Here is a 43,203-nt window from a genome sequence, read left to right on the forward strand (position 1 = left end):
GGGTACGACGCAGGGAGTTGCCGAGGGTGTAGCCGAAGCCCGGCTCCAGCGGCTCGATCACGAACCGGGAGCGGAACTCGTCGACGACCTCTTCGGTCAGCGTCGGGCGCTGAGCGATCAGCATGAGGGGATTCCTCCAGATAGATCTTCGGCACCCACTATTTGATGCCGACGAACAAAGGATACGGCCTCCGGGCGAACCGGAGGCCGTATCGGAAGAGCTGTGCAGCTCTGAAGCGTCAGACGCGGCGACGCTTCGGCGGGCGGCAGCCGTTGTGCGGAACCGGCGTGACGTCCTGGATGGAGCCGACCTCCAGGCCGGTGGCCTGGATGGAGCGGATCGCGGTCTCACGACCGGAGCCCGGGCCCTTGACGAAGACGTCGACCTTGCGCATGCCGTGCTCCTGCGCACGACGCGCGGCGGCCTCGGCGGCCATCTGCGCGGCGAACGGGGTCGACTTGCGGGAGCCCTTGAAGCCGACGTGGCCCGAGGACGCCCAGGCGATCACGTTGCCGGACGGGTCGGTGATCGAGACGATCGTGTTGTTGAACGTGCTCTTGATGTGGGCGTGCCCGTGAGCGACGTTCTTCTTCTCCTTGCGGCGGATCTTCTTCGCGCCGGCAGCCTGACGGCCCTTGGGAGGCATGAGCTGATTTCTCCTGATGAGGTGGTCGGTCCGCTAGCCCAGCGGGCCGGATTAAGTCCGGTTGAGGGGGCGGACTACTTCTTGCCCGGCTTCTTCTTGCCGGCAATCGCGCGACGCGGGCCCTTACGGGTACGCGCGTTGGTGTGGGTGCGCTGACCGCGGACCGGCAGGCCACGGCGGTGGCGCAGGCCCTCGTAGCAGCCGATCTCGACCTTGCGGCGGATGTCGGCGGCGACGGCGCGGCGGAGGTCACCCTCGACCTCGAAGTTCGCGTCGACGAACTTCTGCAGCTTGACGAGGTCGTCCTCGGTGATGTCGCGGACGCGGATGTCCGGGTTCACACCGGTCTCGTCCAGCGCCTTCTTCGCGAGGGTGCGGCCGATGCCGTAGACGTAAGTGAGGGCGATCTCGATCCGCTTCTCGCGGGGGAGATCAACGCCACTGAGGCGTGCCATGGATCTGGCTCCTGTTGTTTCCTCGGAGGTCTGACGAAACGCCTACCCGTTCAGCTCCCGCTGATCGAGCCCCGGCCTCCGACCGAGGGTGGCAGTCCGTCCGTCGCAGTGTGCAACGAGCGGATCGGGCGTCCCGTTTCATGTTGTTTTTCGCGTCGCGCGAAGAGTTACGACCCGTACAGGGGGTGAAATCAGCCCTGGCGCTGCTTGTGGCGCAGGTTCTCGCAGATCACCATGACCCGGCCGTGACGGCGGATCACCTTGCACTTGTCGCAGATCTTCTTGACGCTCGGCTTGACCTTCATCTGACTCAGGTTCTCCGGGTCTGGATCTGCTGGTTACTTGTACCGGTAGACGATGCGACCACGGGTCAGGTCGTACGGGCTGAGCTCGACGACGACCCGGTCGTCCGGGAGGATGCGGATGTAGTGCATGCGCATCTTGCCGCTGATGTGCGCGAGAACCTTGTGACCGTTCTGCAGCTCCACCTTGAACATCGCATTCGGCAGAGACTCGATCACGGTGCCCTCGATCTCGATGGCGCCTTGCTTCTTGGCCATAATCCTGCGGAATTCGCCTTCCGGAATCGACTACCGTAGTCGGCACTCACGCAGGGATCTCAAAGATCCACCCTCTGCCTTACCGGGCGAGGACGTGCGGAAGCAAGCTACGAGTGAGCCGACACAGCAGTCTACGTCAGTAGGCAAGTGAACGCGAAATCAACGCCCGAGGCTCAACCGAGCGGGTCGGGCGCGACCGTCACGCCCAGCTCGGCGAGCTTCGCCTTGCCGCCGTCGAACGCGGTGAGCACGAACGGGCCCTCCTCCGTCAGCGCGACCGAGTGCTCCCAGTGCGAGGACCAGGTGCCGTCGTTGCTGACGACCGTCCACTCGTCCTTCAGCACGTGGGTCTTCGGGGTGCCCAGGGTGATCATCGGCTCGATGGCGATGCAGAAGCCCGGCACCAGCTTCATGCCGCGGCCGCGCCGGCGGTCGACGTAGTTCAGCAGGTGCGGGTCCATGTGCATGGCGGAGCCGATGCCGTGGCCGCCGTAGTCCTCGACGATGCCGTACTTGCCGCGCGGCGGCAGCGGCTGGCGGCGGATGAAGGTCTCGATGCCGCGGCTGATGTCGGAGAGCCGGTTGTTCTTCTTCACCTGCGCGATGCCGGCCCACATCGAACCCTCGGTGGTCGCACTCAGCGCGTGCAGCTCCGGGGCGTGACCGCCGCCGACGAAGACGGTGACGGCGGCGTCGCCGTGCCAGCCGTCGACGATCGCGCCGCAGTCGATGGAGATGATGTCGCCGTCGTTCAGCACCCGGTCGCCGGGGATGCCGTGGACGACCTCCTCGTTGACGGAGGCGCAGATCACACCGGTGAAGCCGTGGTAACCGAGGAAGTTGGACTTGGCGCCGTGACCCTCGATGACCTTCTTGGCGATGGCGTCGAGCTCACCCGTGGTGGCTCCGGGCACGGCCGCCTCGCTCGCCGCCTTCAGCGCCTCGGCCACGATCAACCCGGCCTCCCGCATCTTCGCGATCTGCTCGGGCGTCTTGATCTCAACCATGCACTCTTCCCGCTCTCCTCAACCAAGGGCCGCACAACAGAACTGCGGCCGTGACATCCCTCAAGGGTGTCACGGCCGCAGCCCAGGCATGAAACTGCTCAGAGATGAAACTCAGTCGTTCGCGTTCTCCCGCAGCGCGGCGATGGCGCGCTCGGTGACCTCGTCGACCTTGCCCAGGGCCGAGATCGTGGTGACCAGGCCCTGCTTGGCGTAGTACTCGATGATCGGCTCGGTCTCCGTGTGGTAGACCTCGAGCCGGGTGCGCACGGTCTCCTCGCTGTCGTCCGAGCGCTGGTAGAGCTCGCCGCCGCAGAGGTCGCAGACGCCCTCGGTCTTCGGCTGGTTGTAGAGCACGTGGAAGATGTGCCCGCTGTCGTTGCGGCACAGGCGGCGGCCGGCGATGCGGCGGACCACCTCGTCCTCGGGAACCTCCAGGTCCAGCACGCCGTCGAGGGCGATGCCGAACTCCTTGAGGATCTCGTCCAGCGCGACGGCCTGCGCGGTGTTGCGCGGGAAGCCGTCCAGCAGGAATCCGTTGTCGGAGTCGTCGTGCTGGAGGCGGTCCTTCACCATCGCGATGGTGACCTCGTCGGGTACCAGCTTGCCCGTGTCCATGATGCTCTTCGCCAGGCGGCCCAGCTCGGTGCCCTGCGAGATGTTGGCGCGGAACAGGTCGCCGGTGGACACGTGCGGGATGGACAGGGTCTTGGCCAGCAGCGCGGCCTGAGTACCCTTCCCGGCCCCCGGGGGTCCGACGAGGACGATACGCATCAGCGGAGGAACCCTTCGTAGTTGCGCTGCTGGAGCTGGCTCTCGATCTGCTTCACAGTTTCAAGGCCGACACCCACAACGATGAGGATGCTCGTGCCGCCGAACGGGAAGTTCGAAGACGCCGAGAACAGCCCGAGTGCGATCAGGGGCACCAGGGCGATGATGCCCAGGTAGAGCGAGCCCGGCCAGGTGATCCTGGTCAGCACATAGTTCAGGTATTCCGCCGTCGGGCGGCCGGCCCGGATGCCCGGGATGAACCCACCATACTTCTTCATGTTGTCGGCCACTTCTTCGGGGTTGAAGGAGATGGCCACGTAGAAGAACGCAAAGAAGACAATCAGGACGAAGTAAAGAAGCATGTACAGCGCGCTGTCGCTGTTCTTCGCCAGGTTCTGCTCGATCCACTGTCCCCAGCCCTTCGACGAAGAGCCGCTGAGCTGCACGACCAGCGCCGGGATGTAGAGCAGCGAGCTCGCGAAGATGACAGGGATCACACCCGCCTGGTTCACCTTGAGCGGGATGTAGGTCGACGTGCCGCCGTAGGCGCGGCGACCGATCATGCGCTTCGCGTACTGGACCGGGATCCGGCGCTGGGCCTGCTCGACGAAGACCACCAGGCCGACCATGCACAGACCCATCGCGATGACGATGAAGAAGGTCAGCCAGCCCTTGCTCGCCTTGATGCTCCACAGCTGGGAGGGGAACTGCGCCGCCACCGAGGTGAAGATGAGGATCGACATGCCGTTGCCGATGCCGCGGTCGGTGACGAGCTCACCCAGCCACATGATGACGGTGGTGCCGGCGGTCATCGTGATGACCATGGTGGCGACGGTGAAGACCGACTGGTTCGGGACGACGGTGCTGCCCGAGCAGGCGCTGCCGAAGAGCGCGCCGTTCTGGGCGGTCGCGGAGATCGCGGTCGCCTGAAGGATCGCGAGCGCGATGGTCAGGTAACGCGTGTACTGCGTGATCTTCGCCTGACCGGCCTGGCCCTCCTTCTTGAGGGCGTCCAGGCGCGGGATCACCACGGTCAGCAGCTGCAGGATGATGCTCGACGTGATGTACGGCATGATCCCGAGCGCGAAGATGGTGATCTGGAGCAGCGCGCCGCCGGAGAACAGGTTCACCAGGCCGAGCAGCTGGTTGCCGCCGCCCTTGTTCATGTTCGTCAGGCACTGCTGCACGCCCGCGTAGTTCACGCCCGGCACAGGGATGTGCGCGCCCATCCGGAACACGACCATGATGCCCAGCGTGAACAGCAGCTTCTTGCGCAGGTCGGGCGTCTTGAACGCCCGGGCGAACGCGGTGAGCACGGGGCCTCCTGCTGCTCCCGGCCGACTGCGGCGGGAGGGACGGTGGATCAGGGGGGCGCCGTCTGGGTGGCACTGCCGGGTTGCGGCTTGTACCGAGACGGGGGGCCAACCTACAAGTGGACTCCACGGACTCTAACAGCCAGTGGCCGCGTGAAAGAAGCACGGAACCCAGGCGGGGTAGGACCAGTTCCTCTGCTGACGACCTTTGACGGGCTTTGCGCAGGACCGGACGAGGCACTTGTCCGTTCTGTCCACCCGCCTGGTGCTCTTAAGGAGTAATTGACCCGTGAATTGCCCATGAACAGCGCCTCCGAGCCCACACTGGCACATCCCTGGCTGGTAGACAGGACTCCATCCGGGGGACGGCCAAACGAACGACCGAGGCTTTCTTTGCTGCTCCGCGCGCTCCGACGCACGCCTGTATGGCTTCCCCCCGCCGTATTGGCGCTGCTGCTGGGTTTCCGGCATCTGGGCCGCCCGCTGCTGTGGCGTGACGAACTCGCCACCTGGAGCGCGACCACTCGCAGCCTGGGGCACCTGTGGGGCCTGCTCGGCAACGTCGACGCCGTCTCCGGCGCCTACTACGTCTTCCTGCACGGCTGGACCGCCGTCTTCGGCGACTCCCCCGTCGCGCTGCGCACGCCCAGCGTGCTGGCCGTGGGCGTCGCCGCCGGCCTGACGGCCGCCCTCGGCAAGCGCCTCTTCGGCGCGCGCGCCGGCCTGTGGGCGGGCCTGCTCTTCGCCCTCGTCCCCGCGGTCCTGCGGTACGCACAGGAGGCGCGGTCCTACGGGATGGTCACGGCGGCGGCGGTGCTCGCCACCTGGCAGCTGGTCCGCGTCCTCGACTGCAAGCCCGAGTGGTCACCGCGCAGGATGCGCCTGGAGTGGCTCGGCTACGCCGGTGCGCTGGTCCTGACCGGCCTGCTGCACCTGGTCGCGCTGGCGGTGCTGACCTCGCACCTGTGGCTCGTCTGGACGCGCCGCCGACGGGCGTGGCGCGGCCTGCTGGCCGCCACGGTGCTCGCGCTGGCCGTGCTGTCACCCCTGCTGATCGCCGGCCGGGCGGAGTCCGGGCGGCAGATCAACTGGATCCAGCGGCCCAACCTGCTGGCCTTCCCCGGCATGATCCACGACCTCACCTTCGCCTGGCCGATCAGCATCGCACTGCTGGTGCTGGCGCTGGTCGCCTGCACGACCCGCGACGGACTGCGCTACCTGCCGGTGCCGTTCCTCCCGATCGCGGCGGTGTGGATCGCCTCCCAGGGCTCGAACTCCTACTGGGTGGAGCGCTACCTGCTCTTCACCGTCCCCCTGTGGACCGTCCTGGCGGGCGCCGGCGCCGAACGCCTGGTCCGCGCCCGCTGGACCGCACCGGTCGCGGTCGCCGCGGTGGCGGCGCTGGCCTTCACCGGCCTGAGGGCGCAGAGCAGCCCCTGGTCCCACACGGGCACGGACTGGCGCGCCGCGGCCCGGACCATCTCCGCCGGCTACCGGCCGGGCGACGCGATGGTCCCGGAACGGGGCGGCGCGTCGGTCTACATGCTCGACCTGGGCCTCGACTACTACCTCCCGACGCGGGTCCACCCGAAGGACCTCTTCCTCGCGAAGACGGCGGTCGCCCGCGACGACCTGATGCCCACCGAGTGCGCGGTGCCCACGGCCTGCCTCGACGGCGCGCCTCGGATCTGGGTCGTCACCTTCGGCCACGCCCACGATCCCCTCGCCGGTCTCCCGAAGTCCCAGCAGGCCGCGCTGGGCGCGCAGTACTCGGTCGTCAAGATCGACCATGTGAAGGGTCTGACGATCGGCCTGCTCGCGCACGTGTAGCGGTGCTCATCCGGCGGGTCCGGCGGGCGTCCGGAAACGCGCAAAGGGCCCGACCCCCAGGGGGATCGGGCCCTTCGTGTCAGCGACGAGCTCAGATGAGCTCGGTCACCGTGCCGCCGGCAGCGGTGATCTTCTCAGCGGCGGAGCCGGAGACGGCGTCGACCGCCACCTGCAGCGCCACGGAGATCTCGCCGGTGCCGAGCACCTTGACGAGCGAGTTCTTGCGAACCGCACCCTTCGCGACCAGGTCCTCGACCGTGACCTCGCCACCCTGCGGGTAGAGCGCGGCCAGCTTGTCGAGGTTGACGACCTGGAACTCGACGCGGAACGGGTTCTTGAAGCCCTTCAGCTTCGGCAGACGCATGTGGAGGGGCATCTGCCCACCCTCGAAGCGCTGCGGAACCTGGTAACGGGCCTTGGTGCCCTTGGTACCACGACCAGCGGTCTTACCCTTGGACGCCTCACCACGACCGACACGGGTCTTGGCGGTCTTGGCGCCCGGGGCGGGCCGCAGGTTGTGGATCTTCAGCGGGTTCTGCTCCGCCATCTCAGTCCACCTCCTCGACCGTGACGAGGTGGCGGACGGTCTGGGCCATCCCGCGGATCTCGGGACGGTCCTCCTTCACGACCACGTCGTGCATGCGCTTGAGACCAAGCGAACGCAGGGTGTCACGGTGGTTCTGCTTGCTACCGATGTAGGACTTGACCTGGGTGATCTTCAGGCGAGCCATTACGCAGCCCCCTGCCCAGCAGCCCGGGCGCGCAGCAGCGCGGCCGGAGCGACGTCCTCCAGCGGCAGACCACGACGGGCGGCGATCTCCTCGGGGCGCGAAAGGCCCTTCAGCGCGGCCACCGTCGCGTGGACGATGTTGATCGCGTTGTCGGAGCCCAGGGACTTCGACAGGATGTCGTGCACGCCGGCGCACTCGAGCACGGCGCGCACCGGACCACCGGCGATAACACCGGTACCCGGGGAAGCCGGCTTGAGCAGGACGACGCCCGCGGCCTTCTCGCCCTGAATGGGGTGAGGGATGGTGCCCTGGATACGGGGGACCTTGAAGAAGTGCTTCTTGGCCTCCTCCACACCCTTGGCGATGGCGGCCGGCACCTCCTTGGCCTTGCCGTAACCGACACCCACGGTGCCGTCACCGTCGCCCACCACGACCAGCGCGGTGAAGGAGAAGCGACGACCACCCTTGACAACCTTGGCGACACGGTTGATCGCTACGACGCGCTCGACGTAGGCGGTCTTCTCGACGACGGCGCCGCCGTCACGACCGTCACGCTTACGGTCACGCCGCTCGCCACCGCCGGTGCCGCCGCCGGCGCCGCTACCGCGGCGCTGGGGTCCAGCCATTGGATTACCTCTCTCGTTTACGTCCGTCAGCCTGTGGCGGGCGGGTCAGAAGTCCAGACCGGCTTCGCGGGCGGCGTCCGCGAGAGCCGCAATGCGGCCCGCGTACTGGTTGCCCGCGCGGTCGAACACGACCTGCTCGATGCCGGCAGCCTTGGCGCGCTCGGCGACCAGGGCTCCGACCTTCTTGGCCTGCTCGGTCTTGTCAGCCTCGTTGCCCTTGATGGACACGTCGAGGGTGGACGCCGAAGCCAGGGTGTGGCCCGCGAGGTCGTCGATCACCTGCGCCACGATGTGGCGGTTGGACCGGGAGACCACCAGGCGCGGACGAACCGGAGTACCGGAGACGCGCTTGCGGACGCGGATGGCGCGGCGCTTGCGGGCGGCGGCCTTGTAGCCGTTGCCCTTGCCGATCTTCACACCGACAGTCATGGGTTACTTACCACTCTTTCCGACCTTGCGGCGGATGACCTCGCCCGCGTACTTCACGCCCTTGGCCTTGTACGGGTCGGGCTTGCGCAGCTTGCGGATCTTCGCGGCGACCTCGCCGACCTTCTGCTTGTCGATGCCGTCCACGTGGAACTTGGTCGGCGTCTCGACCACGAAGGAGATGCCCTCCGGGGCCTGGACCAGGATCGGGTGGCTGTAGCCGAGGGAGAACTCCATGTCGGAGCCCTTCGCCGCGACACGGTAACCAACACCGCTGATCTCGAGCGACTTGCGGTAGCCCGCGGTCACGCCGGTGATCATGTTCGCCACCAGCGTGCGGGTCAGGCCATGAAGGGCCTTCGACATGCGCTCGTCGTTCGGGCGGGAGACGACAACGGTGCCGTCCTCAGCCTTCGCGATCTCGATCGGCGCGGCGACGGCGTGGGTGAGGGAGCCCTTGGGGCCCTTCACCGAGACCGTGCGGCCATCGATGGTGACGTCCACGCCGGCGGGAACCGGGATGGGCAGCCGTCCAATGCGAGACATTGCTGTACCTCCGTTTCCCTGAGTTACCAGACGTAGGCGAGGACTTCCCCACCCACGCCCTTCTTGGCGGCCTGCTGGCCGGTGAGCAGACCCGAGGACGTGGAGATGATCGCCACGCCCAGGCCGCCGAGCACCTTCGGCAGGTTGGTGGACTTTGCGTAGACCCGCAGACCCGGCTTGGAAATGCGCTTGATGCCCGCGATCGAGCGCTCACGGTTCGGGCCGAACTTGAGGTCGATGGTCAGCTTCTTGCCGACCTCGCCCTCGCTCGGGTCCTCGACCTTCCAGGAGGTGATGTAACCCTCCTGCTTGAGGATCTCCGCGATGTGAGTCTTGATCTTCGAGTGGGGCATCACGACGGAGTCGTGGTAGGCCGAGTTCGCGTTTCGCAGACGCGTCAGCATGTCTGCGATCGGGTCGGTCATGGTCATGATGGCCTGTGGCCTCTCTCACCGTGGTTTCCGCGCGCCTCGTTTGCAGAAGGGGCACGGGACCTGCGGTGTAGTAAGACGAATTCGGGGCAGCACGGGCCCCGACCTCCATAGGTTACAGGAGGCCGGGAACCCGTCTGTTCCGAGGTTGCTTACCTCAAAGCTTCTGGCGGATTACCAGGAGCTCTTGGTCACGCCCGGCAGCTCGCCGCGGTGCGCCATCTCACGAAGGCAGACACGGCAGAGGCCGAACTTGCGGTACACGGAGTGCGGACGGCCGCAGCGCTGGCACCGGGTGTAACCCCGGACGCCGAACTTCGGCTTGCGCTCCGCCTTGGCGATCAGCGCCTTCTTCGCCATGGGTCAGCTCTCCTTGAACGGGAAGCCGAGAGCCCGCAGCAGTGCCCGGCCCTCGTCGTCGGTCTGGGCGGTGGTCACCACGGTGATGTCCATACCACGGGTGCGGTCGACCTTGTCCGGGTCGATCTCGTGGAACATGACCTGCTCGGTCAGACCGAAGGTGTAGTTGCCCTTGCCGTCGAACTGCTTCGGCGACAGACCGCGGAAGTCGCGGATACGCGGGAGCGCCAGCGAGATCAGGCGGTCCAGGAACTCCCACATGCGGTCACCACGAAGGGTGACGTGGGCGCCGATCGGCTGACCCTCACGCAGCTTGAACTGCGCGATGCTCTTGCGAGCCTTGGTCACGGTCGGCTTCTGGCCGGTGATCGCGGTGAGGTCACGGACCGCACCGTCGATCAGCTTCGAGTCGCGGGCGGCGTCGCCCACACCCATGTTGACCACGACCTTGACCAGGCCGGGGATCAGCATGACGTTCTCGTAAGCGAACTGCTCGTTCAGCTGACCCTTGATCTCGGAGCGGTAGCGCTCCTTGAGACGGGGGCTGACCTTCTCAATCGAGGTGTCGGTCATCAGATGTCCTCACCGGTGCGCTTGGCAACGCGGATCTTGTTGCCCTGCTCGTCGAATCGGTAGCCGACGCGGGTGACGACCTTCTTGCCGTCCTTCTCCACAACGAGCTGAACGTTGCTCACGTGGATCGGGGCCTCGACGGTCACGATGCCGCCGGCCTTCGAGCCGTTCGCGGTGGGCGTGGCCTTGGTGTGCTTCTTGACCCGGTTGACACCCTCGACCAGGACCTTGGACTCCGTCGGGAAGGCCTGAATGACCTTGCCCTGCTTGCCCTTGTCCTTGCCGGTGATGACCTGGACCAGGTCACCCTTCTTGATCTTCATGCCTGCCATCGGTTACAGCACCTCCGGCGCAAGCGAGATGATCTTCATGAACTTCTTCTCGCGCAGCTCACGGCCGACGGGGCCGAAGATGCGGGTGCCACGGGGGTCACCCTCGGTGTTCTTGAGGATGACGGCGGCGTTCTCGTCGAACCGGATGTAGGAACCGTCGGGACGACGGCGCTCCTTCACGGTCCGGACGATGACGGCCTTGACCACGTCACCCTTCTTCACGTTGCCACCGGGGATCGCGTCCTTGACGGTCGCCACGATGACGTCGCCGATACCCGCGTAGCGCCGGCCGGAGCCACCGAGAACGCGGATGCAAAGGATCTCCTTCGCGCCCGTGTTGTCGGCGACACGCAGTCGCGACTCCTGCTGGATCACGTCTTTCTCCTGATCGTCAACGATCGGGACCGGGCCCGCCGCTGCTCACCCGGGCATCCACATCCACATGTGAACGTGGACCCCGGGCACATACGACGGCACCCAATCGCGTTCGTTACTTGGCCTTCTCGAGGATCTCGACGACGCGCCAGCGCTTCGTCGCGGACAGCGGACGGGTCTCCATGAGGAGAACGCGGTCGCCGACACCGCAGGCGTTGGCCTCGTCGTGCGCCTTCAGCTTGTTGGTACGGCGGATGACCTTGCCGTACAGCGCGTGCTTGACGCGGTCCTCGACGGCGACGACGACGGTCTTGTCCATCTTGTCGCTGACGACGAGACCCTCACGGGTCTTGCGGAAACCGCGCGTCTCGTTGGTGTTCTCAGTCATCAGGCGTCCTTCACCGTGTCGATGCCCAGCTCGCGCTCGCGCATCAGGGTGTAGATCCGCGCGATGTCCTTCTTGACGAGCTTGAGCCGCCCGTGGTTGTCGAGCTGCCCGGTCGCCGCCTGGAAGCGGAGGTTGAACAGCTCCTCCTTGCGCTCACGCAGCTGCGCAACGAGACCCTCGTTGTCCAGCTCACGGAGCTCAGCAGCCTTGGTGCCGGCCATCAGCTCTCACCTGCCTCGCGCCGGACGATCCGGCACTTCATCGGGAGCTTGTGAGCAGCGCGGGTGAGCGCCTCACGAGCCATCTTCTCGTTCGGGTAGGACAGCTCGAACATGACCCGACCCGGGTGCACGTTGGCGATCCACCACTCCGGCGAACCCTTACCGGAACCCATGCGGGTCTCGGCAGGCTTCTTCGTCAGCGGACGGTCCGGGTAGATGTTGATCCAGACCTTGCCGCCACGCTTGATGTGACGAGTGATGGAGATACGAGCGGACTCGATCTGCCGGTTCGTCACATACGCCGGGGTGACGGCCTGCAGGCCCCACTCGCCGAACGTGACTTCGGTACCGCCCTTGGCCGCACCACGACGCTTGGGGTGGTGCTGCTTGCGGTGCTTGACCCTGCGAGGGATCAGCATGGTCAGGCCTCCGTAGTGGTCTCAGCCGCAGCGGGAGCCTCGGTCACCGCAGGAGCGGCGGCCTCGGTGTTCTGCTGCTGCGGACGGCGGCCACGGCCGCCGGCGGGACGGTCGCCGCCCCGACGGGGGCGCTCACCCGGGCCACCCGCACGCGGCGGACGGTTCCCGGCCTTGGCAGCGGCGTTGTCGGCGCGGACCTCGGCGATGTTCTTGACGTCGCCCTTGTAGATCCACACCTTCACGCCGATGCGACCGAAGGTGGTCTTGGCCTCGAAGAAGCCGTAGTCCACGTTCGCGCGGAGCGTGTGCAGCGGCACACGACCCTCGCGGTAGAACTCGCTGCGGGACATCTCAGCGCCGCCCAGACGGCCGGAGCACTGGATCTTGATGCCCTTGGCGCCGGACTTCATCGTGCCCTGCATGCTCTTACGCATGGCGCGACGGAAGGAGACGCGGGAGGACAGCTGCTCCGCGACGCCCTGAGCCACGAGCTGGGCGTCCAGCTCGGGGTTCTTGACCTCGAGGATGTTCAGCTGGACCTGCTTGCCGGTCAGCTTCTCGAGGTCGCCGCGGATGCGGTCGGCCTCGGTGCCACGGCGGCCGATGACGATGCCCGGGCGGGCGGTGTGGATGTCCACCCGCACGCGGTCACGGGTGCGCTCGATCTCAACCTTCGAGATACCGGCGCGCTCCATGCCGGACGTCATCATGCGACGGATCGCGACGTCTTCCTTGACGTAGTCCTTGTACAGCTTGTCGGCGTACCAGCGGGACTTGAAGTCCGTGGTGATGCCGAGGCGGAACCCGTGCGGGTTAACCTTCTGGCCCATTACCGGGTCCCTTCCTTCGACGCGACGACCACGGTGATGTGGCTCGTCCGCTTGCGGATCCGGTACGCGCGGCCCTGGGCCCGCGGACGGAAACGCTTCAGGGTCGGGCCCTCGTCGACGTAGGCCTCAGCGATGTAGAGGCTGTCGACGTCGTTGTGGTTGTAGTTGTGCGCGGCGTTCGCAACGGCGCTGTTGAGCACCTTGAGAACGGGCACCGAAGCAGCCTGCGGAGCGAATCGCAGGACCGCCTGGGCCTCCGTGGCATTCATGCCACGGACAAGGTCCACCACGCGGCGGGCCTTCATGGGCGTCACGCGGATGTACCGCGCCTGTGCCCTGGCTTCCATGGTTGTCCCCTTGATGGTGATTGTCATCGTGTCTTCGCTTCGCAGGTCAGCGACGCTTGGACTTGCGGTCGTCCTTGACGTGACCCTTGAACGTGCGGGTCGGCGCGAACTCGCCGAGCTTGTGGCCGACCATCGACTCGGTGACGAACACCGGGATGTGCTTGCGGCCGTCGTGCACCGCGAGGGTGTGCCCCAGCATCGCCGGAACGATCATGGAGCGACGGGACCAGGTCTTGATGACGTTCTGGGTACCGGCCTCGTTCTGACTGTCCACCTTCTTCATCAGGTGGTCGTCGACGAAGGGACCCTTCTTGAGACTGCGCGGCATCGAGACTGCTCCTAGCGCTTCTTGTTCGTCTTGCGGCGGCGGACGATCAGCTTGTCGCTCGCCTTCTTCGGCTTGCGAGTGCGACCCTCCTTCTGGCCCCACGGCGAAACCGGGTGGCGACCACCGGAGGTCTTACCCTCACCACCACCGTGCGGGTGGTCGATCGGGTTCATGGCGACACCACGCACGGTCGGGCGGACGCCCTTCCAGCGCATACGGCCGGCCTTACCCCAGTTGATGTTGGACTGCTCGGCGTTGCCGACCTCGCCAACGGTCGCCCGGCAGCGCGCGTCGACGAGGCGGACCTCGCCCGACGGCATGCGCAGGTGGGCGTAGACGCCCTCACGCGCGAGCAGCTGGATGCTGGAACCGGCGGAGCGGGCCAGCTTGGCGCCGCCGCCCGGACGCAGCTCCACCGCGTGGATGACGGTACCCACGGGGATGTTGCGCAGCGGGAGGTTGTTGCCCGGCTTGATGTCGGCGTTGGGGCCGGCCTCAACCCGGTCGCCCTGGCCGAGCTTGGCCGGAGCGATGATGTAGCGCTTCTCGCCGTCTGCGTAGTGCAGCAGCGCGATGCGCGCGGTGCGGTTCGGGTCGTACTCGATGTGCGCGACCTTGGCCGGGACGCCGTCCTTGTCGTGACGACGGAAGTCGATCACACGGTACGCGCGCTTGTGGCCGCCACCCTGGTGGCGAACGGTCACGCGACCGGTGTTGTTGCGACCGCCCTTGCTGTGCAGCGGGCGGACCAGCGACTTCTCCGGCTCGGACCGCGTGATCTCGACAAAGTCGGCAACGCTGGAGCCGCGACGGCCCGGCGTTGTCGGCTTGTACTTGCGGATGCCCATGGCTTCTTCTGTCCTTAACCGTTACGGGATTCCCTGGCGCCTCAGGCGGCCGGGGCGTTCCCGAAGATGTCGATGCTGCCCTCTGCCAGCGTCACGATGGCGCGCTTGGTGTCCTTGCGCTTGCCGAAACCGGTGCGGGAGCGCTTGCGCTTGCCCTTGCGGTTGATCGTGTTCACGTTGGCGACCTTGACCGAGAAGACCGCCTCGACGGCCTGCTTGATCTGCGTCTTGTTGGCGTCCGGCGACACGATGAACGTGTACTTCGACTCGTCGAGGAGCGCGTAGCTCTTCTCCGAGATGACCGGCTTGATCAGGACGTCACGGGGGTCCGTGTACGTCTTGCTCGTGATCTCGCTCATCAGGCGGCGCTCCCATCGAGCTCGCCCTCAGCGGCGACAGCCTTGGCGGACGCGACCGGACCGGCCACGAAACGCTCGAAGGCGGCCTGGGTGAAGACCACGTCGTCGGAGACGAGCACGTCGTAGGTGTTCAGCTGACCGGCGTCCAGGATGTGCACGGTCGGCAGGTTGCGGGCGCTGAGGAGCGACAGCTCGTCGTCACGCTCGACGACCAGCAGGACGTTCTTGCGCTCGCTGATCTTGCCGAGCAGCGTGCGGGCAGCCTTGGTGGACGGCGCCTCGGTCGCGGTCACGCCGGTGACGACGTGGATGCGAGCGTTGCGGGCCCGGTCGGTCAGGGCGCCACGCAGAGCGGCGGCCTTCATCTTCTTCGGGGTCCGCTGCGAGTAGTCACGCGGCACGGGACCGTGCACGACGCCACCACCGGCGAACTGCGGCGCACGGGTCGAACCCTGACGGGCGCGGCCGGTGCCCTTCTGGCGGTACGGCTTCTTGCCGCCACCACGGACCTCGCCGCGGCTCTTCGCCTTGTGCGTGCCCTGACGAGCGGCGGCGAGCTGAGCGACGACGACCTGGTGCATCAGCGGAACGCTGACACGCGCGTCGAAAATCTCAGCCGGCAGCTCGACGGTGCCGACGGTCTCACCCGCGGGGGAGAGAACGTTGATGGAGCTCATTGCTTCAGGCCCCCTTCGCCGCAGTGCGGACCAGGATGAGGCCGCCGTTCGGACCGGGGACGGCGCCCTTGATGAGCAGCAGACCCTTCTCCGCGTCAACGGCGTGGACGGTCAGGTTCTGCGTGGTGACACGCTCGTGGCCCATGCGGCCGGCCATCTTCAGACCCTTGAAGACACGACCGGGGGTGGCGCAGCCACCGATGGAACCGGGCGAGCGGTGCTTGCGCTGGACGCCGTGGCCGGCGCCGAGGCCCTTGAAGTTGTGACGCTTCATGACACCGGCGAAGCCCTTGCCCTTGCTGGTGCCGGTCACGTCGACCTTGACACCGGCCTCGAACACCTCAGCGGTGATCTCCTGGCCGAGGGTGTACTCCGAGGCGTCGGACGTGCGCAGCTCGACCAGGTGGCGGCGCGGGGTCACGCCGGCCTTGGCGAAGTGACCCGCGAGGGGCTTGTTCACCTTGCGCGGGTCGATGTCGCCGAAACCGATCTGCACGGCGTCGTAGCCGGTGCCGTCGGCGGTGTGGACCTGGGTCACAACGTTCGGGCCGGCCTTGACGACGGTCACCGGGACGATGCGGTTGTTCTCGTCCCAGACCTGCGTCATGCCGAGCTTCTCGCCCAGGATGCCCTTGATCTTAGCCATTCTCAGCTCACGCCCCTCAGAGCTTGATCTCGATGTCGACACCGGCCGGCAGGTCGAGTCGCATCAGAGAGTCAACGGTCTTGGGCGTCGGGTCGAGGATGTCGATCAGGCGCTTGTGCGTGCGCATCTCGAAGTGCTCGCGCGAGTCCTTGTACTTGTGCGGCGAGCGGATGACGCAGTACACGTTCTTCTCAGTGGGCAGCGGCACCGGGCCCGCGACCTGCGCACCAGTACGCGTCACCGTCTCGACGATCTTCTTCGCCGAGGAGTCGATGACCTCGTGGTCGTAGGCCTTGAGCCGGATGCGGATCTTCTGTCCCGCCATGGCTACTTCGTAGTCCTTCTGTCTCTGCTGCCTCTACGCCTGCGGGCTCCGGGTGGAACCCTCAGGGGCGTTTCGCCGACCCACGCGGTCGGGCGTGTCGTACTCGCCTTCGCAATGAAGCCTTGGCGGAAACACCGGATCGACGCCTTTGCCTGCGCTTCCCGAAAGATTCCCGTACTTTCGCGCCGCAGCTGCCGCGCCTCGTCCAGACATGCTGGATCACAGGCAAACGGCCATCACGGGCACGACGAGTACTGTGGGACTCGCTTTCGGTCCTCCTAGCAACCACCGACCCCTAGGGGCCGGAGCGCAGCGGAGGCGCGCAACATCGGCGCTCAACCGAGCAACTTGACTAGTGTGCCATACCGGACAGGGTGGACGCCAATCAAGCCCGACGCGGGCAAACAGAAACCCCCTGCCAGCAAGCTGGCAGGGGGTTCTGACGCTGGATCAGCGAGATGTCAATTACTTGACGATCTTGGTGACCTGGCCGGCGCCGACGGTGCGACCACCCTCACGGATGGCGAACTTCAGGCCCTCCTCCATGGCGACCGGCTGGATCAGCGCGACCGTCATGGCGGTGTTGTCGCCCGGCATGACCATCTCGGTGCCCTCGGGGAGGGTCACGACGCCGGTCACGTCCGTGGTACGGAAGTAGAACTGCGGGCGGTAGTTGTTGAAGAACGGGGTGTGGCGGCCACCCTCGTCCTTCGACAGGATGTAGGCCTGGGCCTCGAAGTCGGTGTGCGGCGTGACCGAACCCGGCTTGATGATGACCTGGCCGCGCTCGACGTCCTCGCGCTTGATGCCACGGAGCAGCAGACCGACGTTCTCACCGGCCTGGCCCTCGTCGAGCAGCTTGCGGAACATCTCGATGCCCGTGACCGTGGTGGTGGTCTTGGTGGTCTTGATGCCGATGATGTCGACGGTCTCGTTGACCTTCAGGACACCACGCTCGATACGACCGGTGACGACGGTGCCACGACCGGTGATCGTGAAGACGTCCTCGATCGGCATCAGGAACGGCTTGTCGACGTCACGCTCGGGGGTCGGGATGGCCTCGTCGACCGCGTGCATCAGGCCGAGGAGCTTCTCGCCCCACTCCTTGTCGCCCTCCAGCGCCTTCAGCGCGGAGACGCGGACGACCGGGAGGTCGTCGCCCGGGAACTCGTACTCGGAGAGCAGCTCGCGGACCTCGAGCTCGACGAGCTCCAGGATCTCCTCGTCGTCCACCATGTCGGCCTTGTTCAGGGCGACGACGATGTAGGGGACGCCGACCTGGCGGGCCAGGAGGACGTGCTCCTTGGTCTGCGGCATCGGGCCGTCGGTGGCGGCCACGACCAGGATCGCGCCGTCCATCTGGGCGGCACCGGTGATCATGTTCTTGATGTAGTCCGCGTGACCCGGGCAGTCGACGTGGGCGTAGTGACGCGCCTCGGTCTGGTACTCGACGTGCGCGATGGAGATGGTGATACCGCGCTGACGCTCCTCCGGCGCCTTGTCGATCTGGTCGAACGGCGTGAAGGGGTTGATGTCCGGGTACGCGTCGTGCAGCACCTTGGTGATCGCGGCAGTCAGGGTCGTCTTGCCGTGGTCGATGTGACCGATGGTGCCGATGTTGACGTGCGGCTTGACTCGCTCGAACTTGGCCTTAGCCACTTTGGGGTCCTCCTGGGGACAGTTTCTGTACGCCGTTCGACGTCAGGTGGTCTGTGGGGTGTGGGGCCGGAGGAGCCCGGGGGCCACGTGTGCCACGTGGACCCCAGGACCACCTCCGTACAGCCTATGCGAGGTTTCGCACCGGGTTGCCCCGGGATGCGAGGTACTTACTCGCCCTTGGCCTTTGCCACGATCTCTTCCGCCACGTTCTTGGGAACCTCGGCGTACGAGTCGAACTGCATGGAGTAGCTGGCGCGACCCGAGGTCTTGCTGCGCAGGTCACCGACGTAGCCGAACATCTCGGACAGCGGGACGAGCGCCTTGACGACGCGGGCGCCGGAACGCTCGTCCATGGCCTGGATCTGGCCACGGCGCGAGTTGATGTCGCCGATGACGTCGCCCATGTAGTCCTCGGGCGTGGTGACCTCGACGGCCATCATCGGCTCGAGCAGCACGGGGGACGCCTTGCGAGCACCCTCCTTGAACGCCATCGAACCGGCAATCTTGAACGCGAGCTCGGAGGAGTCGACGTCGTGCGAGGCACCGTCGAGCAGCGTCACGCGGACACCCTGGAGCGGGTAGCCGGCGAGGATGCCGAACTCCATGGCCTCCTGCGCACCGGCGTCGACCGAGGGGATGTACTCACGAGGCACGCGACCACCGGTGACGGCGTTCACGAACTCGTAGCCCTCGCCGGACTCCAGCGGCTCGATCGCGATCTGGACCTTGGCGAACTGACCGGAGCCACCCGTCTGCTTCTTGTGGGTGTAGTCGATGCGCTCGACGGCCTTGCGGATCGTCTCGCGGTACGCGACCTGCGGCTTGCCGACGTTGGCCTCGACCTTGAACTCACGCTTCATACGGTCGACCAGCACCTCGAGGTGCAGCTCGCCCATACCCGCGATGATGGTCTGGCCGGTCTCCTCGTCCGTGTTGACCTGGAAGGAGGGGTCCTCCTCCGCGAGACGCTGGATGGCGACACCCAGCTTCTCCTGGTCACCCTTGGACTTGGGCTCGATCGCGACGCGGATGACCGGGGCCGGGAAGTCCATGGACTCCAGGATCACCTGGTTCTTGTCGTCGCTCAGCGTCTCACCGGTGGTGGTCTGCTTCAGGCCCATGACGGCGACGATGTCGCCGGCGCCCACCGAGTCGATCTCCTCACGCTTGTTCGCGTGCATGCGGTAGATCTTGCCGATGCGCTCCTTCTTGCCCTTCACCGAGTTGAGGACGGCGGTGCCGGCCTCGAGACGCCCGGAGTAGATGCGAACGAAGGTGAGCTTGCCCAGGTGCGGGTCAGACATGATCTTGAACGCCAGAGCCGACAGCGGCTCGTCGTCCGACGCGTGGCGGATGATCTCGACCGACTCGTCGCCCGGCTTGTGGCCGACGATGGACTCGATGTCCAGCGGCGACGGCAGGTACTTCACGACCGCGTCGAGCAGGGGCTGGACGCCCTTGTTCTTGAACGCGGTGCCGCAGAAGACCGGGGTGAAGTTCGAGGCCAGGGTGCCACGACGGATACCGGCGATGAGCTCCTCCTCGGTGGGCTCCTGGCCCTCGAGGAACATCTCCATCAGCTGGTCGTCGCCCTCCGCGGAGGTCTCGAGCAGCTTGGCCCGGTACTCCTCGGCGAGCTCGGTGTGCGTGGCCGGGATGTCGACGACGTCGTACATCTCGCCCTTGGTGGCCTCGGCGGACCAGACCAGAGCCTTCATCTTCACCAGGTCGACGACACCGGTGAAGTCGGACTCGGCACCGATCGGCAGCTGCATGACCAGCGGGGTCGCGCTCAGGCGGTCGACGATGGAGTCGACACAGCGGAAGAACTCCGCGCCGGTGCGGTCCAGCTTGTTCACGAAGCAGATGCGCGGGACGCCGTAACGGTCGGCCTGACGCCACACCGTCTCGGACTGCGGCTCGACACCGGCCACACCGTCGAACACCGTCACGGCGCCGTCGAGGACGCGGAGCGAGCGCTCCACCTCGACGGTGAAGTCGACGTGACCCGGGGTGTCGATGATGTTGATGGTGTTGTCGACGCCGTCGACCGTCCAGTGGCAGGTCGTCGCGGCCGACGTGATCGTGATGCCGCGCTCCTGCTCCTGCTCCATCCAGTCCATCGTGGCAGCGCCGTCGTGGACCTCACCGATCTTGTAAGACACACCGGTGTAGAACAGGATGCGCTCGGTGGTGGTGGTCTTGCCCGCGTCGATGTGCGCCATGATCCCGATGTTGCGGACCCTGGCGAGGTCAAGGGAGGTTGCAGCCATGGTGGCTCGTTCTCTCTCTGTCTTTGAGTGACGGGGTACGGACTACCAGCGGTAGTGCGCGAAGGCCTTGTTGGACTCGGCCATCTTGTGGGTGTCCTCGCGACGCTTGACGGAGGCGCCCAGACCGTTGCTGGCGTCCAGGATCTCGTTGAGCAGACGCTCGGTCATGGTCTTCTCACGGCGAGCGCGGGAGTAGCCGACCAGCCAGCGCAGGGCCAGCGTGTTGGCGCGGCCCGGCTTGACCTCGACCGGCACCTGGTAGGTGGCGCCACCGACGCGGCGGGACTTGACCTCGAGGGTCGGCTTGACGTTCTCCAGGGCGCGCTTGAGCGCGACCACCGGGTCGTTGCCGGTCTTCTCACGGACGCCCTCGAGGGCGCCGTACACGATGCGCTCAGCCGTGGAGCGCTTGCCGTGCAGGAGGATCTTGTTGACGAGCTGGGTCACCACAGGGGAGCCGTAAACCGGGTCGATGATGACCGGGCGCTTCGGGGCAGGGCCCTTACGAGGCATTCTTACTTCTCCTTCTTGGCGCCGTAGCGGCTGCGGGCCTGCTTGCGGTTCTTGACACCCTGGGTGTCCAGCGAGCCGCGGATGATCTTGTAACGCACACCCGGCAGGTCCTTCACACGACCGCCACGCACGAGCACGATGGAGTGCTCCTGCAGGTTGTGACCCTCACCCGGAATGTAAGCGGTGACCTCGATCCCGCTGGTGAGGCGCACACGCGCGACCTTACGGAGAGCCGAGTTCGGCTTCTTCGGGGTGGTCGTGTACACACGCGTGCAGACGCCGCGGCGCTGGGGCGAACCCTTCAGTGCGGGCGTCTTGTTCTTCTCGACCTTGTCCTGCCGGCCCTTTCGGACCAGCTGCTGGATCGTAGGCACCGTATCTCCGATTCTCTGTGCCAAGGCTGGTGAAACTAACCTGGTGCGTCTCACCGACTCCCGACCCACGCGGTCGGGTGTGTCGGACGCCCTGCACAGTCCCGGGCTGGCGAAGCTCGGATGTGTGGAAGCGCGGTATCCCATGGCGCGGCGGCCGATATGCACGCACGCGCGAGAGACCCGGGGACACCCCAGGCACAAGGTCAGAGCGTACCTAGCGCAAGGGCCCCGGTCAAAACAAATGGATGTGGGCGCAATGTACGGCTGTCAAGTCGACAGCCGGTGGACAGGCAGCCTAGCCGTGCCGGATCGCGAGAAGGAAGAAGAACATCCACAGGACCGTGCCCAGGCTACCGAGGATGATGCCGGCCGTGGCCATCCCGTCGCCCTCCTCGTCCCGGGTGCGCAGCTGGTTCTTGGCGATGATGCCGCAGATCAGCGCGGGTAGGCCGGTCGCCCCGACGCTGACCAGCTGGGCCAGGCCGAGCAGCAGCGACGCCGTGGCGGCGCCGTTGGTACGCCGGCGGACGGGGGGCCAGTTCGGCGGGAGGTAGCCGTACGGCGGCACCGGCTGCGGCGGCATCGCCGCGAAGGCCGGCGGGGGCGACATCATCGGCGTGGGCATCGGCCCGACCGGCAGGTCCTGCACCAGCAGGCCCAGCTGCCCGTATGTCTGCGCGTACTGCGCGCGCTCGGTGCGGTCGTGGTACTCGTCGGTGCTGAGACGGCCCTCCGCGAAGGCCGCCTTCAGCACGTCCACGGTCCGCTCGCGGTCCGCCTGGGACGCGCGCATCGCGGACTGCGGGACGACAGGGCGCTGCCACGGATTCCCCGGTGGCATCGGCTGCATCATCGACACTGCGACCTCCCCGCTCGCCTGCTCTCCCCATATTGCAAGACGAGCGGGGATCCCGCATGGTGCCGCGCATCTCCGACCTGTGCTGTCACGAGCTTGTGACAGAAGCTCAGGAGCTTGTCTCGACCCTCTCCGCGTACCGCTTGCCGAGCTCCGCCCAGTGACGGTCCAGCAGGGCGGGCGACACCTGGGTCCCGTACTCGGCGGCCAGGTACTCGCTCAGCTGCCGGGGGTCCGGCTCCTGGTTGTAGGTCTCCATGAACGAGGTGAGCGCCTCGAAGTAGAGGTCGAGAGGCTCCTCCCCCTCGCGCTGCGGCGCGAACCACGCCTCCGGTCCCGGCGGCGGGTAGGGCGGCTGCTGGTTGGGCAGCCAGCCGATGCCGCGGGTCGAAGGGTCGGCCGCGGCGGCCTCCTGGTCCTCCCCGACGGCCTGCGCCGCCTGGTCGGGGACGTTCAGCAGGCGGCGGTGGCGGTTGCGCACCACGGTCTGGAGCGTGTTGACCACCAGCGGATCCACGGCAGGCTGCGGCTGCGCCTCAGGTTGGGGCTGGGGCTGCACCGACGACTGGGGCTGCTGGGACTGCATCGACTGCTGGGGCTGCTGGGGCTGGGGTTGCTGAGACTGCGGCTGCGCGTACGGCCGAACGGGTGAGCCGAACGCCTCCGACTGTTCCCCCGGCTGGGACTGCGGCTGGGACTGCGACTGCGACACAGGATGCGGCACGGGCTGGTCCTGCGGCTGCGGATGGGGCGCGGTGTGGGGCACCGGGGCCTCCAGCGCGGGGGCCACGATCGGGTCGACCTCCCGGAAGTCCTGGTGACCACGGACCACCTCGAGGTCGAGCGGGACGCCGTAACGGGCCAGCTTGAGCGGCAGCAGCAGCTCCAGCGGAGCCCGGTAGCGCCAGCCGCGGCCGTACTGGGCGCGCAGGTGCGTGCGGTAGACGAGCCGGTTCTGCTCCAGGCGGATGACCTCGTCGTACGAGCGCAGCTCCCACAGCTTCATCCGCCGCCACAGGACGAAGGTCGGCAGCGGGGCGAGGATCCAGCGGAACAGCCGGACCGACTCCATGTAGCGGTCGGCGGTGATGTCGGCGATCCGCCCGACGGCGTGCCGCGCCGCCTCGACGACGACGATGAAGAGCAACGGGATGATCGCGTGCATCCCCATCGCGAGCGGGTCGCCGACAGAGGAGGCCGCGTTGAAGACGATGGTGCCGACGGTCAGTGTCCAGGCCGCCTGGCGCAGCAGCGGGAACGGGATGCGCAGCCAGGTGAGCACCAGGTCGAGCGCCAGCAGTACGGCGATGCCGACGTCGACGCCGATCGGGAACACATAGGCGAAGAGTCCGAAGCCCTTCCGCGTGGCGAGCACGCGGACGGCGGAGTAGGAGCCTGCGAAACCGATGCCGGCGATGATGAACGCGCCGGCGGCCACCACACCGATGAGGGTGCGGTGGGTCTTGGTTATCACGGGGCGGTCGGCCATGGGGCGTGCTCGCTTCGTGGGGGTCGCTGGGGGCCTTTGAGGGGAGACAGCTTGCCATACCGGTGTGCCGGGCTGGTGATCGCCCGGGGTCCGATCTTCGAGCAGCGCCTTCCGACTTGAGACACTGGGTCCATGAGCAGGAATTCAGGGACGCGCGGGCTGGTCGCGCAGGCGCTGCAGGACACCCGGTACGCGCCGCCGCGGCAGGCCGAGCGCACGGTCGAGGACTGGGCCTCGCGGCTGTCCGCGCAAGGACGGGAGCGGGCTGAGGTCGACCGTGAACTCCTGTGCCAGGCCGAGGAGTTGCTCGGCGCACTGTGGTCGCGCGGCTTCTGGCGTCCGGCTGACGTGGTGCGGCTCACCCGCCGGCAGCTGAAGCCGGCCCATGTCTCGCTGGCCGTCGGTCTGATCGCGGCCGAGGCCCGCCGCTACTCCCCCGCGGCCTTCGACCGCCGATGGACGGAGCAGTTGCGCGAGCTCGACGCGGAGCGACCGAGCTGGGCGGAGGACTCCGACTGGCTCGGCGAGACGTCCGTGCGGCTGCGGCTGGACCGCTTCTCCGCGCTGATCCACCTGCTGGAGCTGCTGCGGCTGTGGGGCACCGCCCCCGCGCTCACCCAGGTCGGCCCGGTCCCCGGCTCCGGAGCCGTGCTCACCGCCCCGGTGCCCGGCGAGCCGAAGCAGCTCGCCCGCATCCGCGCGTTGCTGGCCAAGGCCGAGGCCACGACCTACGCCGAGGAGGCGGAGGCGTTCACCGCCAAGGCGCAGGAGCTCATGGCCCGCCACAGCATCGACGAGGCGCTGCTCGCGGCTCGCGGCGGGGACCGCACCCTGCCGGGGGCCGTGCGCGTGGGCATCGACAACCCCTACGAGTCGGCGAAGGCACTGCTGCTGGACGCGGTCGCCTCGGCGAACCGGGCCCAGTCGGTCTGGGACAAGCAGAACGGCTTCTGCACCGTCGTCGGCTTCGAGGGGGACCTGGACGCGGTGGAGCTGCTGTTCACCTCGCTCCTGCTGCAGGGCGTCACCGCGATGAACAGCGGCAGGGTCCAGCAGGGCGGACGTAGCAAGGCCTTCCGGCAGTCCTTCCTGGTCGCCTACGCCAGCCGGATCCGCGAGCGGCTCACCGCGGCCACGGCCCAGGCCGAGGCGGAGACCACGGCCGGAGACCTGCTGCCGGTCCTGGCGGCCCGTCAGGAGGCGGTGGCGGAACGCACCACGACGCTCTTTCCCAGCCTCAAGAAGGGCCGGGCCATCCGCGTCTCGGACCTCGACGGCTGGACGCAGGGACGCGAGGCTGCCGACAAGGCTCAGTTGCACTCTGCTCAGGGGCGCGACAAGCCACTGACGAGGTGAGTCCCGAAACGCGCAGTGCAGCGAACGACGAAGGCCCGGCCCCCCGCAAGGGGGGCCGGGCCTTCGTCACTGGCTATCAGCCCGTGTACGGGCCGTAGTCGTAGTCGTCCAGCGGGACGGCCTGGCCGGAGCCGGCGCCGAAGGGCGAGTAGTCCATGTCGTCGTAGCCGACGGCGGAGTACATCGCGGCCTTCGCCTCCTCGGTGGGCTCGACCCGGATGTTGCGGTAGCGGGGCAGACCCGTACCGGCCGGGATGAGCTTACCCAGGATGACGTTCTCCTTGAGGCCCAGCAGCGGGTCGGACTTGGCGTGGATCGCCGCGTCCGTCAGGACCCTGGTCGTCTCCTGGAAGGAGGCGGCCGACAGCCAGGACTCGGTGGCCAGCGAGGCCTTGGTGATACCCATCAGCTGCGGACGGCCGGAGGCGGGGTGACCGCCCTCGGAGACCACACGACGGTTCTCGACCTCGAAGCGGCCGCGCTCGACGAGCTCGCCCGGGAGCAGCTCGGCGTCGCCCGACTCGATGATCGTCACGCGGCGGAGCATCTGCCGGATGATGATCTCGATGTGCTTGTCGTGGATCGACACGCCCTGGGAGTTGTAGACCTTCTGGACTTCCTCCACCAGGTGCACCTGCACCGCGCGCTGGCCCATGATGCGCAGCACGTCGTGCGGGTTCACGGTACCGGCGGTCAGCTTCTCGCCGACGCCGACCCAGGAGCCCTCCTCGACCAGCAGCTTGACGCGCTTGGAGATCGGGTAGGCGATCTCGTCGCTGCCGTCGTCCGGCGTGATGACCAGCTTGCGGGTCTTCTCGGTGTCCTCGATGCGGACGCGGCCGGCCGCCTCCGCGATCGGGGCCACACCACGCGGGTTACGGGCCTCGAAGAGCTCGACGACACGCGGCAGACCCTGGGTGATGTCGTCACCGGCCACACCACCGGTGTGGAAGGTACGCATCGTCAGCTGGGTGCCGGGCTCACCGATGGACTGGGCGGCGATGATGCCGACCGCCTCACCGATGTCGACCAGCTTGCCGGTGGCCAGCGAGCGGCCGTAGCACATGGCGCAGGTGCCGACGGCGGACTCACAGGTCAGGATCGAGCGGATCTTGACCTCGGAGATGCCGTGGCGGACCAGCTCGTCGATCATGACGTCGCCCAGGTCCACGCCCGCGGGGGCGATGACCTGGCCGTCGACCACGACGTCCTCGGAGAGCGTGCGGGCGTAGACCGAGGTCTCGACGTTGTCGACCTTGCGCAGGGAGCCGTCGGCGCCCACGGTGGCGATCGGCAGCTTGAGACCGCGCTCCGTCTGGCAGTCCTCCTCGCGGATGATGACGTCCTGGGAGACGTCGACCAGACGACGAGTCAGGTAGCCGGAGTCGGCGGTACGCAGGGCGGTGTCGGCGAGACCCTTACGGGCGCCGTGGGTGGAGATGAAGTACTCCAGCACGGACAGACCCTCACGGAACGACGCCTTGATGGGGCGGGCGATCGTCTCGTTCTTGGCGTTCGACACCAGACCACGCATACCGGCGATCTGACGCATCTGCATCATGTTTCCACGAGCACCCGAGTCGACCATCATGAAGATGGGGTTCGTCTTCGGGAAGTTCGCGTTCATCGCCTCGGCGACCTCGTTGGTCGCCTTGGTCCAGATCGCGACGAGCTCCTGCTGGCGCTCGTCACGGGTGATCAGACCGCGCTCGTACTGCTTCTGGACCTTCTCCGCCTGGGCCTCGTAGCCCTCGAGGATCTGCGGCTTGCTCGGCGGCACGACGACGTCCGAGATGGACACCGTGACGCCGGAGCGGGTGGCCCAGTGGAAACCGGCGGACTTGAGGTTGTCCAGGGTCGCCGCGACGGTGACCTTGGGGTAGCGCTCGGCCAGGTCGTTGACGATCGTCGAGAGCTGCTTCTTGCCGACCTCGTAGTCCACGAACGGGTAGTCCTCGGGCAGCAGCTCGTTGAAGAGCGCGCGGCCCAGGGTCGTCCGCAGACGCAGCGGCTCACCCTCCGACCAGGTGGGCTTGCCGTCCTCGTCGACCGGAGCCGTCCAGCCGCGCGGCGGAACCGTGCCGGCCGGCAGACGCAGGTCGATCGGGGCCTGGAGGTCCAGCTCCTTGGCGTCGAAGGCCATGACGGCCTCCGAGGTCGCGCCGAAGGCGCGGCCCACGCCGCGGAGCGTGTCCAGCTCGCGCTCGGAGGTCAGGAAGAACAGACCGAGCACCATGTCCTGGGTCGGCATGGTCACCGGACGACCGTCGGCGGGCTTGAGGATGTTGTTCGAGGACAGCATCAGGATGCGGGCCTCGGCCTGCGCCTCCGCGGAGAGCGGCAGGTGGACGGCCATCTGGTCACCGTCGAAGTCCGCGTTGAACGCGGTGCAGACGAGCGGGTGGATCTGGATGGCCTTGCCCTCGACCAGCTGCGGCTCGAAGGCCTGGATGCCGAGGCGGTGCAGCGTGGGCGCACGGTTCAGCAGAACCGGGTGCTCCGCGATGACCTCTTCCAGGACGTCCCACACGACCGGGCGGGCACGCTCGACCATGCGCTTGGCCGACTTGATGTTCTGCGCGTGGTTCAGGTCGACCAGGCGCTTCATCACGAACGGCTTGAAGAGCTCCAGCGCCATGGCCTTCGGCAGACCGCACTGGTGCAGCTTGAGCTGCGGGCCGACGACGATGACCGAACGGGCCGAGTAGTCGACGCGCTTACCGAGCAGGTTCTGACGGAAACGACCCTGCTTGCCCTTCAGCATGTCGCTGAGGGACTTCAGCGGGCGGTTGCCCGGACCGGTGACCGGACGGCCGCGGCGGCCGTTGTCGAACAGCGAGTCCACGGCCTCCTGGAGCATGCGCTTCTCGTTGTTCACGATGATCTCGGGCGCGCCGAGGTCGAGAAGCCGCTTCAGGCGGTTGTTGCGGTTGATGACGCGGCGGTACAGGTCGTTCAGGTCGGAGGTCGCGAAGCGGCCACCGTCCAGCTGCACCATCGGACGCAGGTCCGGCGGGATGACCGGGACGCAGTCCAGCACCATGCCGGCCGGCTTGTTGTTGGTCTGCAGGAAGGCGGAGACGACCTTGAGACGCTTCAGGGCGCGGGTCTTCTTCTGACCCTTGCCCGTCTTGATGATCTCGCGGAGCTTCTCGGCCTCCTCCTCCAGGTCGAAGGACTCCAGGCGCTTCTGCAGCGCGGCGGCGCCCATGGAACCCATGAAGTAGGTGCCGAAGCGGTCGCGCAGCTCGCGGTAGAGCAGCTCGTCGCCCTCGAGGTCCTGGACCTTGAGGGACTTGAAGCGGGCCCACACCTCGTCGAGGCGGTCCAGCTCACGCTGGGCGCGGTCGCGCAGCTGCTTCATCTCGCGCTCGGCGCCCTCGCGCACCTTGCGGCGAACGTCGGCCTTGGCGCCCTCGTTCTCCAGCTCGGCGAGGTCGGCCTCGAGCTTCTTGGCGCGGTTCTCCAGGTCGGAGTCGCGGCGCTGCTCGACCTGCTGGCGCTCCACGGAGACCTGGGCCTCCAGGGAGGGCAGGTCACGGGTGCGGCGCTCCTCGTCCACCCACGTGATCATGTAGGCGGCGAAGTAGATGACCTTCTCCAGGTCCTTGGGGGCAAGGTCCAGGAGGTAGCCGAGGCGCGACGGAACGCCCTTGAAGTACCAGATGTGCGTGACGGGCGCGGCGAGCTCGATGTGGCCCATCCGCTCACGGCGCACCTTGGCGCGGGTCACCTCGACGCCGCAGCGCTCGCAGATGATGCCCTTGAAGCGGACGCGCTTGTACTTACCGCAGTAGCACTCCCAGTCCCGGGTGGGGCCGAAGATCTTCTCGCAGAAGAGCCCGTCCTTTTCCGGCTTCAGGGTGCGGTAGTTGATGGTCTCCGGCTTCTTGACCTCGCCGTGCGACCACTGACGGATGTCGTCAGCGGTGGCCAGGCCGATTCGCAGCTCATCGAAGAAGTTGACGTCGAGCACTCTCGTCAATCCCTTTCGTCACCCCAGAAACGCGGGGTGGGGGTCGAAATTACGTCTGGTCTGAAAGGGGGCCTGGGGGTCGAAGGGCCGGCCTTGCTTGGAATGGAGGCCGGCCCTACCCCTGTCAGACCTCTTCGACGCTGCTCGGCTCGCGCCGGGACAGGTCGATACCGAGCTCCTCCGCGGCGCGGAACACGTCCTCGTCGGAGTCACGCATCTCGATGGACATACCGTCGGACGACAGCACCTCCACGTTCAGGCAGAGCGACTGCATCTCCTTGATGAGGACCTTGAAGGACTCGGGGATGCCGGGCTCGGGGATGTTCTCGCCCTTGACGATGGCCTCGTAGACCTTCACGCGGCCGAGGACGTCGTCGGACTTGATGGTGAGGAGCTCCTGCAGGGCGTAGGCGGCGCCGTACGCCTCCAGGGCCCACACCTCCATCTCACCGAAGCGCTGACCACCGAACTGCGCCTTACCACCCAGCGGCTGCTGGGTGATCATGGAGTACGGACCGGTCGAACGGGCGTGCAGCTTGTCGTCGACCAGGTGGTGCAGCTTGAGGATGTACATGTAGCCGACCGAGATCGGCATCGGGAACGGCTCGCCGGAGCGGCCGTCGAACAGCTGGGCCTTGCCGGACTGGCCGACCAGGCGGTCGCCGTCACGGGTCGGGATGGTGTTCTCCAGCAGACCGGTGATCTCGTCCTCGCGGGCGCCGTCGAAGACCGGGGTGGCCAGGTTGGTGCCCGGCTCCGCCTTGTCGGCGCCGATCTTCTGCAGGCGGCGGGCCCACTCGTCGGCGATGCCGGAGACGTCCCAGCCCTGCTTGGCGAGCCAGCCGAGGTGGGTCTCCAGGACCTGTCCCGGGTTCATTCGGGACGGGACACCGAGCGGGTTGAGGACGATGTCGACCGGGGTGCCGTCGGCGAGGAACGGCATGTCCTCGACCGGCAGGATCTTGGAGATGACACCCTTGTTGCCGTGACGGCCGGCGAGCTTGTCACCGTTGGTGATCTTGCGCTTCTGCGCGACGTAGACGCGGACCAGCTGGTTCACGCCCGGGGGCAGCTCGTCGCCCTCCTCGCGGTCGAAGACGCGCACGCCGATGACCTTGCCGGACTCACCGTGCGGGACCTTCAGCGAGGTGTCACGGACCTCACGGGCCTTCTCACCGAAGATCGCGCGCAGCAGGCGCTCCTCCGGGGTCAGCTCGGTCTCACCCTTCGGGGTGACCTTGCCGACCAGGATGTCACCGGTGGTGACATCGGCGCCGATGCGGATGATGCCGCGCTCGTCCAGGTCCGCGAGGACCTCCTCGGAGACGTTCGGGATGTCCCGGGTGATCTCCTCGGGGCCGAGCTTGGTGTCACGGGCGTCGACCTCGTGCTCCTCGATGTGGATCGAGGAGAGGACGTCGTCCTGCACGAGGCGCTGCGACAGGATGATCGCGTCCTCGTAGTTGTGACCCTCCCACGGCATGAACGCCACGAGCAGGTTCTTGCCGAGGGCCATCTCGCCCTCGTCGGTGCACGGGCCGTCGGCCAGGACCTGGCCGGCGATCACGCGGGCGCCCTCGTCCACGATGACCTTCTGGTTGAAGGCCGTGCCCTGGTTGGAGCGCGTGAACTTGGCCACCCGGTAGGTGGTGTAGGTGCCGTCGTCGTTGGCGACGGTGACGTAGTCCGCGGAGACCTCCTGGACCACACCGTCCTTCTCGGCGGTGATGACGTCCGCGGCGTCGACGGCGGCGCGGTACTCCATGCCGGTGCCGACGAGCGGGGACTCGCTCTTCAGCAGCGGGACGGCCTGGCGCATCATGTTCGAGCCCATGAGCGCGCGGTTGGCGTCGTCGTGCTCGAGGAACGGGATCATGGCGGTCGCGACCGACACCATCTGGCGCGGCGAGACGTCCATGTAGTCGATCTCGACACCGGGGATGTAGTCGATCTCGCCGCCACGGCGGCGGACCAGGACACGGGCCTCGGCGAAGGTGTTCTCGTCCGTCAGCGGCGCGTTGGCCTGCGCGATGACGAAGCGGTCCTCCTCGTCGGCGGTCAGGTAGTCGAGGTCGTCGGTGACGACACCCTCGACGACCTTGCGGTACGGCGTCTCCACGAAGCCGAAGGCGTTGACCCGGCCGTAGGAGGCGAGCGAACCGATCAGACCGATGTTCGGGCCTTCCGGGGTCTCGATCGGGCACATGCGTCCGTAGTGGGACGGGTGCACGTCACGGACCTCGAAGCCGGCGCGCTCACGGGAGAGACCACCGGGGCCCAGCGCGGACAGACGACGCTTGTGGGTCAGGCCCGACAGCGGGTTCGTCTGGTCCATGAACTGGGACAGCTGGCTGGTGCCGAAGAACTCCTTGATGGAGGCGACGACCGGCCGGATGTTGATCAGGGTCTGCGGCGTGATCGCCTCGACGTCCTGGGTGGTCATGCGCTCGCGCACGACGCGCTCCATACGGGCGAGACCCGTACGGACCTGGTTCTGGATCAGCTCGCCGACGTTGCGCAGACGACGGTTGCCGAAGTGGTCGATGTCGTCGTCCTCGATGACGATCGTCGACCCGTTGGGCGCGACCGTCTCGGTCTCGCCCGCGTGCAGCTGCACCAGGTACTTGATCGTCGCGATGATGTCGTCGACGGTGAGCACGCCCGAGTCGAGACCCTGGCCGACGCCCAGCTTCTTGTTGATCTTGTACCGGCCGACCTTGGCAAGGTCGTAACGCTTCGGGTTGAAGTAGAGGTTCTCCAGAAGCGTCTGCGCGGCCTCGCGGGTCGGCGGCTCGCCCGGGCGCAGCTTGCGGTAGATGTCGAGCAGCGCGTCGTCCTGGCCCTGGGTGTGGTCCTTCTCCAGGGTGGCGCGCATCGACTCGTACTGGCCGAACTCCTCCAGGATCTGCTCGGAGGTCCAGCCGAGGGCCTTGAGCAGCACCGTGACCGACTGCTTGCGCTTGCGGTCGATGCGGACACCGACCATGTCGCGCTTGTCGATCTCCAGCTCCAGCCAGGCACCGCGGGAGGGGATGACCTTGGCGGAGTAGATGTCCTTGTCAGAGGTCTTGTCCAGGGTGGTGTCGAAGTAGACACCCGGGGAGCGGACCAGCTGGGACACGACGACACGCTCGGTGCCGTTGATGACGAAGGTGCCCTTGTTGGTCATCAGGGGGAAGTCGCCCATGAAGACCGTCTGGGACTTGATCTCACCAGTCTCGTTGTTGGTGAACTCGGCCGTGACGAAGAGCGGGGCCGCGTACGTGAAGTCGCGGTCCTTGCACTCGTCGATCGAGTTCTTCGGAGGCTCGAAACGGTGGTCGCGGAACGTCAGCGACATGGACCCGGAGAAGTCCTCGATCGGGGAGATCTCCTCGAAGATCTCCTCCAGACCGGACTTGGTGGGGACGTCGAAGCCCTCATCGAGGGCGGCGTCGACCCGCGCCTTCCATGCGGCGTTGCCGAGGAGCCAGTCAAAGCTCTCGGTCTGGAGCGCCAAGAGGTTCGGAACCTCAAGAGGCTCCTTGATCTTCGCGAAGGAAATGCGGAGCGGGGCGGTGGATGCGGAGGTGTTCGAGGCGTTGCGCGAGGCGGCCAAGAGGGGGTCCTTCCGAGGGCTCGGACTCACTACGCGCGTACCGGGCCCGCCCGTCTCACGGGTAGCATCCGCGCTCCCGCACCGGACCCTCAGACAGGGGATCTTCCCTGGTCAGAGGCGGTGCGCGGGCGGGGTGCCACCCCTGGTCGGGGCAGCGCAGACTCCGGGCGACGAGTCACGGAGCAGCTAAAAGGCAGCGCAAAGGGACAGTGTAGCCATAGGCTGCACTGCTGTCCAGTCCGGATTCGGAGACCGAATCTCAGAACTCCCTACCTCGCGGGACGCCCCCTCCCGGGGACGCCCTCAGGCGGTCACTTCGTCGCCGGGGGAATGCTTCCCACCGGGCGACGATTCCATGCCTTCGCTCGTGCCTCAGCTCAAGACCTCGCGTCCTGAGAATTGCGCGCTGCTGGCCGTTCGTCAAGGGCACCGGGGCTCTCACCTCGGTTACGGACCGACATCACCCCTGCTGAGCGACGACGACGATCACCATACTCCCGCCCACTGACAGCGGAGCACCCACGCTAGACCAGATGGCCTGAAACGAACCGTTCCGGACATAAACAAACCGGGGCGATCACTCCAAAGAGTGATCGCCCCGGCTAGGAGAGCGCTCGGGCTACGGTCGTGAGACCAAATGCCCGAAAGGTCTTACTTGACCTCGACCGACGCGCCGGCGGCCTTGAGGGCCTCGGCAGCCTTGTCAGCGGCCTCCTTGTTGACCTTCTCGAGCAGCGGCTTCGGCGCACCGTCGACCAGGTCCTTGGCCTCCTTGAGGCCCAGGGAGGTGAGCTCGCGCACGACCTTGATGACCTGGATCTTCTTGTCGCCGGCACCCGTGAGGATGACGTCGAACTCGTCCTTCTCCTCAACGGCCTCAACGGCGGCGGCAGCGCCACCGGCGGCGGCAACCGCGACCGGGGCGGCGGCGGTGACGTCGAACTTGTCCTCGAACGCCTTCACGAACTCGGAGAGCTCGATGAGGGTCATCTCCTCGAACTGCGCGAGCAGCTCGTCCTGGGTCAGCTTCGCCATGATTGGCGTCCTTCCACTAAGTCGGCAGGTGCCGGATGTACATAACGGCGGGCGTACACGGCCCGCTGCGAGGACGGATTACTCCGCGGCGGGAGCCTCGTCCTCGACGGCGGGAGCCGGCGTACCGGCACCGCCCTGCTCCTCGACCTTGGCGCGCAGCGCCTCGACCGTGCGAACAAGCTTCGACGGCAGAGCCTGGAAGAGCGCGGCAGCCTGGGACTGCTTGGCCTTCATGGCACCGGCGAGCTTGGAGAGCAGCACCTCGCGGGACTCGAGGTCCGCGAGCTTCTTGATGTCGTCACCGGTCAGCGGCTTGCCGTCAAGCACACCGCCCTTGATGACGAGCGCCGGGTTCTCCTTGGCGAAGTCACGCAGAGCCTTGGCCGACTCCACCGGGTCACCGGTGACGAAGGCGACAGCCGTCGGACCAGTGAACAGGTCGTCGAGCTGGGTGATCCCGACCTCGTTGGCCGCGATCTTGGTCAGCGTGTTCTTCACCACGGCGTACTGGGCGTTGTCGCCGAGCGAGCGGCGCAGCGTCTTCAGCTGCGCCACGGTCAGACCGCGGTACTCGGTCAGCACGGCCGCGTTCGAGCCGCGGAACTTGTCCGTGATCTCGGCGACGGCGGCAGCCTTGTCGGGCCTTGCCATAGGCTTACGCCTCCTTCCGTGATGTCGATGCGGGGCCGACCAATGAGTCGACCTGCTGGGCCTGACTGCCGGAAGGAAAGCTTCGGTAGAACTACGAAGAGCCCCGGCGCAGGCGCACGGGGCTCTCAACCTCCGCTCGACGCGGTGCGCGGACGCACAGCGGAGCGGTGGGACAGAAGTCCTCGAATCAACCTGCGCGGGTCGCCCGCAGCTTTCGCTGTGCGGATCCTTCGGCTCTCGCCTGCCCCTAGGGGCACGCGGGAACAACCAGCGGTCAGTGGCTTGATGTCGAGAGTACGTGACCGGCCGCCTCGGGGGCAAATCGCCCCCGAGGCGGCCCGGCCGTCAGCTCGACGGGACCAGCGAGGACATGTCCAGGGTGTCGCCCGCCGGCGGCGGGGTGACCGTGACCGGCGTGGTGCCGTAGTCCGTGTAGTCGATCGTCGCGTTCAGCGACATGGTCGAGGACGCCGGGGTGGCCTCCACCATGCGGACCGGGAGGTTCTGGCCGTTGACCCACAGGTCCACCTTCATGCTGCTGACGCCCAGCTTGCTGTCCTGCTGGACCAGCGACTTGAGCGACGGGTCCTGCTCGGTCGCGAGCTTGGCGAAGTCCACCGTGCCCGAGTAGTGGGTGGTGGAGACGCCGTCGACGGTCTCGGTGCCGACGCGCTTGATGTCGCCGGACGAGGTGAACAGCTTGAGCTGGGTCGCCGGGTCCTGGCCGCTGCTCTTGTTCAGCGAGTCGGCGATGGCCGCGTCCTTGGACAGGTCCATCTTCATCCAGTGCTTGCCCTGGAAGGCCGCCTTGCCGCTCATGCCCATGTACATGGTGGTGCCGGACATCATCATGTGCATCGTGCCGCCGGCCACGCCGCCGGTGGCGGGCATGGTCATCGTCATGTCCAGGCCCACGGGCTTCCAGGAGATGTGGCCGTTGCCCGTGACGTCGGCCGTCTTGCCGTCCGCGGTGATGTGCTCGTCCATCTTCATGGAGACCGACGTGTACTTCTGCGTGGCCTGGTTCGTGGCGGACATCGCGTCGGCCACGCTCACCATCGGCACGGAGGCTGCCTGGCCGGACGCGGAGGCCGTCTTGCCGCCGCCGCAGGCGGCCAGACCGGTGACGGCGAGGGCCGCGGTGGCGGCGACGACGAGAGCGCGGGTGTAGCGCATGGGAACCCCCCTGTTAGCGAGCTGTGCGACAACTGACGCTACACCTGTCGTACGACAGCGAACGGGCCGGTACCCAGCCCTTGGGAGGCTTGGTACCGGCCCGTTACAGACCTACGGTCCTACGGCGATCCGGGGGGATCAGACCGCCGCGGGGTCCTCCTCGACGAGGAGGTTGCGGGTGCGGTTCGGGTCCACCTGGATGCCCGGGCCCATCGTGGTGCTGACAGCGACCTTCTTGATGTAGCGGCCCTTGGCGGCGGACGGCTTGGCCCGGAGGACCTCCTCGAGCGCCGCGGCGTAGTTCTCGACCAGCTTCTCGGTGTCGAACGAGGTCTTGCCGATGATCAGGTGCAGGTTCGAGTGCTTGTCGACGCGGAACTCGATCTTGCCGCCCTTGATCTCGGTGACGGCCTTCGCCACGTCGACGGTGACGGTGCCGGTCTTCGGGTTCGGCATCAGACCACGGGGACCGAGCACGCGGCCGAGGCGGCCGACCTTGCCCATGAGGTCCGGGGTGGCGACGACGGCGTCGAAGTCCAGGCGACCCTTGGCGACCTCGTCGATCAGCTCGTCGGCGCCGACGATGTCGGCGCCCGCAGCCTCCGCGGCCGCGGCACGGTCACCGGTCGCGAAGACCAGGACCCGGGCGGTCTTGCCGGTGCCGTGCGGGAGGTTCACGGTGCTGCGGACCATCTGGTCGGCCTTGCGCGGGTCGACACCCAGGCGCATGGCGACCTCGACGGTCGAGTCGAACTTGGTGGTGGAGGTCTCCTTGGCGAGGCGGATGGCCTCGAGGGGGGCGTACAGACGCTCGCGGTCGACCTTGGCGGCCGCGGCAGTCAGAGCCTTGCTGCGCTTCACTGCTGCTCCTACTGAGTTTCTTTGGCGTGGAGTCGTGGTTGCTGCGGACCGCGCCCGGCCCTACCACGGAAAAGCTCTATCGAGCCTGAGCCGGAGCTCAGCCCTCGACGGTGATGCCCATCGAACGAGCGGTACCGGCGATGATGCGCTCGGCCATCTCGATGTCGTTCGCGTTCAGGTCGGGCATCTTGGTCGTGGCGATCTCGCGGACCTGGGCAGCCGTGATCTTGGCAACCTTGGTCTTGTGCGGCTCGCCGGAGCCCTTCTCCACGCCCGCGGCCTTCAGGATGAGGCGAGCGGCCGGCGGAGTCTTGGTGATGAAGGTGAAGGAACGGTCCTCGTAGACCGTGATCTCCACCGGCACGACCATGCCACGCTGCGACTCGGTCGCGGCGTTGTAGGCCTTGCAGAACTCCATGATGTTGACGCCGTGCTGACCCAGGGCCGGGCCGACGGGCGGCGCGGGGTTGGCCGCACCGGCGTTGATCTGGAGCTTGATAAGCCCCGTGACCTTCTTCTTCTTGGGAGGCATGCTCTCTCCGGGTCCTTACGAGAGGTGTTCCCGACCGGCACGCGACAGCGCACCGGCGGGGCCTTGGATGATCGTGCGGCGCCGGGCACACGGCCGACAGCGCACACACATCGAACCAGAATAGCCCGAGACCCCCACCGCCCCGAAATCGCTTACCGGCCCAGCAGCCGTGCCACCCCCTCGGCCAGCCCGCCGATCGCGCGCGCCGCGCCCTCCAGCCCCGCCCGCACGGGCGGCGCCAGCAGCGCGTCCCCGAGCGGGCCGCCGTCCGACTCGACCACGGGGATGCCCTCCGGCGCCTGGAGCCGGTAGTGCTCGGGCTGCTGCGGCGCGGGGCCGAGGTCGTGCAGTTCGAGGTACTCGTTCGCCAGGACCAGGCCGGTCTCGGCGTCCACCACCACCGTGGACCCGCCGATCGTGAGCCGCAGGGCCCGCCGCCCCTTCCAGTCCACCACGTCCCGGACGGCCAACGGCTCGCGCAGCACGGCGCGGGGGCGGCGCAACGGGCCGAGGAAGAAGTGGGGCGGGCCGGGGTCGACGACCAGCCGGTCCGGCATCAGCCGGTAGTGGCGCTCCCCGTCGAACGCCTCGGCGAGCGCCGCGGCGGGACCGGAGGTCCGGGTGAAGTCGAGCCGGAAGCGGCGGTCGTCCGGGAGCGCGAAGCGGCCGTCGGCGAACTGGCTGCGCCAGGCGCCGGCGAGGCCCGCAGGCCGGGCCAGGGCCAGCAGCCGGACCACCTCCTCGACCGACGGCGGGGTCTCGTCGAGCGGCACGGGCTCGCTCCGCGTGAACTCCTCCGGCGTCAGATCCGGTCCGGCGCCGCCCCGCAGGAGCCGGCGCAGGCTCGGGTCGAACGCCATCCGCGCGAGCGTGAGCACGCCGGTGCGGACCGCCGCGCCCACCTGGTCAGCCCCCATCGAGGACGGAAGGGACGCCTCCGGCCCCGCGCCCGGCGGCGGTGACGGCGGTTCCGGCCGGGCGGCCTCCGCGCCGACGGCCCGCACGGCGACGGTCCGCACCGGCCGCCCGTCGTGGATCTCGACGAGCCGGAGCAGCAGCCCTGTCCCGGCGTCCACCAGCAGCTCGATCCTGTCGAGGAAGTGCTCCCGTCCGACGGGCATCGGCGTCTCGGGAACGGCCGTGACACGCATCGCGGGGCGGCCCAGCGCCTCGGCGGGTTCGCCGATCTCCCACCGGAAGTCGCCGAAGAGCCACTGCGGGTCGCGCACCACGACGTCCGGATCGCCCGCCTCCGTCGCGAACCCGCCGACGGCGAGCCCGTGGGTCAGGCGCCGCAGCCCGTCCGCGGCGTGGGCGCGGAGCGCGGCCTCGGCGTCCCGGTCGTGCTCGATGTCCAGCTCGACCGTCGGCCGCTGCGGCGCGTGCACCGCGCGGTACAGCAGAACGGCGAGATCACCCTCGTCCATCACGACCCCCTCCGGAGACGACGAAACCCCGCGTCCATCATGGGCGCGGGGTTTCGTCGTTGTCAGGGGATCAGTCGTTCTTGGCGATCTGGTCGAAGGAGAGCTCGACCGGGGTCTCCCGACCGAAGATCTCGACGAGGCCCTTGACCTTCTTCGAGTCCGGGTTGATCTCGTTGATCGTGGCCTGGAGCGTGGCGAAGGGGCCGTCGGTGACGGTGACCGAGTCGCCGACCTCGAAGTCCAGGACCTGGACCTCGGCGGGACGGACCGGGCTCGGCTTGCCGGCCTCCTTGGCGGCGGCGCGCTCGACGTCCGGGGCCAGCATCTTGACGACCTCGTCCAGCGTCAGCGGGTACGGGTCGTAGGCGTTGCCGACGAAGCCGGTGACGCCGGGGGTGTTGCGGACGACGCCCCAGGACTCGTTGGTGAGGTCCATGCGCACCAGGACGTAGCCGGGGAGCTTGTTCTGGCGGATGGTCTTCCGGTCGCCGTTCTTGATCTGGACGACCTCTTCCTGCGGCACCTCGGCCTGGTAGATGTAGTCCTCGACGTTCAGCGAGACGGCGCGCTGCTCCAGGTTGGCCTTCACCCGGTTCTCGTAACCGGCGTAGGTGTGGATGACGTACCACTCACCCGGAGCGGTCCGCAGCTCCTCGCGGAAGGCGGCCACGGGGTCGATCTCCACGCCGTCGTCCTCGGTGACGGCGGAGTCGGACTCCTCGAAAGCCTCCGTGGCCTCGGACTCGTCGGCGCTGACCACGGTCACGGCCTCTTCCTCCGCGGAGCGGCCGGCCGTTTCCTCGGCAGCCTCGACCTCGTCGACGTCCGCGCCGCTGTCGACGATCTCCTCGAAGTGGGACTCAGACACGTTGGCTGCTTCTTCCTGCTTGTTGCGATCGGTGGATTCCACGATACCGAAGCAACCGTAGCGGAGCGCCCGGACAACGGGACGAACCGCTCCAGAGGTGGAGGATCAGCCGAAGACGATCTGCGCGAGCTTCACGAAGCCGGTGTCGAGACCGTAGACCAGAGCCATGATCACCAGCACGAAGACGATGACGACCGTCGTGTAGGAGGTCAGGTCCGAGCGCGACGGCCAGACGACCTTGCGCAGCTCGGTGATGATCTGACGGTAGAAGAGCGCGGTGCGCGCGAAGATGTTCGGGCCCTTGTCGCGCTTGCGACCGCCCTTGCCATCCGAGTCGCCGGCCTTGCGGGCACGCTTCCGGTCGCGGCGGGAGAGATCCTCACCACCGGCGGAGTTGCCGCTCTCAGGTGTGGCGGTGGAGCCTACGGTCTCCGTCACTAGTCCCTCACCTGATATCCGGGTACCTGTAGGGGCTCCCGCGTGTCACGGGGCCCCTGATTGCACTGCTGACGGTACCGCCTGTCCGAGGTTTCCGACAGAGCGGAACAGCAGGGCCAGAGGGACTTGAACCCCCAACCGCCGGTTTTGGAGACCGGTGCTCTACCAATTGAGCTATAGCCCTTTGAGCCCGTGGTGCGGACTCGCAGTCCCAACCTACAGCATCGCGACCACCGCAGAGGTCTGCGGCCTGGCGTGCCGTCGGAAGGCTTCCAACGAGGGTTGAGTGTAGGGGGTGGAGGGCCCGCACGTCGAATGGGTTCCGCCCGAGGACCGCAGCTCGGACCCGTTCGGGTCGCATTCCGGAATGCCGCGACCGGGCCATGAGGCTTCTGCGAGCATGCCGATATGAGCGCTGCCTCCCCCACCCCTGACGCATCAATCCGTCCCGCCGACCGCCGGGTCTCGGCCCGGGTCGGCGCCATCGCGGAGTCCGCGACGCTGGCCGTCGACGCCAAGGCCAAGGCCCTGAAGGCCGCCGGGCGTCCGGTGATCGGCTTCGGCGCGGGCGAGCCGGACTTCCCGACGCCGGACTACATCGTCGAGGAGGCCGTGGCCGCCTGCCGCGACCCGAAGAACCACCGCTACACCCCCGCCGGCGGCCTGCCCGAGCTCAAGGCCGCCATCGCCGCCAAGACGCTGCGCGACTCCGGCTGGGCCGTGGACGCCTCGCAGGTCCTCGTCACCAACGGCGGCAAGCAGGCCATCTACGAGGCCTTCGCCGCGATCCTGGATCCGGGCGACGAGGTGATCGTCCCGGCTCCGTACTGGACCACCTACCCCGAGTCGATCGCGCTCGCGGGCGGCGTGGCGGTCGAGGTCGTGGCCGACGAGACCACCGGCTACAAGGTCTCCGTCGAGCAGTTGGAGGCCGCGCGCACCGAGAACACCAAGGTGCTCCTCTTCGTCTCCCCCTCCAACCCGACGGGCGCGGTCTACACGCGCGCCGAGGTCGAGGCGGTCGGCCGCTGGGCGGCGGAGCACGGGCTGTGGGTGCTGACGGACGAGATCTACGAGCACCTGGTCTACGGGGACGCCGAGTTCGTCTCGCTGCCGGTCGCCGTGCCGGAGCTGGCCGACAAGTGCATCGTCGTCAACGGCGTGGCCAAGACCTACGCGATGACGGGCTGGCGCGTGGGGTGGGTCATCGGCCCGCAGGACGTCGTCAAGGCGGCGACCAACCTCCAGTCGCACGCCACCTCCAACGTCAGCAACGTCGCCCAGCGCGCGGCGCTGGCGGCCGTCGCCGGGGACCTCTCCGCGGTCGACGAGATGAAGGTCGCCTTCGACCGCCGTCGGCGCACCATCGTCTCGATGCTGAACGAGATCCCGGGCGTGCTCTGCCCCGAGCCCGAGGGCGCCTTCTACGCGTACCCGTCCGTGAAGGCGCTGCTGGGCAAGGAGATCCGGGGCAGGCGTCCGGCCACCTCGGCGGAGCTCGCGTCGCTGATCCTGGACGAGGCCGAGGTCGCGGTCGTCCCGGGTGAGGCCTTCGGCACCCCCGGCTACCTGCGGCTCAGCTACGCGCTCGGCGACGACGACCTCGTCGAGGGCGTCAGCCGGATCCAGAAGCTCTTGAGCGAGGCGCAGTAATCGCACGAGGCGCGGAAAGGGGCGCGGGACAGTCCGTCTCGCGCCCATCCGGGCCCCGCTAGGATCTGTGGATGGAACAGGTACTAGCCCCGTCCCGTCCATCGACGCTGCCTTCCGCGCCCCGTGATGTCCGGCTGCTGCCGAAGGCCCACCTGCACCTGCACTTCACCGGCTCCATGCGCCCCGCGACGCTGCTGGAGCTCGCCGACAAGCACGGCATCCGGCTGCCGGAGGCGCTCGTCAGCGCCGAGCCGCCGAAGCTCCGGGCCACCGACGAGCGCGGCTGGTTCCGCTTCCAGCGCCTGTACGACGCCGCACGGAACTGCCTGCGGGACGAGGACGACATCCGGCGGCTGGTCCTGGAGGCCGCCGAGGACGAGCGGGCCGACGGCTCCGGGTGGCTGGAGATCCAGGTCGACCCCACCTCCTACGCCCCGCGGCTCGGCGGCCTGATCCCGGCCCTGGAGCTGGTGCTGGACGCCGTGGACGACGCCTCGCGCCGGACCGGCGTGGGCATCCGGGTGCTGGTGGCCGCGAACCGCATGAAGCACCCGCTCGACGCCCGCACCCTCGCCCGCCTCGCGGTGCGTTACGCGGACCAGGGCGTCGTCGGCTTCGGGCTGTCCAACGACGAACGCCGGGGCATGGCGCGGGACTTCGACCGCGCGTTCCGGATCGCCACCGAGGCCGGGCTGCTGGCCGCGCCGCACGGAGGCGAGCTCGCGGGCCCGTCGAGCGTCCGGTCGTGCCTGGACGACCTCGGCGCGCGCCGTGTCGGACACGGCGTACGGGCCGCCGAGAGCCCGGAGTTGATGCGTCGCCTGGCGCAGGAGCAGATCACCTGCGAGGTGTGCCCGGCGTCCAACGTCGCGCTCGGCGTCTACGAGCGCCCCGAGGACGTGCCGCTGCGGAGGCTCTTCGAGGCGGGCGTGCCGCTCGCGCTGGGCGCGGACGACCCGCTGCTGTTCGGCTCGCGGCTGGCCGCGCAGTACGAGTCGGCGCGGCAGCACCACGGCTTCACGGACGAGGAGTTGGCCGAGCTGGCCCGCCAGGGCGTGCGCGGCTCGCTCGCCCCGGAGCCGGTCCGCGCCCGACTGCTGTCGGGCATCGACGCCTGGCTGGCGCAGCCCGCAGAGTAGGGCCGCGCAGCCGGGTAGGGGCGAGCTGCGCTACAGCTCGACGCCCACCATGACGGGCTCGTTCACCAGCGTCACGCCGAACGCCTCGGCGACGCCGCCCTGGACCTCGCGGGCCAGGGCCAGCAGGTCGGCGGCGGTCGCGGCGCCGCGGTTGGTGAGGGCGAGGGTGTGCTTGCCCGAGAGGCGGGCCGGGCCGGCGCCGTAGCCCTTGGTGAAACCGGCCTTGTCGATCAGCCAGGCTGCCGAGGTTTTCACCAGGCCCTCCCCGGCCGGGTAGGCGGGCGGCTGGGCGTCCGGGCCGAGCCGCTCGGTCACACGCGCCAGGAACGCGGCGTGCTCGGCCTCGGTGAGGATCGGGTTGGTGAAGAACGATCCCGCCGACCAGGTGTCGTGGTCCTCCGGGTCGAGGACCATGCCCTTGCCGGAGCGGAGCTTCAGCACCGTCTCCCGGGCCGCGCACAGGTCCGCGCGCTCCCCCGGGGCGACGCCGAGGGCGCGGGCCGCCTCGGCGTACCGGACGGGGCTGGACGCACCGTCCTCGTCGCTGAGCCGGAAGGTGACGCGCAGCACCACGTACCGGTCGGGCTCGGCCTTGAAGCGGCTGTGGCGGTAGGCGAAGCCGCAGTCCGCGGCCGGGACGGTCACCGTCTCCCCCGCGCGGCGGTCGTAGGCGACGACCTCGGTGATCGTGTCGGCGACCTCCTGGCCGTAGGCTCCGACGTTCTGCACCGGGGTGGCCCCGGCCGAGCCGGGGATGCCGGCCAGGAACTCGATGCCGGCGAGCCCGTGGTCGAGCACGGCGCGGTCGACGACCTGCGACCAGACCTCGCCGGCGGCGACGGTGAGCCGGGTGCCGTCGAGGGCGAAGCCCTCGGTGGCGACGCGCAGGACGGTGCCGGCGAAGCCGGCGTCGCCGATCACCAGGTTGCTGCCGCCGCCGAGCACCAGCAGCGGCTCGCCC

Annotated in this window: 49 protein-coding genes, 1 tRNA gene and 1 pseudogene; 4 read left to right on the forward strand and 47 right to left on the reverse strand. The window is 67.9% G+C overall.

Annotated elements, in window-relative coordinates:
* The 8 genes and pseudogenes from TR50_RS45485 to secY all read right to left on the reverse strand — a co-directional run.
* Positions 1 to 124: pseudogene (locus TR50_RS45485) on the reverse strand (DNA-directed RNA polymerase subunit alpha); the annotation flags it as partial.
* Between the two features lie 115 nt (positions 125 to 239).
* Positions 240 to 647, reverse strand: a complete 408-nt coding sequence (gene rpsK / locus TR50_RS13890; RefSeq protein WP_042367634.1) for a 30S ribosomal protein S11 — start codon at positions 645 to 647, stop codon at positions 240 to 242.
* Between the two features lie 74 nt (positions 648 to 721).
* A complete protein-coding gene (rpsM, locus tag TR50_RS13895; protein ID WP_042367636.1) occupies positions 722 to 1,102 on the reverse strand; it encodes a 30S ribosomal protein S13 in 381 nt (126 codons plus the stop codon).
* A 191-nt stretch (positions 1,103 to 1,293) separates the two neighbouring features.
* Complete coding sequence (gene rpmJ, locus TR50_RS13900; RefSeq protein WP_009740505.1) at positions 1,294 to 1,407, reverse strand: 50S ribosomal protein L36; 114 nt, start codon at positions 1,405 to 1,407, stop codon at positions 1,294 to 1,296.
* 33 nt (positions 1,408 to 1,440) lie between these two features.
* Positions 1,441 to 1,662 carry a translation initiation factor IF-1 gene (gene infA, locus TR50_RS13905; RefSeq protein WP_003956442.1) on the reverse strand — a complete coding sequence of 74 codons (222 nt, stop codon included), beginning with the start codon at positions 1,660 to 1,662 and terminating at the stop codon, positions 1,441 to 1,443.
* A 173-nt stretch (positions 1,663 to 1,835) separates the two neighbouring features.
* A complete protein-coding gene (gene map, locus TR50_RS13910; protein ID WP_042420243.1) occupies positions 1,836 to 2,669 on the reverse strand; it encodes a type I methionyl aminopeptidase in 834 nt (277 codons plus the stop codon).
* Positions 2,670 to 2,780: 111 nt separating this feature from the next.
* Entirely contained in the window at positions 2,781 to 3,440 is a 660-nt protein-coding gene (locus TR50_RS13915; protein WP_042420246.1) for an adenylate kinase, read from the reverse strand.
* Entirely contained in the window at positions 3,440 to 4,753 is a 1,314-nt protein-coding gene (gene secY / locus TR50_RS13920) for a preprotein translocase subunit SecY (RefSeq protein WP_042420249.1), read from the reverse strand. Before secY ends, TR50_RS13915 begins: the two co-directional genes overlap by 1 nt.
* Before the next feature lie 441 nt (positions 4,754 to 5,194).
* Between secY and TR50_RS13925 the strand changes: the two genes are divergently transcribed.
* Positions 5,195 to 6,580, forward strand: coding sequence for a glycosyltransferase family 39 protein (locus TR50_RS13925; protein ID WP_052440985.1), 1,386 nt, complete (start codon positions 5,195 to 5,197; stop codon positions 6,578 to 6,580).
* Between the two features lie 91 nt (positions 6,581 to 6,671).
* Here the strand turns inward: TR50_RS13925 and rplO are convergent, their stop codons facing one another.
* The 27 genes from rplO to TR50_RS44145 form a co-directional block, all read right to left on the reverse strand.
* Complete coding sequence (gene rplO, locus TR50_RS13930) at positions 6,672 to 7,127, reverse strand: 50S ribosomal protein L15 (protein WP_042420250.1); 456 nt, start codon at positions 7,125 to 7,127, stop codon at positions 6,672 to 6,674.
* Between the two features lies 1 nt (position 7,128).
* The gene (gene rpmD, locus TR50_RS13935) at positions 7,129 to 7,311 is read right to left on the reverse strand and encodes a 50S ribosomal protein L30 (RefSeq protein WP_042367653.1); all 183 of its coding nucleotides are present in this window, start codon (positions 7,309 to 7,311) and stop codon (positions 7,129 to 7,131) included.
* Positions 7,311 to 7,937, reverse strand: a complete 627-nt coding sequence (gene rpsE / locus TR50_RS13940; protein ID WP_037605698.1) for a 30S ribosomal protein S5 — start codon at positions 7,935 to 7,937, stop codon at positions 7,311 to 7,313. Before rpsE ends, rpmD begins: the two co-directional genes overlap by 1 nt.
* A 45-nt stretch (positions 7,938 to 7,982) precedes the next feature.
* Positions 7,983 to 8,366 (reverse strand): 50S ribosomal protein L18, encoded by a 384-nt coding sequence (rplR, locus tag TR50_RS13945; RefSeq protein WP_037605700.1) that lies wholly within the window; start codon positions 8,364 to 8,366, stop codon positions 7,983 to 7,985.
* A gap of 3 nt (positions 8,367 to 8,369) precedes the next feature.
* On the reverse strand, positions 8,370 to 8,909 hold the full coding sequence (gene rplF, locus TR50_RS13950; RefSeq protein ID WP_042420252.1) for a 50S ribosomal protein L6: 540 nt from the start codon (positions 8,907 to 8,909) through the stop codon (positions 8,370 to 8,372).
* Positions 8,910 to 8,932: 23 nt separating this feature from the next.
* Positions 8,933 to 9,340 carry a 30S ribosomal protein S8 gene (rpsH, locus tag TR50_RS13955; protein ID WP_042367660.1) on the reverse strand — a complete coding sequence of 136 codons (408 nt, stop codon included), beginning with the start codon at positions 9,338 to 9,340 and terminating at the stop codon, positions 8,933 to 8,935.
* A gap of 174 nt (positions 9,341 to 9,514) precedes the next feature.
* Positions 9,515 to 9,700 carry a type Z 30S ribosomal protein S14 gene (locus tag TR50_RS13960; protein ID WP_037575347.1) on the reverse strand — a complete coding sequence of 62 codons (186 nt, stop codon included), beginning with the start codon at positions 9,698 to 9,700 and terminating at the stop codon, positions 9,515 to 9,517.
* A gap of 3 nt (positions 9,701 to 9,703) precedes the next feature.
* Positions 9,704 to 10,273, reverse strand: coding sequence for a 50S ribosomal protein L5 (gene rplE, locus TR50_RS13965; protein ID WP_042420258.1), 570 nt, complete (start codon positions 10,271 to 10,273; stop codon positions 9,704 to 9,706).
* Positions 10,273 to 10,596: a 50S ribosomal protein L24 gene (rplX, locus tag TR50_RS13970; RefSeq protein ID WP_042387080.1), complete on the reverse strand. Its 324-nt coding sequence runs from the start codon at positions 10,594 to 10,596 to the stop codon at positions 10,273 to 10,275. Before rplX ends, rplE begins: the two co-directional genes overlap by 1 nt.
* Positions 10,597 to 10,608: 12 nt before the next feature.
* On the reverse strand, positions 10,609 to 10,980 hold the full coding sequence (rplN, locus tag TR50_RS13975) for a 50S ribosomal protein L14 (RefSeq protein ID WP_042367667.1): 372 nt from the start codon (positions 10,978 to 10,980) through the stop codon (positions 10,609 to 10,611).
* Positions 10,981 to 11,095: 115 nt separating this feature from the next.
* A complete protein-coding gene (gene rpsQ, locus TR50_RS13980) occupies positions 11,096 to 11,368 on the reverse strand; it encodes a 30S ribosomal protein S17 (protein WP_042367669.1) in 273 nt (90 codons plus the stop codon).
* Positions 11,368 to 11,592, reverse strand: a complete 225-nt coding sequence (gene rpmC, locus TR50_RS13985) for a 50S ribosomal protein L29 (RefSeq protein WP_042367671.1) — start codon at positions 11,590 to 11,592, stop codon at positions 11,368 to 11,370. The genes rpsQ and rpmC overlap by 1 nt, the downstream gene beginning before the upstream one ends.
* Positions 11,589 to 12,008 (reverse strand): 50S ribosomal protein L16, encoded by a 420-nt coding sequence (gene rplP / locus TR50_RS13990; protein ID WP_042367673.1) that lies wholly within the window; start codon positions 12,006 to 12,008, stop codon positions 11,589 to 11,591. The genes rpmC and rplP overlap by 4 nt, the downstream gene beginning before the upstream one ends.
* 2 nt (positions 12,009 to 12,010) lie before the next feature.
* Positions 12,011 to 12,838: a 30S ribosomal protein S3 gene (rpsC, locus tag TR50_RS13995; RefSeq protein ID WP_042420261.1), complete on the reverse strand. Its 828-nt coding sequence runs from the start codon at positions 12,836 to 12,838 to the stop codon at positions 12,011 to 12,013.
* Positions 12,838 to 13,185, reverse strand: coding sequence for a 50S ribosomal protein L22 (gene rplV, locus TR50_RS14000; RefSeq protein WP_042367809.1), 348 nt, complete (start codon positions 13,183 to 13,185; stop codon positions 12,838 to 12,840). The genes rpsC and rplV overlap by 1 nt, the downstream gene beginning before the upstream one ends.
* A 46-nt stretch (positions 13,186 to 13,231) precedes the next feature.
* Positions 13,232 to 13,513 (reverse strand): 30S ribosomal protein S19, encoded by a 282-nt coding sequence (gene rpsS, locus TR50_RS14005; protein ID WP_042367679.1) that lies wholly within the window; start codon positions 13,511 to 13,513, stop codon positions 13,232 to 13,234.
* Positions 13,514 to 13,524: 11 nt separating this feature from the next.
* Entirely contained in the window at positions 13,525 to 14,361 is an 837-nt protein-coding gene (gene rplB, locus TR50_RS14010; RefSeq protein ID WP_042367681.1) for a 50S ribosomal protein L2, read from the reverse strand.
* A gap of 41 nt (positions 14,362 to 14,402) precedes the next feature.
* Positions 14,403 to 14,720 carry a 50S ribosomal protein L23 gene (gene rplW / locus TR50_RS14015; RefSeq protein WP_042367683.1) on the reverse strand — a complete coding sequence of 106 codons (318 nt, stop codon included), beginning with the start codon at positions 14,718 to 14,720 and terminating at the stop codon, positions 14,403 to 14,405.
* Positions 14,720 to 15,397: a 50S ribosomal protein L4 gene (gene rplD, locus TR50_RS14020; RefSeq protein ID WP_042420262.1), complete on the reverse strand. Its 678-nt coding sequence runs from the start codon at positions 15,395 to 15,397 to the stop codon at positions 14,720 to 14,722. The genes rplW and rplD overlap by 1 nt, the downstream gene beginning before the upstream one ends.
* 4 nt (positions 15,398 to 15,401) lie before the next feature.
* Entirely contained in the window at positions 15,402 to 16,043 is a 642-nt protein-coding gene (rplC, locus tag TR50_RS14025) for a 50S ribosomal protein L3 (protein ID WP_042420265.1), read from the reverse strand.
* A 16-nt stretch (positions 16,044 to 16,059) separates the two neighbouring features.
* Positions 16,060 to 16,368 carry a 30S ribosomal protein S10 gene (gene rpsJ, locus TR50_RS14030; RefSeq protein WP_020549238.1) on the reverse strand — a complete coding sequence of 103 codons (309 nt, stop codon included), beginning with the start codon at positions 16,366 to 16,368 and terminating at the stop codon, positions 16,060 to 16,062.
* Positions 16,369 to 16,833: 465 nt separating this feature from the next.
* The gene (tuf, locus tag TR50_RS14035; protein ID WP_042420268.1) at positions 16,834 to 18,027 is read right to left on the reverse strand and encodes an elongation factor Tu; all 1,194 of its coding nucleotides are present in this window, start codon (positions 18,025 to 18,027) and stop codon (positions 16,834 to 16,836) included.
* Between the two features lie 167 nt (positions 18,028 to 18,194).
* On the reverse strand, positions 18,195 to 20,300 hold the full coding sequence (fusA, locus tag TR50_RS14040; protein WP_042420270.1) for an elongation factor G: 2,106 nt from the start codon (positions 20,298 to 20,300) through the stop codon (positions 18,195 to 18,197).
* A gap of 42 nt (positions 20,301 to 20,342) precedes the next feature.
* Positions 20,343 to 20,813, reverse strand: a complete 471-nt coding sequence (rpsG, locus tag TR50_RS14045) for a 30S ribosomal protein S7 (RefSeq protein ID WP_037605734.1) — start codon at positions 20,811 to 20,813, stop codon at positions 20,343 to 20,345.
* Positions 20,814 to 20,815: 2 nt separating this feature from the next.
* Positions 20,816 to 21,187 (reverse strand): 30S ribosomal protein S12, encoded by a 372-nt coding sequence (rpsL, locus tag TR50_RS14050; RefSeq protein WP_014144289.1) that lies wholly within the window; start codon positions 21,185 to 21,187, stop codon positions 20,816 to 20,818.
* A 295-nt stretch (positions 21,188 to 21,482) separates the two neighbouring features.
* On the reverse strand, positions 21,483 to 22,028 hold the full coding sequence (locus TR50_RS14055; protein WP_236654406.1) for a DUF1707 and DUF4190 domain-containing protein: 546 nt from the start codon (positions 22,026 to 22,028) through the stop codon (positions 21,483 to 21,485).
* 124 nt (positions 22,029 to 22,152) lie between these two features.
* On the reverse strand, positions 22,153 to 23,532 hold the full coding sequence (locus TR50_RS44145; protein ID WP_084700229.1) for a DUF2637 domain-containing protein: 1,380 nt from the start codon (positions 23,530 to 23,532) through the stop codon (positions 22,153 to 22,155).
* A gap of 132 nt (positions 23,533 to 23,664) precedes the next feature.
* On the opposite strand from TR50_RS44145, the gene TR50_RS14065 reads away from it, so the two are divergent.
* Positions 23,665 to 24,888, forward strand: coding sequence for a DUF2786 domain-containing protein (locus TR50_RS14065; protein WP_084700231.1), 1,224 nt, complete (start codon positions 23,665 to 23,667; stop codon positions 24,886 to 24,888).
* A 76-nt stretch (positions 24,889 to 24,964) separates the two neighbouring features.
* On the opposite strand, the gene TR50_RS14070 is transcribed toward TR50_RS14065, so the two are convergent.
* The 11 genes from TR50_RS14070 to TR50_RS14120 all read right to left on the reverse strand — a co-directional run bounded on the left by TR50_RS14070 (position 24,965) and on the right by TR50_RS14120 (position 39,634).
* Positions 24,965 to 28,864, reverse strand: a complete 3,900-nt coding sequence (locus TR50_RS14070) for a DNA-directed RNA polymerase subunit beta' (RefSeq protein ID WP_042420272.1) — start codon at positions 28,862 to 28,864, stop codon at positions 24,965 to 24,967.
* A gap of 124 nt (positions 28,865 to 28,988) precedes the next feature.
* Positions 28,989 to 32,462: a DNA-directed RNA polymerase subunit beta gene (gene rpoB / locus TR50_RS14075; RefSeq protein WP_042420276.1), complete on the reverse strand. Its 3,474-nt coding sequence runs from the start codon at positions 32,460 to 32,462 to the stop codon at positions 28,989 to 28,991.
* A gap of 651 nt (positions 32,463 to 33,113) precedes the next feature.
* On the reverse strand, positions 33,114 to 33,497 hold the full coding sequence (rplL, locus tag TR50_RS14080; protein WP_042420279.1) for a 50S ribosomal protein L7/L12: 384 nt from the start codon (positions 33,495 to 33,497) through the stop codon (positions 33,114 to 33,116).
* Positions 33,498 to 33,575: 78 nt separating this feature from the next.
* Entirely contained in the window at positions 33,576 to 34,148 is a 573-nt protein-coding gene (rplJ, locus tag TR50_RS14085; protein ID WP_042420282.1) for a 50S ribosomal protein L10, read from the reverse strand.
* A 345-nt stretch (positions 34,149 to 34,493) separates the two neighbouring features.
* On the reverse strand, positions 34,494 to 35,324 hold the full coding sequence (locus TR50_RS14090) for an SCO4651 family lipoprotein (RefSeq protein WP_042420285.1): 831 nt from the start codon (positions 35,322 to 35,324) through the stop codon (positions 34,494 to 34,496).
* Positions 35,325 to 35,462: 138 nt separating this feature from the next.
* Positions 35,463 to 36,185 carry a 50S ribosomal protein L1 gene (rplA, locus tag TR50_RS14095; protein ID WP_042420288.1) on the reverse strand — a complete coding sequence of 241 codons (723 nt, stop codon included), beginning with the start codon at positions 36,183 to 36,185 and terminating at the stop codon, positions 35,463 to 35,465.
* A 97-nt stretch (positions 36,186 to 36,282) separates the two neighbouring features.
* Complete coding sequence (rplK, locus tag TR50_RS14100; protein ID WP_042367726.1) at positions 36,283 to 36,717, reverse strand: 50S ribosomal protein L11; 435 nt, start codon at positions 36,715 to 36,717, stop codon at positions 36,283 to 36,285.
* A 152-nt stretch (positions 36,718 to 36,869) separates the two neighbouring features.
* Positions 36,870 to 38,144, reverse strand: coding sequence for a hypothetical protein (locus tag TR50_RS14105; protein ID WP_042420290.1), 1,275 nt, complete (start codon positions 38,142 to 38,144; stop codon positions 36,870 to 36,872).
* Between the two features lie 70 nt (positions 38,145 to 38,214).
* Positions 38,215 to 39,012, reverse strand: a complete 798-nt coding sequence (gene nusG / locus TR50_RS14110) for a transcription termination/antitermination protein NusG (protein ID WP_236653579.1) — start codon at positions 39,010 to 39,012, stop codon at positions 38,215 to 38,217.
* 105 nt (positions 39,013 to 39,117) lie between these two features.
* Positions 39,118 to 39,450 (reverse strand): preprotein translocase subunit SecE, encoded by a 333-nt coding sequence (gene secE / locus TR50_RS14115; protein ID WP_042420297.1) that lies wholly within the window; start codon positions 39,448 to 39,450, stop codon positions 39,118 to 39,120.
* Between the two features lie 111 nt (positions 39,451 to 39,561).
* A tRNA-Trp gene (locus tag TR50_RS14120) sits at positions 39,562 to 39,634 on the reverse strand.
* Positions 39,635 to 39,858: 224 nt separating this feature from the next.
* Between TR50_RS14120 and TR50_RS14125 the strand changes: the two genes are divergently transcribed.
* On the forward strand, positions 39,859 to 41,103 hold the full coding sequence (locus TR50_RS14125; RefSeq protein ID WP_042420300.1) for a pyridoxal phosphate-dependent aminotransferase: 1,245 nt from the start codon (positions 39,859 to 39,861) through the stop codon (positions 41,101 to 41,103).
* Positions 41,104 to 41,174: 71 nt separating this feature from the next.
* Positions 41,175 to 42,242: an adenosine deaminase gene (locus TR50_RS14130; RefSeq protein WP_084700233.1), complete on the forward strand. Its 1,068-nt coding sequence runs from the start codon at positions 41,175 to 41,177 to the stop codon at positions 42,240 to 42,242.
* 30 nt (positions 42,243 to 42,272) lie between these two features.
* Here the strand turns inward: TR50_RS14130 and TR50_RS14135 are convergent.
* Positions 42,273 to 43,203, reverse strand: a 931-nt coding sequence (locus TR50_RS14135) for a UDP-N-acetylmuramate dehydrogenase (RefSeq protein ID WP_042420304.1), incomplete at its 5' end; no start/stop codon positions are given.

The sequence above is a fragment of the Streptacidiphilus anmyonensis genome (assembly GCF_000787855.1).
GTDB lineage: Bacteria > Actinomycetota > Actinomycetes > Streptomycetales > Streptomycetaceae > Streptacidiphilus > Streptacidiphilus anmyonensis.

Excerpts from the sequence above, each read along its gene's own strand:
- rpsH (WP_042367660.1), bottom strand. The coding sequence starts at position 9,340 with ATGACCATGACCGACCCGATCGCAGACATGCTGACGCGTCTGCGAAAC.
- rplV (WP_042367809.1), bottom strand. The coding sequence starts at position 13,185 with ATGGAAGCCAGGGCACAGGCGCGGTACATCCGCGTGACGCCCATGAAG.
- rplB (WP_042367681.1), bottom strand. The coding sequence starts at position 14,361 with ATGGGCATCCGCAAGTACAAGCCGACAACGCCGGGCCGTCGCGGCTCC.
- rpsG (WP_037605734.1), bottom strand. The coding sequence starts at position 20,813 with ATGCCTCGTAAGGGCCCTGCCCCGAAGCGCCCGGTCATCATCGACCCG.
- TR50_RS14130 (WP_084700233.1), top strand. The coding sequence starts at position 41,175 with ATGGAACAGGTACTAGCCCCGTCCCGTCCATCGACGCTGCCTTCCGCG.
- rplD (WP_042420262.1), bottom strand. The coding sequence starts at position 15,397 with ATGAGCTCCATCAACGTTCTCTCCCCCGCGGGTGAGACCGTCGGCACC.
- rpsJ (WP_020549238.1), bottom strand. The coding sequence starts at position 16,368 with ATGGCGGGACAGAAGATCCGCATCCGGCTCAAGGCCTACGACCACGAG.
- rpsC (WP_042420261.1), bottom strand. The coding sequence starts at position 12,838 with ATGGGCCAGAAGGTTAACCCGCACGGGTTCCGCCTCGGCATCACCACG.
- rplK (WP_042367726.1), bottom strand. The coding sequence starts at position 36,717 with ATGCCTCCCAAGAAGAAGAAGGTCACGGGGCTTATCAAGCTCCAGATC.
- rplJ (WP_042420282.1), bottom strand. The coding sequence starts at position 34,148 with ATGGCAAGGCCCGACAAGGCTGCCGCCGTCGCCGAGATCACGGACAAG.
- TR50_RS13960 (WP_037575347.1), bottom strand. The coding sequence starts at position 9,700 with ATGGCGAAGAAGGCGCTGATCGCCAAGGCGGAGCGCAAGCCGAAGTTC.
- rplW (WP_042367683.1), bottom strand. The coding sequence starts at position 14,720 with ATGAGCGAGATCACGAGCAAGACGTACACGGACCCCCGTGACGTCCTG.
- TR50_RS14065 (WP_084700231.1), top strand. The coding sequence starts at position 23,665 with ATGAGCAGGAATTCAGGGACGCGCGGGCTGGTCGCGCAGGCGCTGCAG.
- rplE (WP_042420258.1), bottom strand. The coding sequence starts at position 10,273 with ATGACCGACACCTCGATTGAGAAGGTCAGCCCCCGTCTCAAGGAGCGC.
- rpsQ (WP_042367669.1), bottom strand. The coding sequence starts at position 11,368 with ATGACTGAGAACACCAACGAGACGCGCGGTTTCCGCAAGACCCGTGAG.
- infA (WP_003956442.1), bottom strand. The coding sequence starts at position 1,662 with ATGGCCAAGAAGCAAGGCGCCATCGAGATCGAGGGCACCGTGATCGAG.
- rplL (WP_042420279.1), bottom strand. The coding sequence starts at position 33,497 with ATGGCGAAGCTGACCCAGGACGAGCTGCTCGCGCAGTTCGAGGAGATG.
- rpsK (WP_042367634.1), bottom strand. The coding sequence starts at position 647 with ATGCCTCCCAAGGGCCGTCAGGCTGCCGGCGCGAAGAAGATCCGCCGC.
- rpsE (WP_037605698.1), bottom strand. The coding sequence starts at position 7,937 with ATGGCTGGACCCCAGCGCCGCGGTAGCGGCGCCGGCGGCGGCACCGGC.
- TR50_RS14105 (WP_042420290.1), bottom strand. The coding sequence starts at position 38,144 with ATGGACGAGGGTGATCTCGCCGTTCTGCTGTACCGCGCGGTGCACGCG.
- TR50_RS44145 (WP_084700229.1), bottom strand. The coding sequence starts at position 23,532 with ATGGCCGACCGCCCCGTGATAACCAAGACCCACCGCACCCTCATCGGT.
- TR50_RS14090 (WP_042420285.1), bottom strand. The coding sequence starts at position 35,324 with ATGCGCTACACCCGCGCTCTCGTCGTCGCCGCCACCGCGGCCCTCGCC.
- TR50_RS13915 (WP_042420246.1), bottom strand. The coding sequence starts at position 3,440 with ATGCGTATCGTCCTCGTCGGACCCCCGGGGGCCGGGAAGGGTACTCAG.
- map (WP_042420243.1), bottom strand. The coding sequence starts at position 2,669 with ATGGTTGAGATCAAGACGCCCGAGCAGATCGCGAAGATGCGGGAGGCC.
- rpmJ (WP_009740505.1), bottom strand. The coding sequence starts at position 1,407 with ATGAAGGTCAAGCCGAGCGTCAAGAAGATCTGCGACAAGTGCAAGGTG.
- rpsM (WP_042367636.1), bottom strand. The coding sequence starts at position 1,102 with ATGGCACGCCTCAGTGGCGTTGATCTCCCCCGCGAGAAGCGGATCGAG.
- TR50_RS14055 (WP_236654406.1), bottom strand. The coding sequence starts at position 22,028 with ATGCCACCGGGGAATCCGTGGCAGCGCCCTGTCGTCCCGCAGTCCGCG.
- fusA (WP_042420270.1), bottom strand. The coding sequence starts at position 20,300 with ATGGCTGCAACCTCCCTTGACCTCGCCAGGGTCCGCAACATCGGGATC.
- rplO (WP_042420250.1), bottom strand. The coding sequence starts at position 7,127 with ATGGCGGAGCAGAACCCGCTGAAGATCCACAACCTGCGGCCCGCCCCG.
- rplR (WP_037605700.1), bottom strand. The coding sequence starts at position 8,366 with ATGACTGTCGGTGTGAAGATCGGCAAGGGCAACGGCTACAAGGCCGCC.
- rplC (WP_042420265.1), bottom strand. The coding sequence starts at position 16,043 with ATGGCTAAGATCAAGGGCATCCTGGGCGAGAAGCTCGGCATGACGCAG.
- rpsS (WP_042367679.1), bottom strand. The coding sequence starts at position 13,513 with ATGCCGCGCAGTCTCAAGAAGGGTCCCTTCGTCGACGACCACCTGATG.
- rplF (WP_042420252.1), bottom strand. The coding sequence starts at position 8,909 with ATGTCTCGCATTGGACGGCTGCCCATCCCGGTTCCCGCCGGCGTGGAC.
- TR50_RS14125 (WP_042420300.1), top strand. The coding sequence starts at position 39,859 with ATGAGCGCTGCCTCCCCCACCCCTGACGCATCAATCCGTCCCGCCGAC.
- rpmD (WP_042367653.1), bottom strand. The coding sequence starts at position 7,311 with ATGGCTCGCCTGAAGATCACCCAGGTCAAGTCCTACATCGGTAGCAAG.
- rplP (WP_042367673.1), bottom strand. The coding sequence starts at position 12,008 with ATGCTGATCCCTCGCAGGGTCAAGCACCGCAAGCAGCACCACCCCAAG.
- rplX (WP_042387080.1), bottom strand. The coding sequence starts at position 10,596 with ATGAAGATCAAGAAGGGTGACCTGGTCCAGGTCATCACCGGCAAGGAC.